Here is a 54,309-nt window from a genome sequence, read left to right on the forward strand (position 1 = left end):
CCGCCTTGGCGAGCGCCGCGCGGTCCACCTTGCCGGTGGCGTTCAGGGGCAGCTCCTCCAGGGCGAGGATCTGCGCGGGCACCATGTGCCGGGGGAGGCGTGCCGCCGCGAACTCCCGCAGGGCGTCGGGGGCGAAGCGGCGGCGGGTGTCGGGTGCCTGGGCGACGATCACGTCGAAGCCGACGGAGGCGGGGCCGCCGGTGACGGTGAGGACCTGGCTGCGCGCGAAGCCGGCGGCGGCGAGCTCGGCGGCCCACTGCTCGCGGCCGAGCAGGCAGTGGCGGGTGCGCAGTTCGGTGTCCTCGAAGTTGTCGAAGCCCTGCTGGAGTCCCATGACGAGGTCGAACCACGGGTGGAAGGTGGTCTGCTCGACCATGAGGAGGATGCCGCCGGGCGCGGTCATGGAGCGCAGGTTGCGCAGGGTCGGGCCGATGCGCCGCATGTCGTGCAGCACGCTGGCCGCGACGAGGAGGTCCGCGGCCTGGTCGCCGAAGCCCTGGACGGCGGGCGGGAGGTCGAGGTCGAACAGGTCGAAGCGGAGCGCCGGGTGGTCGGCGAAGACGGTCCTGGCCCGGTCGGTGAAGTAGCGCGAGATGTCGGTGAAGAGGTATTCGGTGCGGTCCTCGGGCAGCAGGGGCAGCAGGTGCCGGGTGAGCGAGCCGTAGCCGGAGCCCACCTCCATGGCCTTGAGGGTGCGGTCGGCGGGCCATCGGGCGGCGAACTCGCGTACGGCGTCGGCGGCGGCCTCGTACGTGGGGCCGAAGAGCCGGTCGTAGACGCCGGGGGTGCGGTCGGAGGCGTACAGCTCGGCGGAGTGGACGCTCTGGGTGAGGACGTCGGCGAGGCCGTCGGCGAGGGTGAGCATCCAGTCGGTGACGTCCTCGTCGATGCCGAGGACGTCCTTGAGGACGCCGCGCGCACGGCCCTTGAGCTCGTCGGGCAGGGCCTCGGGCAGCGGGCGGGCGACGGTCGTCCCTTCGGGTCCCGCGGCAAGGTGCCCGGTCTCCTCCAGGCGGGCGACGGCGCGGGCCAGCCACCGTTCGTAGCGGGGCGCGACGCCCGCGCCGCGCAGCGCCGCGGGGTCGAAGACGGCGCCCGGCTCGTGCGGGAGGCCGAAGGAGCGGAAGGCGGCGGCGGTGGCGAGGGTGTACACCTCGTCGAGCACGTCCCAGGCGGCGCGCAGCCGTTCGGGGGCGGGTCCGGCCCCGGGCCGGCCGGCCGTTGTGCCGAGGGCCTGCCAGAGCTCCGCGCTGGTCGCGGGCTCGGCGTGCTCGGTCACGAACAGCGTCTCGTCGCGGGTGGAGGGGACGACGTAGCCGTGGAGGCGGGCGGCGCCGGCGCCGTCGGCGGACTTGACGACGACCGAGGCGTCCACGCCGGGGTGCTGGGAGAGGGTGGCCTCGATCTCGCCGAGCTCGACGCGGTGGCCGTTGATCTTGACCTGGCCGTCGCGGCGGCCGAGGAACTCGATGGTCCCGTCGGTGCGGTAGCGGCCGAAGTCGCCGGTGCGGTAGAGACGTTCGCCGGTGCGCGGGTGGGTGACGAAGGCGGCGGCGGTGCGCTCCTCGTCGGCCCAGTAGCCGCGGGCGAGTCCGGTGCCGCCGATGTACAGCTGGCCGGCGGTCCACACGGGGCAGGGCTCCATGCGCTCGTCGAGCACGTGGAAGGTCTGGTTGCGCAGTGGCACGCCGTACGGCACGCTCTTCGCGCCCTGCGGGACCTCGTCGACGGGGTGGTGGATCGACCAGATCGAGGCCTCGGTCGCGCCGCCGAGGCTGATGATCTCGGCGTCCGGCCACAGGTCGTGGATGCGGCCGGGCAGGTCGACGGGTATCCAGTCGCCGCTGAGCAGGACGAGACGCAGCCGCTCGGGGATCTCGCCGCCGGCTTCGAGGTGCTCGACGAGCATCTGCATCTGGGCCGGTACGGAGTTCCACACGGTGACGCCGTGCTGGGCCATGAGCTTGGCCCAGTGGGCCGGTTCCGAGCGCATGTCGGGGTCCGGCAGGACGAGCCCGGCGCCCACGGCGAGGGTGCCGAAGAGGTCGTACACGGACAGGTCGAAGCCGAGGTCGGCGAGGCCGAACACGCGGTCGTCGGGGCCGACGCGGAAGCGCTCGTTGATGTCGGCGACGGTGTTGAGCACGGCGCCGTGCTCGATCATGACTCCCTTGGGCGTGCCGGTGGAGCCCGAGGTGTAGAGGACGTACGCCAGGTCTCCGGGGCGGGCGGGACCGGCCGGAAGACGGCCGGCGGGCGCTTCCGGGGCGGCGGGGCCGTCGACGAGGAGGCGCGGGATCCCGTCGGGCCACTCCAGGGCGGCGTCGAGGGCGCGGTCGGTGACGATCGCGGGGGCCCGGCCGTCGGCGAGGATGCGGGAGCGGCGCTGCGCGGGGAGGGCGGCGCCGACGGGCAGGTACGCGGCGCCGGCCATCATCACGCCGTACGCGGCGGCCACCTGCTCGGGGCTCTTGTCGAGGGTGATGCCGACGAGCCGGTCGCGCGGCTCGCCGTCCGTGGCGGCCGCCACCTGGTGCCGTACGGCCTCGGCGCGGGCGGCGAGTTCGCCGTAGCTGACCTCGCGGCCGGCGGTCAGCACGGCGGGCCGCTCCGGGTGGGCGGCGGCCCGGTCGAGGAAGGGCTCGTGGAGCAGGCCGGCGGGGCGCGGGCCCTCGGTCGCGTTGGCTTCCGCGCGTGCGGTCAGCTGGTGCCCGGGCAGGTCGACGGTGAGTTCCTCGTCCCAGGGGCTGTCCTCGTGGGCGAGGCGGGCGACGGTCGCGCAGTAGGTGGCGAACATGTCGTCGAGGAGGCCTTCGGGGAAGAGCTCCTCGACGCAGTCCCAGGTCAGGTCGAGGGAGCCGGTGAAGTCGACGACCTGGTGGTCGAGCCAGACCTGCGGGGTCTGGCTGACCCGGTAGGAGATGTCGCCGAAGTAGGCCATGGCGTCGCTGACGTCGGCGGCGGTGCCGAGGCCGCTGGTGAAGACGACGGGCATCGTCTCGAAGCCGCTCTGCAGGCCGAGCCGGCGGCGTTCGCGCAGCGTCTGCAGGGCGCTGACCTGGCGGTGGCGCAGGTCCTTCTGGAGCTGGGTCTGGGTGGCCTCGGCGCGTGCGGTCAGCGAGCGGCCGGTCGAGGCGTCCACTTCCAGGAGGCAGATGGAGGTGAAGTCGCCGACCATGCGCCGCAGATGGGGGTGGACGACGCGCTTGCCGGCCTCGTTGCGGTCCAGGAGCAGCGGCAGCCGGTTGAAGAGGGTGAGGTTGAGCGTGAAGCGCCGGGTGCCGCTCCAGACGGCGAGCACCTCGGAGAAGACCGCGGCGAGGACGGCGGTCGGTGTGAGGCCGCGGGCCTCGCAGCGCTCCTGCAGCCGCTTCCAGTCGGCTTCGGGCAGGTGGTACTCGCGGTGGGTGAAGCGGGGCTTGTGGACGGAGACGGGCGACTTGGCGAGCGGCAGGTCGGGCGGCGGGGCGAGCGTGGCGGCGCGGGAGGTCCAGTAGTCGAGGGCCTTGCGGTGCCGGGGTGCCTGGGAGCCCTGCTCCAGGGCGAGCGCGTAGTCGCGGAAGGTCACGTCGACCGGAGGCAGTCGCAGCTCGGCGTCCTGGCAGAGCGCGCTCCACTCGCTGAACAGCAGCGTGAGGCTGGCCAGGTCGACCATGAGGAGGTCGAGGCTGACGTGCAGCCGGTCGTGGTCGGGCAGCCGGGAGAGGCGGATGTCGAACAGGGGCCAGTCGGTGGCGGTGTAGACGTGGTGGGACATCTCGTCGCGTATGCCGGTCAGCACGCGCTCCGCCTCTTCCGGCGGGGCCGACCGGAGGTCGGTACATCGGACCTCGAACTTCGGCACGGAGGCGAGGACGCGCTGCTGTCCGTCCTCGTCCACGACCGCGCGCAGCATGTCGTGCCGCTCGATCAGGGTCCGCCAGCCGTGGGAGAGCACGTCGGGGTCGAGGCGTCGTCCTTCGAGTTCGAAGTAGGCGTGTGGCGCCACGTTGCCGAGCACGAAATTGGAGCCGCGACCGACCCAGTAGGCGTACTGGATCTCCGTCAGCGGAAACTTCTCGAACCTGTCGTCGCTCCGGGGTGTCCGGCTCGTACGACCGTTGTCCGTCATCGTTTTCCCTCTTCGTCTGTTTCGGCTTCCACCGGATCACGGAGGAAGTCGTGCGACCCGCTACCATTTGTTGAAGACGCGAGAGTTGAAGGAGTAAGGAATCGGCACCGACGAAGGCCCGCCCGCCCGGCGCAGACCCGCCGGGGGCATGCCGAAGGCGCCGCCCTCGGCGGCGCACCCTTCCCGATCGCCGACCTCCTCGCAAGCCCCCGTGACGTCCTTTCGGACAGCCCGTACGAATGGGCCCGCCAATTAGAACCACCGCGAACCCGGGGGTCCACGGTGAGGACCCTCACGTTTCACCGTGACGGCCGGAAACACTCCCTCGGACCGGCCCCGAGAAGACCTCTGCGCATGGACTTCTCCTCCGGTAAGGGAATTCTCGGAGTATGACGGATGACGCGAATTCGCCGGGCGGCGGCGAAGACCTGACAGAGAAACTGACCGAAAACGACTGAACCTCTGGGCGCGCTGTTCGATCGGCGTCCGCCGGGGGCTCCCGGTTCGTCGGCGGGGTGCGCCGGACCGATTATTCGCCCGCCCGGCGCAAGCTCCGGCGCGCCCGTGGCCGCCCGGGGAGGGCGGGGCGGCAGGGTCTCCAGGGCGGCCCCGCGGGCGGCGGGGCGCGGGAAGCGGCGGGATCGTCAGGGAGAAGACGGATGTTCCTTCGCAGGCACAGGAACCGCTGGAACGCCCGCGCGAAGGCGGCGGTCGTCCGCGGGTTCGACGCGGCCGACGGGCGCCTTCCGCTCGCGGAACTCGCCCGCGGCGCCCTGCGGAAGGCGTTCCCCGACCACTGGGCGTTCCTGCTCGGCGAGATCGCCCTGTACGCGTTCGTCGTGCTCCTGCTGACCGGGGTCTACCTCACGCTGTTCTTCGACCCGAGCATGGTGGAGACCGTGTACACCGGCCCGTACGCCCCGCTGCAGGGGCAGCGGATGACGCAGGCGTACACGACGACGCTGCGCCTCAGCTTCGAGGTGCGCGGCGGGCTGCTGATCCGGCAGGTGCACCACTGGGCGGCGCTGGTGTTCGTGGCCGCCATCGCCGTGCACATGCTGCGGGTCTTCTTCACGGGAGCGTTCCGCAAGCCCCGGGAGGCCAACTGGGTCGTGGGGGTGACGCTGTTCGTGCTGGCGATGCTGGAGGGCTTCGCCGGCTACTCGCTCCCGGACGACCTGCTGTCCGGGACCGGACTGCGCACGGCGGCCACGATCGTCGGCTCCGTCCCGGTGCTGGGCACGTACCTGGAAATGGCCCTCTTCGGTGGGCAGTTCCCGGGTCAGGTGGTCATTCCCCGGCTCTACGTGCTGCACGTGCTGCTCGTCCCGGCGCTCCTCGTCGCGCTCGTCACCCTGCACCTGCTGCTCGTGTTCTACCTGAAGCACACGCACTGGGCGGTGCCCGGGCGGACCAACCGCAACGCGGTGGGGCAGCCGATGGTCCCGCACTTCGTCACCAAGTCCTCGGGACTGTTCCTGCTGGTGTTCGGCACGCTGACGGTGACGGGCGGCATCGCGCAGGTCAACCCGGTGTGGAACTACGGCCCCTACCGGCCCGACCAGGTGTCGGCCGGCTCCCAGCCGGACTGGTACGTCGGCTTCCTGGAAGGCGCGATGCGGCTGATGCCCGCCTGGGACACGGTGGTGGCCGGCCACACGATCATGTGGAACGTCTTCGTGCCCACACTGGTCCTTCCCGGCGTGCTGTTCACCGCGCTCCTCTGCTATCCCTTCCTCGAGAAGTGGGCGACGGGCGACCGCGCGGAGCACCACCTGTGCGACCGGCCCCGCAACCGCCCTGCCCGGACCGCCCTCGGAGTGGCCGGCATCGTCTTCTACGCCGTGCTGCTGCTCGCCGGCGGCAACGACGTCATCGCCTTCACCTTCCGGATCTCCGTCGAGACGATCACCTGGCTGCTGCGCGTCGCGCTGGTGCTCGGACCGGTCCTGGCCTTCGCCGTGACCAAGCGGATCTGCCTCGCGCTCCAGGCGGCGGACCGCCGCCGGCTGACCCGCGGCGAGGAGACCCGCCAGGTGGAGCAGGCGGTGTACGGCGAGCTGTCCGGCCGCCACCGGCCCGTCCCGGCCGACGTCCGGTACCGGCTGCTGGTACGGGAGTCCCCGGAACCCCTGGCGCTGCCCGAGGGCGGGCCGGTGTCCCGCCGGCTGCGGCTGCGGGCCGCCCTGAGCCGCTTCCTGCTCGCCGACCGGGTGGTGCTCCCCGCGCGGGCGGAGGAACGCGCCGCGGTCGCGGAGCGCACGGCGCCGCCCGCCCGGGTGCTCGTGCCGGAGGGCTCCGGAGAGGGAGCGGCGGTGCCGGCGGCGGAGGAGGGCGGCGGCGGTCGCGCGGCGGGTGGCGCCGACGAGGACGTGACGCCCTGACGGGACCGCCCCGCCGGCGGCCCTCGTCTACCGGCCCTCGTCCTCGCCCGCGTACTGGAAGACCAGGCCGCCGACGCCCGCGGCGAGGGCGCCGAGGCCGATCAGGGCCAGCCACAGACCGTAGACGACACCGAGCGCGAGGACGGCCGCGCCGGTGGCGATGAGCACCGGCCAGCCGCTGTGCGGCGGGAACAGGTCGAGCGGGCCGGTCCGGTCCCGCACCTCGCCGTCCCGGCGGTCCTCGGGCCGCGGCCCGTTGACGCGGTGGTGACGGGCGAAGAAGAAGCAGACCAGCAGCGCCATCAGGAAGGCCACGGTCAGCGCGGCGATGCCCGCGGGTTCACGCGCCCAGACCCCGTACAGGACGTCCACGGCGAGGAAGAAGCCCGCCGTGACGGCGAACACGAGCGCCTCGGCTCTCATCCGTTCTCCCCTTCCTCCACTGCCTTCCGCACGCGGTCCCGCACGTCTCCCGTCCACGTCCCGGGGCCGGGAGACTGCGGGTGGTGCAGGTCGGAGGCGGGCGAGTCGGAGCGTACGCGGGGAAGGGCGAGGAAGTTGTGCCGGGGCGGCGGACACGAGGTCGCCCACTCCAGCGAACGGCCGTACCCCCACGGGTCGTCCACGCCCGCCTCGCGTCCCCGCGTCCGGGTGCGCACCACGTTGTACAGGAACGGCAGGGTCGACAGGCCGAGCAGGAAGGAGCCGAGGGTCGAGACGGTGTTGAGGAGTGTGAACCCGTCGGCCGCGAGATAGTCGGCGTAGCGCCTCGGCATGCCGCCCTCGCCCAGCCAGTGCTGCACCAGGAACGTCGTCTGGAATCCGGTGAAGAGGGTCCAGAAGTGGATCCGGCCCAGGCGTTCGTCGAGCATCCGTCCGGTCCACTTGGGCCACCAGAAGTAAAAACCCGCGAACATCGCGAAGACGACGGTCCCGAACAGCACGTAGTGCAGGTGCGCGACGATGAAGTACGAGTCGGTGAGGTGCAGGTCGAGCGGGGGCGAGGCGATCAGCACACCGCTGAGCCCGCCGAGCAGGAACGTGACCAGGAAGCCGATCGCGAACAGCATCGGGCTCTCGAAGGACAGGCTGCCGTGCCACATGGTGCCGATCCAGTTGAAGAACTTGACGCCCGTCGGCACGGCGATGAGGAAGGACATGAGCGAGAAGAACGGCAGCAGCACGGCCCCGGTCGCGAACATGTGGTGCGCCCACACGACGGCGGAGAGCATGGTGATCCCGATCGTCGCCCCGACCATGCCGACGTACCCGAAGAGCGGTTTCCTGCTGAACACCGGGATGATCTCGGAGATCACGCCGAAGAACGGCAGCGCGACGATGTAGACCTCCGGGTGCCCGAAGAACCAGAACAGGTGCTGCCAGAGCAGGGCGCCGCCGGAGGCCGCGTCGAAGACGTGGGCGCCGAACTTCCGGTCGGCCTCCAGGGCGAGCAGCACCGCGGTGAGCACGGGGAAGGCGAGCAGGGCGAGGACGGAGGTGAGCAGCACGTTCCAGGTGAAGATCGGCATCCGGAACATCGTCATGCCCGGGGCCCGCAGGCACACGATCGTGGTGATGAAGTTGACCGAGGTGAGGGTGGTCGCGACGCCGGAGAGGACCAGTCCCATGGTCCACAGGTCACCGCCCGCTCCGGGCGAGAACACCGGCCCGTTGAGCGGGGCGTAGGCGAACCAGCCGAAGGACGCGGCTCCTCCGGGCACGACGAAGCCGGACACGACCATCAGACCGCCGAGGGCGAAGAGCCAGTAGGTGAGGGCGTTCAGCCGGGGGAAGGCCACGTCGGGCGCGCCGATCTGGAGCGGCATGACGGCGTTGGCGAAGCCGGCGAACATGGGGGTGGCGAAGAGCAGCATCATCACGGTGCCGTGCACGGTGAAGAGCTGGTTGTACTGCTCGGCGCTGACCAGGGACAGGCCCGGCCGCGCCAGTTCGGCGCGCATCACCATGGCCAGCAGCCCGGCGAGCAGGAAGAACGCGAACGACGTGACCATGTACAGGTAGCCGACGACCTTGTGGTCCGTGGTCGTCAGCAGCCCCAGAAACCTGACTCCGGACCGGATCCGCCGGTCCACGGCCGTGTCCGCGACCGTCGGCGCGGGCGCCGTGTCCCGGCTCTCCGGCAGCGCGCTGTCCCGCCGCATCGTGCACCCCAGTGTCTCGTCGGCCAAGGCCGAGGCCCGTGCCGCGATCCTGCCGCCGTACGGGGCGACGGGGAGGCCGCCGGGCGGCGACGCGCACGGAATTCACCGGTTCGTCGCCGAGGACCAGCCGGGGCGGGACGCCCCGGACTCGCGGGGCCGTGCCGACGGTCCCACTCCCCCGGGCAGGGTGAAGGCGGGCTCCCGGTCGGGGAGTCCGCCTTCGGTGAGGGGTTCGTCGGGTGACGGCTCATGGGTCCGTCACCTGGGGGTTCGGAGTCGGTCGGGTGGAGGGTCAGGGTTCGTCGGGCGGGCGGCCGCCGGGGATTCCGCCGTCCGGGGCGACGCCCTTCTCCGCGCGCCCGTGCCGGCCTGCCTGGTTCCCGCCGCGGTCCCGGGGAGCCGCGTGCCGCCCGGTCCCCTGCTGCGCCGTCTCCTTGTGCTCGTCCTCACGGTGGGCCTGCCGCTCCTTGAGTTCGGCGAGGTCACGCGGCGTGGCCGAGGTCCTGCCTCCGCCGGGCTGCGGACCGCTCCGTGATCCGTTCATGGCCGCCTCCTGATGTCGTACGGGTCCGCCCGGTCAGCGGTCTGCCGCCTCCTCCGGCCCGCTGCGGGGCCAGCGCAGGAGCGCGCCGATGCCGCCTGCCGGGATGTCGGCCGAGCTGTCGCCCGGCACCATGACGGCCTCGCCGCCGGTCGCTGCCGCGCTCAGCACGAGGGCGTCGTCCGCGCGGGCGGCGTGCGGGCTTCCGGCGCCCAGCGACTCGGCCTCGGAACGCCGTACCGCCACCTGGTCCGGCGCGTCGCCGACCCAGACCTCGCGGCCGGAATCGGCTCCCTCGGGGCTGATCAGCAGCGTGTCGACCCGGTGCTGCCGGACGGCGTCGACCACCGCGGGGATGCCCTCGACGGCCGTACGGTCCCGGTCGCCGTCGCCGCGGCCCGCACGGAAGCGGTCGAGAACCGCCTCGGTGCCCTGGGCCGCCATCTCCATCCGGGCCGCCTCGACGTCGGCCATCAGGAGATCGGTGTCGGCTCCGGCGGCCCTGCCGCCGTGCTCGCTGATCCTGGTGATCTCCCTCAGGTCCGCGGGCAGCCTTTCGCGTACGGCGTGGCACTCGCGCGCGCCTCCGGCCAGCATCATCATCGCGGCGCCGTGGGCACGGCAGAGGTCGGCGAGCTCGTCGGCGATCAGGGCGGCGTTCTCCTCCCAGGTGTTCTCGACGGCGGCGTCGAAGTGCGTGGCCGACCAGTCGCCCGAGGACGCCTTGTGGAGGGGCCAGTCACGGCCTTCGACCGAGCCCGCCTCCTCCGCCGTGTTCGCCCCGTGGACGCGGTAGTCCGCGCCACTGCGGTCGACGCGCGCGACGAGGCAGACGGGCGCCTGTCCGACGGGTTCGAGCAGCGGCGTGACGTGGGGCAGGTCCGCCCAGAGCGCCTCGGTCACGCTCGGCGGCCGGTCGAGACCGCGGGTGAGCGCGACCCGCCCCTCCGCGGCGAAGAGCGCCAGGCCGCGCTGTCCGGTGTCGGGCTGCACCCGGTCCAGCGCCTCGCGCACCGCTCGGGTGGTCTCCTTGTCCGCGCCCTGTTCCTCCAGGGAGCGGCACAACTCACTCCAGGTGAGTTCCCGGCGCTCCGCCGACGCTTCGTCGGGCGGTCCGGTGGTCGCGTACACGGAGGCCCAGGGTCCCTTGTGGGCCACGGGCTCCAGGAAGTCGAGCTTCACCCTCATCACCTCGCACGCCGGTGTGGTGCGTTGATCGGTCGCGAATCCCCTGTCAGCCGCCGCCGTCGATCCCGGTGTCCCGGTGGACCGCCGCCTCCTCGGCGGCGATCTCGTCGTCGGGCCCGGTGTCGCGGGCGGTGACGCCGCCGGGAACCAGCGGGTCGGGCACGACGAGGCGCCCGGCCGGCGTGGCGCCGGACTCCTCGTCGAGCGGCTCGCCCTCGCCGCCGGGAAGGTCTCCGACGTCGTCGCCCTCCGCGGGCGTCACGTCGGGGCGCTCCTCCGCCAGGCGGTCGTCGAGGCGGGTGCCTTCGCGTTGGTCGTCGGTCGTCGGGCCGCGGCGGGTGACCACGCTCGGCCGGTCGGGCGGGGAGAATCCCGGTTCCTCGGGGCTCTCGCCCGGCTCCGGGTCCAGCATGTTCTCCGGGTCGAGCGGGTCGCTCGGCCGGTTGCGGGCGTCCGAGCCGGTCGGCTGGTAGACGTCGTCGCCGCGTCCGTCGGTGTCTGCGGCGGGCCGCTCGGGCGACGTCACTTCCCCTCGCCTTCCTCCTTGTCGTAGGGCGGCGGGTCCACCGGAGGTTCGGGGTCGTGCCATTCCTCGGCACGCGTCGGATGCCCGGACCGGACCTGGCCCTCGACTTCCTTCTTGCGTTCGTCGTCCAGCCGGGGACCGGACTTGCTGTTGCCGCGCTGAGGCGTGGTCATGGCTCTCCTCCTCCTGCGCACGCTGTTGCTCGGTATCGGCGTACCTCGCTGCGCGACTACCCGCTCGGGACGAATGAAACCGGCCCGGCGGGGCAGTCGTCGGACCGCACGGCCGTGCCGGCGTGCCGGAACCCGTGAGCAGGAGGTGACGGTCATGACCGTCCCGAGCAACCCCGATCCCGACCCCCGTTCCACGACGGGCCTGGAGCCCGGAGGCGGCGTACCCCCGGGCGAGACCCCTCCGGCGGAGACGGGCACCAGCACCGGCGTCGGCCCGCACCGGCGTCCGACCCGCGGCTGGGCCGCCGGTCCGCTGTTCATCGTGCTCCTCGTCGTCCTCGTGGTCGCCCTCTTCTTCGCGGTGTACGGAATCGTCCTGGCCACCCGCTGAGCCACGCGTGGTGCGCCGTACGGGCGGGTGCCGGCTCCCGGCACCCGGCCGTACGCCGCTCTGCACGCTCTCCCGGTCAGCCCTGACCGGTGATGTTGACCATCCACGTGATGCCGAACTTGTCCGTGCACATGCCGAACACGTCGCCCCACATCTGCTTCTCCAGGGGGACGGAGACGTTTCCGCCGGAGGACAGCTTCTCCCAGTAGCCGCGCAGCTCGTCCGCGTCGTCGCCGCTCAGGCTGACCGCGTAGTTGTTCCCGGGCCGGTGCTCCATGCCGGGCGGCTGGTCGGCGCCCATCAGCGTAAATCCGCGGTCGGTCTCCAGCATGCCGTGCATGATCTTGTCCTCGTAGCCGGGCGGCGTCTGCGAGCCGAACTCGCCGTAGCCGCTCAGGTTCAGCGTGCCGCCCAGAACGCTCCTGTAGAACTCCATGGCCTGCCGCGCATCGCCGGAGAAGCTGATGTACGGGTTGAGTCGAGATGCCAAGGGTCGCTCCCTTCGGGGTGACGAACGATGTCAGGCGGCCAGCTTATGGCGCTATGGGGTGGTTTGACCGTTGCTGCGGTCCTCGTGGCTCGTCCGGTCGCGGCGATGTCTGTTCCGGCGACCGCCGGGTAGTCGCCGGACGAGAACCGCGGAAGCGGAGAGGCGGAGAGGATCATGGGCAGGCAGTCCGAGAACCGGGCGACCGACGGTGGTGGCCGCCGTCGACGCAGGCTCAGCGACGAGGAGTTCGTCCTCCTGATGCGGGAGGCCCGCGCGGAGGCACGGCGCTTCTCGGTCGGCCGCCCGCCCGGGGAAGAGGCCGACTTCGCGCTCCGCACGCAGCACGCCGAGTTCGGCGCCGCCGCCCACTGAGCGGCCGGCGACACGCTGTCCCACCCCACCGACGAGCGGCGGTTTCCCTCGTGGGCACGCGGGCAGTCGCGAGGCGAAAGCGCCCGTCACAGGCAAGCCCGTCACGGTCAAGGGGGCCGGGTCATGTCCACAGGAACCGTTCTGGCCATCGTCATTCCGATCGCGGTGGTGATCATCCTGATCGTCCTGGCCTTCGTGCTCGACCGACGCAGACGGAACCGGCTGCGGGAGCGTTACGGCTCCGAGTACGACCGGACGGTCGACGAGGCGGGCGGCCGGCGGGCGGCCGAATACGACCTCGGCGCACGCGAGGAGCGGCACGACTCGCTCGACATCCGCCCGCTCGACGAGGACCTCAGGAAACGCTATCTGCGAGAGTGGCGCGGCGTGCAGGAGCAGTTCGTCGACCATCCCGAGTCGGCAGTCCACGACGCGGACCGGCTGGTGACAGCCGTCATGCGGGAGCGCGGCTATCCCACCGAGGACTTCGAGCAACAGGTCCGTGACCTGTCCGTCCAACACGGCCGCACCCTGGAGCACTACCGCGCGGCACACGACGTCGAACACCTCAGCTCACGACACCAGGCGACCACCGAGCAGCTGCGCGGAGCGATGATCCACTACCGGGTCCTCTTCGACGAACTGCTCGCCGACGGAAACCAGCCCGGCTCCGGCCGGGCCTGAGAGTCAGGACTTCGGCATGCGCGACTACGACCCTTCCGGACGGGCCGACACCGGCCTGTCGACCGAGGACATCGCCCGGCGCCCGGTCGAGAAAGAGCGTGAGCCCGGGACCACGGCCGAGCCCGGGACGGAAGCCGGACCCGAGACCGGACCCGGGACCGGGACCGAACGCGAGGGCGGCTGGGGCCGTGAGACCGGCTCCGGTGCGCCTCCGACGTACCCCGGCGAGAGCATCGCCACGAGCGGCGGCGAGTACGCCGGCACCGGCGCGGACACGGCGACCGGCGCGGACACGGCGACCGAAGCGGACACGGCGACCGGTACGGACACGGCGACCGAAGCGGACACCGTGACCGGCGCCCGTACCGCCACGGAAGGCGACGAGACCGGCGCCGCCACGGCCGACCGTCCGGCGGAGGAGTCGCCGCGGCTGATGGAGGCCGCGGACGAGGAGGGCTTCCGGACCCGCTGGCACGACATCCAGAGCATGTTCGTGGACGATCCCCGCGAGGCCGTGCACGCGGCCGACACCCTCGTCGCGGACGTGATGCAGAAGCTCGCCGCCACCTTCGCCGACCACCGGCGGACGCTCGAAGGGCAGTGGAAGCAGGGCGAGGACGTCGACACCGAAGACCTCCGCACGGCCCTGCGGCAGTACCGCTCCTTCTTCCGGCGCCTGCTCAGCCACGGCGCGGACCACGGGAGCGAGGAAGCGCGATGACGACGACCACGAGACGCCCCGTCGCGGGAACGGCGCCCGTACGGACGGCCGCACTGCTGATCGGCACCGCGTTCCTGGTGGTCGGGGTCCTGGGCTTCGTCCCGGGCGTGACCACCGACTACGACGCGATGACCTTCGCCGGACACGACTCGGGCGCCGAACTGTTCGGCGTCTTCCAGGTCTCCGTGCTGCACAACATCGTGCACCTGCTCTTCGGTGTCGCGGGCATCGCCATGTCCCGGACCGCCCCCACGGCCCGTTCGTTCCTCGTCGGCGGCGGTCTGATCTATCTGGCCCTGTGGCTGTACGGCCTGCTGATCGACCTCGCCGACGACGCCAACTTCGTTCCCGTCAACGAACCCGACAACTGGCTCCACTTCGGCCTGGGCCTCGCGATGCTCCTCCTGGGTCTGCTGCTCGCCAGGCCCCGCCGGGCCCGCTGACCGGGGCGGAAGGGCCACTACCGCGCGGCGCGTCCTGGGGCCGGCTTCCGTCCCCAGGCCGTCAGCATCCCCGCCGACAGCGCCGCGCACCCGTCGGAGTCGAGACAGCGGATCGCCGCGTCGAGACCCTCGTCGTCGAGCAGCCCGGTGGCCAGCATCGCGGCCCGGCTCCGCTGCCATGTGTCCGCCCAGAAGCGGCTGATGGGGCTGCCGGGCAGCAACGGCGGCACGTGGATCTCGGCGGCGACGGCCGAGAGGCCGGCGTCGCGCAGCAGCCGCGGGTACGAGGGCACCCAGGAGACGTCCGTGCCGATGGTGGCCCGCAGTCCCTGCCACATCGCCCGCATGGCCGGCGTGTACGGCGTACCGGACGTCCGGCCGCGGTCGGGCGCGCCGCCGCCGTCCCGGCCGCCCTCCCGGTTCCGGTCCCGGTCGAGGTCGAGGTCGCTCGTCAGGTCCACCGCGTCGCTCAGCACCAGCACCCCGCCGGGCTCGACGAGTCCGGCCAGGACGGTGATCAGGCGCTCGCGTTCGGGCAGGTGCATGAGCACGAAGCGTGCGTGGACGAGCCGGAACCGGCCGGGGCCGGGGGCGAAGTCCGGCGCGGTGAGGTCGGCCTCGACCACGTCGAGTCCGGGTACGGGCCGCTCGGCGAGGAACCGTACGTCGCGGTCCACGGCCACGACGCCGTCCACCCCGGCCTCCTCGAGGAGCCGGCGTGCCACCGTGCCCGTGCCGGCGCCGACGTCGAGGCAGCGCCATCCCGGCCCGGCTCCCAGTGCCCGCAGGCGCGCCATGGTGATGTCGTCGTAGGCGAGGGCGCCGAAGTCGATGCGCTCGCCCTCGCCCGCCTGTTCCGGGCGGAAGACGGTCTCCCCGTAGCGTCCGCCGGCTCCGCCCGTCGCGTCCTCGGGCGGTACGGCGGTCACCGCGCCGCCCTGGCGACGCCGCTGGTGCCTTCGCGACGGTCGTGCGGTTCCATGGCGCCGGGCCCTTCGTACGGTGAGGCGGTCGGTCAGTGCGCCCGATCCTCCACCGGCCGGCCCTTCGCGTACGGCCGGGGCGCGCCGCGCCTGGGCCGATCGGCCCAGGGGACGCGGCGTGTCAGCACCAGCGGGTGTGCCGGCAGACGCTCCAGCCGTCGCCGTCGGAACCCCCCGACGAGCCTCCGGTCGTGCCTCCCGAGCCGCCCGGCCGGCCGTCGGGGAAGAGCCGGGTGCGGTTCGGGTCGCCCGGGTACGGGTCGAGGTAGTCGGGGTCCCCGTCGTCGTCGCGGTCCGGGAGGTACGCGTCGCGGCCGCGGTCCGGCTGCGGGCAGCCGTTGCCCGGCGCGGACAGCGACAGGGTCACCAGGCGCACCTCGTCGGTGACCCGGGCGCCCTCCGCCGGGTCCTGGACGCAGACCCGCCAGTCGTCGTACTCGCCCTCGGCGGGCAGCCTGTCGTTGAGGTACGCCGCCTCCGCGTGCAGCCTCTTCTCGGGCACGCCGGCGGCGACCACCTTCGGCACGGCCGTGCGCCAGGTCATCCAGACCACCTCCGGCATGACGGGCCACGGCACCGGCCGGCCTTCGCCCCGGGGACACCGCTCGCCGCGGAGCACGACGCCGAAGTCGACGACCGGCTGCCCGGACGTGCCTCCGGCCGTCTGGAAGCACACCTTCCACAGCGAACGCCCCGTGACCTCCCGTCGGGCGTCCGACGCGTCGTGGGAGATCACGGTGTAGCCCTTCCTCCGCGACTTGGGAAAGGCCACGTCCAGCCTCTCGCCCGTGAAGTCGGGCAGCGTGGGCATCGTCGACGCCGGGGCGGCGGGCGTCGTCCGTGACGTGCCGGGGAGGCCCGGGCGGGTGGTCGGCTTCGCCGCCGCCGAGCCGGCCGCCGGGGCCGGTGCGGTGGCCGGCGGATCCGGGAGCACCGATCCGAAGAGCGCCGTCGCGGCGATCGTGGCGACGACCCGTCCCGCCGTGGGCCAGGGGTTGCGCCACCACAGCAGCACCAGGGTGACCAGGAGCATCACCCCGCCCAGCCGGTCGTTCACCAGGCCGAGCAGAGGCGTCAGGACGATCGCCCCCACGCGCGCGGCACCCGTCTGCCACCAGGGACGGGAGGCGGGGGAAGCGGACAGCGGCGGCTCGTGGCTCTCGGGGCCGGGCATCGGAGGCGGGCGCTCTTTTCGTGCACGTGTACGACGGCGATCACGCGCATCGTACGTGGCGGGCGGAACGCCTCCCTCAGGCGGGATCCGGCGGGACTCGGCGGGGGCCGGCGCGTCAGCCGTGGACCCGCGAGGTGACGCTGAAGAGGCCGGTCATGGGGCCCAGCGGGGCGCTGACGTCCTCCCAGAACCCGTTGAGCCAGGGAAGGGCGAGCACGAGGAGGAACAGCCCCACGGCCGGCGGGATGAACTCTGGTCGGCCCATGCCTCCAGCAGACCCGGGATCCGGGGCGCCCGCCCCCAGGGATCGGCCGAACGAGGGATTCGCCGGTGTGTCGCGCGGGCCGCGCGCCGCGCGCGGGCAGGGTGGGAGCATGTCGGTGATTCCGCGTGCGGTCGGTGCGCTGCTCGGCACGGCGGCGCTGCTGTGCGTGCTGAGCGGGTGTGGCGCCTCTCCGGCGCACGAGCGAGGGGCCTCCGAAGCGGGGCGGCGGTTCGCCGCGGCACTGGCCGCCGGGGACTACCGCACCGGTTGTGAGCTGCTCGCGCCCGAGACCCGCGACCAGGTCGAGGAGGACGCGGAGGGTCCGTGCGGCCCCGCCCTGCGCGAGCTGGAGCTGCCCCGGGCGGGTGCGACGCGGGGCGTCGACGTGTACGGCCGCGACGCCATGCTGCGCATGACGGGCGACACGCTGTTCCTGTCGCTGTTCCACGGCGGCTGGCGGGTGACCGCGGCCGGCTGCGAGCCGCAGGCGGAGGACGAGCCCTACCACTGCTCGCTCAAGGGAGGATGACGCGATGAGGGCCGTGTTCATCGGCTGTGTCCTGACGATCCTGGGCGGCCTCGCCTACTTCACCGCGATCGGGGCGATGCACAGGTGACCGGGCAGAAGTCCGGGCGGGGAGGCGAGGACCGGACCGGGTTCTGGCGGTCCAACAGCCTGACCCTCGTCTTCGGGGCCGCCTTCTTCGTCGTCCTCGCCGCGCAGGCCGTCGCGGGCCGGGCCGAGTTCAACGAGCAGCTGACCCTGGACGGACTCCAGCAGGTCGGGCTCGGCGAGTACCTGATGTCCTCGGACTTCGCCGTCGACGTCACCGAGAACTGGCAGTCCGAGTTCCTGCAGTTCTTCCTGTACGTGTTCGGGACGGTCTACCTGGTCCAGCGCGGCTCGCCGGAGTCGAAGCCGCTCGAACGCGCCGGGACGGAGAGCGACCGCGACCAGCGGATGGGCGACCACGCGGAGTCGGTCTCGCCCCGCTGGGCGGGCACGAAGGACTGGCGCCAGGGGCTGTACTCCCGCTCGCTGGGCCTGGTCATGGCGGTGTTCTTCCTGTTGTCGTGGCTGGCCCAGTCGGTGGCCGGCGTCGCCGCGTACAACGGCGAGCGGCTGCGGCGGCTCCAGGCCCCGATCGACTGGAGCGCGTACCTCGGATCCTCCGACTTCTGGAACCGCTCGCTGCAGAACTGGCAGTCCGAGCTGCTCGCCGTCGCCGCGATGGCCATCCTGTCCGTCTACCTGCGGCAGCGCGGCTCCCCCGAGTCCAAGCCGGTCGGCGCCCCGCACTCCGCCACCGGCGTCGAGGGCTGACCCCCGGCCGTCGACGGGCGGCCGTTTACGGCCGGGCCCACGGGGAACCGCGCGGCACATGATGCACATCGGCTACACGATGATGACCGAGCAGACCGGCCCGCGTGAGCTGGTCCGGGACGTGGTCGAGGCGGAGGCCGTGGGCTTCGACTTCTCCGTGGTCTCGGACCACTCCTTCCCGTGGCTGGAGTCCCAGGGGCACGCCCCGTACGTGTGGAGCGTGCTGGGGGCGGCCGCGCAGGCCACGTCCAGCATCCCGCTGATGACGTTCGTGACCTGCCCGACCTTCCGCTACCACCCGGCGGTGGTCGCGCAGAAGGCGGCGACCGTGCAGCTCCTGTCCGAGGGCCGGTTCCGGCTCGGCCTCGGATCCGGCGAGAACCTCAACGAACACGTCGTCGGCGCGGGCTGGCCCTCCGCCCGGGTCCGGCTCGACCGGCTCGAGGAGGCCGTCGGGATCATCCGGGCCCTGTTCACGGGAGAGTACGTGACCCGGCACGGACGGCACTTCCAGGTCGACGCCGCCCGGCTGTGGGACCTGCCCGAGACCCCGCCGCCCATCGGGATCGCCGCCTCCGGCCCCCGCTCCTGCGCCCTCGCGGGCAGCCACGGCGACCTGCTGATCGCCACCGAGCCGGAGCGCGAGCTCGTCGACGCCTTCGACGCCCACGGCGGTGCGGGCAAGCCCCGGATCGGCCAGCTCCCGGTCTGTTACGACACCGACCGGGACGCGGCGGTGGCCCGCGCGCACGCGCAGTTCCGCTGGGCGCTCGGCGGCTGGCGCATGAACGCCGAGCTGCCCCTGCCCGCGGGCTTCGACCAGGCCGCCGCGCACGTCCGCCCGGAGGACGTGGCCGAGGCGTTCCCCTGCGGGGACGATCCCGACGCGGTCGTGAAGGCGGCGCGGGCGTACGAGGAGGCCGGTTTCACCGATCTCGCCCTGGTCCAGATCGGCGGCGGGCAGCAGCGCCCGTTCCTGCGGTGGGCCGAGGACACGCTGCTGCCGGCCCTGCGCGAGCGCTGAGCCCGCCGTCCGGGGTCAGCGGTCGAGGGGCTTGCCGGCGGTCTCCGGCAGCCGCAGGTACACGACGGACGACACCAGGCACAGCGCCGCGACGTACCAGGGGAACAGTTCCGGCCTGCCCAGGTCCTTCACCAGCGTGCCGACGTAGGGCGCCGTCCCGCCGAAGAGCGCGACGGTCAGCGAGTACGGGAAGCCGATGCCCGCGGCCCGTACGCGCGCGGGGAACGTCTCCGCGTTCACCGCGGCCGAGACCGACGTGAAGCCGGTCAGCAGCACCATGCCCGCGCCCTGGACGAGGAGCAGGTTGAGGAAGGAGCCGTCGAGCGCACGCAGCAGGGGCACCACGAACACCGCGAAGCCCAGCCCGAAGAACAGCAGGGCCGGCCTGCGCCCGAAGCGGTCGGACAGGGCGCCGCCGAGCGGCTGCAGCGCGGCGAAGAAAGCGAGGGAGAGGGTGCCGGCGAGCAGCGCGTCCTCCTTGGCGATGCCGGTCTCGAGCTCCGCGTAGGTCGGAAGGTAGGAGGTCCAGGTGTAGTACGCGAGGGTGCCGCCCGCGGTGATGCCGCAGATCAGCAGCGATGCCCGCGGGTGGTGGCGGAGCGCGTCGAGCAGTCCGGGCCGGCGGTCCTCTGCGCGGTGGCCGCCGCGGGTCTCCTCGGCGCCGCGGCGGATCCAGAAGCCCGCGAGGCTGAGCACCGCGCCGAGCAGGAACGGTACGCGCCAGCCCCAGCCGTCCATGGCGTCCGCGGGCAGCACGGCGACGAGGAGCGCCGCGGTGCCGGAGGCGGCGAGCTGGCCGACGGACGTGGAGACGTACTGGAAGGAGGAGAAGAGTCCGCGGCGGCCGGGGCCAGCCGATTCCACCAGGAAGGTGGTCGACGCGGCGAACTCTCCTCCGACGGAGAGGCCTTGGAGCAGCCGGGCCGTCACGAGCACGACGGGGGCGAGGACTCCGGCGGCGGCGTAGGTGGGCGTGAGGCCGACCAGCAGGCTGCTGCCGCCCATCAGCAGGATGGTGACGGTGAGAGCGGTGCGGCGGCCCCGCCGGTCGGCGACGGCGCCCATGAGCAGCCCGCCGACCGGGCGCATGAAGAAGCCGACGGCGAAGACGGCGAACGTGGACAGGAGCGGGACCAGCGAGTTCCCGGTGCCGGGTGGGAAGACCTGGCGAGCCAGGTAGGCGGCGAGGAAGGTGTACGCGTACCAGTCGTACCACTCGACGGCGTTGCCGACGGAGGCGGCGAGCAGTTGCCGTAACGGCCGGGCCGGTGGCGCCGGGAGGGCGGGGGCGGGCGGCACGGGAGCGGAGGCGGACGTCGGCGAGGAGGCGGACGGCGACGGGGACGGGGACAGGGACGGGGATTCTGTCATGATCACGATCTGCCCGGCCTTCGGACGCCCTACGCACCGCCCCCCGGCCGACGCCGCCGTCAGGCGGGTGGCGGCGCCCCCGGGGTCGTGGCACCCGCCGATGCGACAGCCTTCCCATCGGATATCGCATGGCAGACATCGCCTTCTTCATTGGATGCCTATGGGCGGGTCGTCCTACCGTCGACGTCATCGCCCCTTCCGCCGCCCCCCCGGGGCCCGACTTCTGGAGCACTCCCATGTCGAAGATCCTTTTCGTGATGACCGGCGCCGACCGCTGGACGCTGGCCGACGGCACCGAGCACCCCACCGGCTTCTGGGCCGAGGAGGCCGTCACGCCGTACGAGGCCTTCACCGCGGCCGGGCACGAGATCGTCGTCGCGACGCCGGGCGGCGTCGAGCCGCCGGTCGACGCCGGCAGCCTCGCCGCGGAGGCCAACGGCGGACAGGAGGGCGCCGACCGGATCGCCGCGGCGCTGGCCGCCATGGACGAGATCCGGAACCCGGTGAAGCTGGAGGACGTCGACCTCGCGCACTACGACGCCGTCTTCTACCCCGGCGGCCACGGCCCGATGGAGGACCTCGCGGTGAACGCCGCCTCGGGGCGGCTGCTGGTCGACGCCCTGGAGTCGGGCAGGCCGCTCGGCGTCGTCTGCCACGGTCCGGCCGCGCTGCTCGCCGCCGAGAAGGCGGACGGCGGCAACGCCTTCGCGGGCTACGAGGTGGCCGCGTTCACGAACGCCGAGGGGATGCAGGCCGGCCTCGGCGAGCGCGCGAAGTGGCTCCTGGAGACCCGGCTCGTCGAGGCGGGCGTGGTCGTGAACGCCGGCGAGCCGTGGGCTCCGCACGTCGTCGTCGACCGCAACCTGGTCACCGGCCAGAACCCGGCCTCCTCCGCCCCGCTCGCCGCCGAGCTGCTGAAGAAGCTGGCCTGAGACCCCTGGCAGGACTGGACCGATCGCCGCCGGAGCCTCTAACCTCCTCCCACCTACTCAATTAATTGACTAGTCATGGAGGTCAGGATGAAGGCATTCCGTCAGGCGGTCGAGGCCGGCGACCACGCCGCGATCGAAGCCCTCCTCGCCGAGGACGTCGTCTTCACCAGCCCCGTGGCCTTCAAGCCGTACCCGGGCAAGGCGATCACGGCGGCCATCCTGCGCGGTGTCACCCGGGTCTTCACCGACTTCCGCTACGTACGGGAGATCGTCGGCGCGGACGGGCGCGACCACGCCCTGGTCTTCAAGGCGAAGGTCGGCGACCGGGAGATCGACGGCTGCGACTTCCTGCACCTCGACGAGGACGGCCGGATCGACGACTTCACGGTGATGGTCCGGCCGCTGTCCGCCGCCCAGGCACTCTCCGAGGCCATGGGGGCGCAGTTCGACCGGATCGCCGCCGAGGCCACGGAGGCCGCAGGGGCCGCCGGGGCCTCGGCGGCTGCCGACGGCGGCCGGCATTTCGGCGGATGACCGTTCCCGCCTCTTGTCGATCAGGGGAGGCCTGTGCTGCAATCCGTGGCGAACACACCTACGGACCGGGATGCTCGTCAGTCCCGGGGCGGCCCTACTGGCGCGGGGCCGGACGGCGGGGAGCGTCACGCGATGCGCGTGCGCTGGACGCCGGGCGTACGGGGACCACGTTTCCACGTACCCGCAGGAGCAACGCCATGAGCAAGCACGTCCTCGCCCAGAACCAGTACGGCAAGGCCGAGAACCGCATCGTCAAGATCACCCGTCAGGGCAACGAGGGCGCCTGGCACGAGATCCGCGACCTGAACGTCTCCGTCGCGCTGCGCGGCGAGTTCCGCGAGGTCCATCTGACCGGCGACAACGGCAACTGTCTGCCGACCGACACCACCAAGAACACCGTCTACGCCTTTGCCAAGGAACACGGCATCGCCTCGCCCGAGGCGTTCGCGATCCTGCTGGCCAAGCACTTCGTCCACTCCCAGCCGGTGATCCACGAGGCGCAGATCCGGGTCGAGGAGTTCGGCTGGGACCGGATCTCCGTGCCCACGCGCGCCGAACAGCACTCCTTCGTCCGCAGGGGCCAGGAGGTGCGCACCGCGCAGGTCACGTACAGCGGCCACACCGGGCAGCTCCAGGTCATCTCGGGCCTGAAGGAACTGACCGTCATGAACTCGACCAACTCCGAGTTCCACGGCTTCATCAAGGACAGGTACACGACCCTCCAGGAGGCCTACGACCGGATCCTGGCCACCAAGGTCACGGCCCGCTGGGCCCACTCCGCGAGCGCCGCCGGCGAGCCGGACTTCGACTGGGACCGCTCGTACAAGCAGGTCAGGCGGCACATGCTGGAGGCGTTCGCCGAGACCTACAGCTACTCGCTGCAGCAGACGCTCAACGCGATGGCGGAGCGGGTCCTGGACCACTGCGGAAGCGTGAACGAGGTCCGCCTCAACCTGCCCAACAAGCACCACTTCCTCGTCGACCTCGAGCCCTTCGGCCTGAAGAACGACAACGAGGTGTACTACGCCGCGGACCGGATGTACGGCCTGATCGAGGGCACCATCCACCGCGACGGCGTCCAGCCGGTCATCGCCACCAGCGACTGGATCACCGCCTGACACCTCTCCCGCTCGGCGCCGCCGCGGCCGGTGCCGGCTGACCGGCCCGGCACCGGCCGGAGGCCGGTCACAGGCCGGTCAGCAGCGCGTCGAGCGGGGTGGGCGCGCCGGCCTGAGGGAGGGCCTCGACCAGGGCTCGGCCGTAGTGGATCTTGCGGCCCTTCTTCGTACCGAGGAAGCGGCGGAGCTGCTGCTGCGGTGTACGGGTGCGCTGTTCGGGCTGGCGCAGGAAGGTCTGCAGGGGGCGCAGGTCGCCCTGCGCCTCGACGACTTCGCGCACCCGCTCGTGGCCGAGCGCGCGGATGAGTTCGTCCTCCAGGTCCGCCTCGCAGACATGGAACTCCTGCCCGTCCGACACGCCCGCCCGCTCCCAGCCGCGCGCGTAATAGCCGCGCTCCCGCTCGTCGCACAGGCCGGTGAGGCGCAGGCCGAGGCCGGGCGGGCCGAGGAGGCGCGCGAAACGGGCCACGTTCATCGCGCCGTTCATGGACAGGACGCAGACGCCCTCGGCCGCCAGGTCGCGGCCGCGGCGCGCGGCGAGCGCCTCGACGGCGGCGACGTCGCTCAGCCCTTCGAGCAGGACGACGGTCCGTACGGGCAGACGTGCCGCGAGCTCCCGCGCCGGGTCACCGGGGCCGCCGGCCGCCCACGTGGTGACCGCCTGCCGGAACGCCTCCATGTCACTCATGGGACGAGTCTCCGGCCCTCGCGGGCGCCACGCCAGGCAATTTCCGCCGGTGGACGGGCGTCGGGCTCCGGCCTGGCCCCTCCTGCCGCCGCTCCGTTCAGTCGTCGAAGGAGCCGTGCCGTCCGGCGCCCGACGCGAAGCGAGCGGCACCCGCCGTGGTCTCGCCCGCCGACAACGGGACCATGCCGTGGCGGAGTTCGGCGGCCAGGGCCTCGGGCTCGGGCAGGCCGTGCTGTTCGCGGACGGACAGCCGGTCGTGGCGCAGACACCGTTGTGGGAAGGCGGCGATCTCGTGGGCGAGCGCCTCCGCCGCGGCGCGCGAACGGCCCGGCGGGACGAGGCGGTTGGCGAGGCCGATGGCGTGGGCCTCGGCGGCCGGGACGGGCCGGCCGGTGAGGATCAGGTCCATGGCGCGGCTCTCGCCGATCAGCCGGGGCAGGCGGACGGTGCCGCCGTCGATCAGCGGCACGCCCCAGCGACGGCAGAACACGCCGAGGACGGCGTCCTCCTCGACCACCCGCAGGTCGCACCACAGGGCGAGTTCGAGACCGCCGGCCACGGCGTGTCCGGCGACGGCCGCGATGACCGGCTTGGTCAGGCGCAGCCGGGTCGGTCCCATGGGGCCGTCGCCGTCCTCGGCCACCCGGTTGCCGCGCTCGGTGCCCACGGCCTTGAGGTCCGCGCCGGCGCAGAACGTCCCGCCTTCGCCCCACAGCACGGCGACCGAGGCCTCGTCGTCCGCCTCGAACTCCCGGAAGGCCTCGGCCAGTCGGGCCGCGGTCGGACCGTCCACGGCGTTGCGGGCGGCGGGCCGTGACAGCACGACGGTCGTCACCGGCCCGTCCCGCTCGACACGTACGGAAGGGCGGATGTCCGGATCCCGCTCACGCGAGGGCGAGGGCGAGGGCGAGGCCGGGATCGGGGCCGGGGGCCGGGGCGCGGCGGCGTCGGTCATGCCCGCATTCTCACGCCCCCGCCACCACACCACCAGGCCCCGCCACGCCGTCGGCAACCGAGGCCCGGATCGTGTCGCGGAGCCGGCAGCCGGCGGTCAGCCGACGATCACGGGGCGTCGGCCGTGAACAGGCTGATGTTCAGCCGGGCGCCCGGGGCGGCGACGAGGTCGGCGAGGCAGGTCGTGAGCCGGCCGGGGCCGTATACGGCGTGGCGCACCGGGAGTTCCGAGCCGTCGTAGAAGGGGATCGGGGCGGAGGCGCAGTCGCGGTAGAGCGGGCCGGTCACGGGGTCGGCGAGGACGTCGCGCTCGAGGCGGGCAAGGCCGTCGTTGCCGGAGCGCAGGGCGGCGGTGTGCTTCAGGTGCGGCATCATGGCCGGCACCCACTGGGTCTCCCAGTCGGTGAGGACCTCGGTGCGGGCCTCGGGGTCGAGCAGCATGTAGCGCATGATGTTGGCCGGGGCCTGCCCGCGCGGGAAGAAGCGGCGGAACCCCTCGTTGTGGACGAGCACGTTCCACTCGGCGTCGTGGACGAAGGCCACGGAGTCGCCGACGCGGTCGATGATCCGATGCCAGACCCCGGCTATGGACATGCCGGAGCTGCTGTGCAGCGGATGCGGCGGGCGCTCCTTGCGGAGCAGCTGCCACAGGAAGGCCCACTCGTGTTCGTCCAGCCGGAGGGTCCGGGCGACCGCGGTGAGGAAGTCGGTGGCCGGGTTGGCGAGCTGACCGTTCTCGAACCGGTTGTAGGTGCCGACCGTCCGCGTGAGCAGCACGTCCATCTGCTCCTGGCTCAGTCCGGCGGCCCGGCGCCCGGGGCCGGGCCGCCGCTCCGGGAACCCCATGGTCACGGGGTCGAGCGCGGCCCGGCGCTTCTGAAGGATCTCCTTCAGACGGCCTCGGTCACTGGCCGAGAGTCTCATGCGGCACCTTTCGTCCGGACGGCCGCCGACCGCCGCCGGCGGGCTCTCATTATCTGCCTGATCATCCCCTGGAAAGCCGGGCGGGCCGACGGAAGACTCCATCCCGCGAACCACCGGCGCCCCGGACCGAACGGGGGATCCGGGGCACCGGTGGTCGATGCCCCCGGCAGGCCGTGGGCACGACCGCAGCGATCCGATCGGCAGATGTCCCGGTTCCCGTCACATCTTCTTCCGCCGGTCCGTCAGTGCTGTGAAGACGCCGAAGAGGCGCACGGCGCCCCGGCAGACCGACACGAAGGAGACACCCGTCATGACGAAGCCCTCGATCTCACGCATGCCCAACCCCGGCGAGTTCGTCCCGGAGCTCAGCGACATCAGCGCCGCGTTCTTCCGCGCGACCGGCAACCGCTCGGTGCCCCGCAACACCATCAACCTCATCCACCTGCGTGCCGGTCAGATCGCGGGCAACACCTACCTGACCATCCTCAACACCGGCTTCCTCCGCAAGGCGGGCGAGACCGAGGAGCGGATCACCGCCGTCTCCTCCTGGCAGGACGCGCCGTACTTCACCGACGCGGAGCGCGCCGCGCTCGCCCTGCTCGAGGCCACCCTCCAGCCCGCCCCGCACGGCCGCGAGCGGGTGACGGACGAGCTCTACGCCGAGGCCGCGAAGCACTACGACGACAAGGCCCTCGCCACCCTCATGATCGCCATCGGGCAGATCAGCTTCTTCATCGCCGTGGCCGTCATCGGCAAGCCCCAGCCCGTCACCTCCCTCGCCGACAACCAGTGGGACTGAACGGGCCGGGGTCCCGGCTCACGCGTCCTGGATGCGGCGGAACGGGCGCTCCGACTCCAGGGTGAACGCGACGTCCAGCAGGGTGCGTTCGGCGCCGGGGCGGGCCGAGAACATGACGCCGACGGGGAGGCCCTCGGGCGTGGCGACGGGTCCCGGCAGGGACAGCGACGGGGTGCCGACCACGTTGTCGATCGGGGTGAACGCGACGTACGCGAGGATCCGTTCGATCAGCGTCTGGTACGGCACCGCCGGGCTGAGGTGGCCGATCGGCGGCGTCGTGTGGGCGAGGACCGGGGACAGGAGCAGGTCGTGGCCGCGGAAGGCCGCCGCGTACGCCTCCTTCGTGCGGCGCAGTCGGCGCAGGACGCCCGGGGTGCCGCGCCAGTTCTCGAGGTAGGTCTCGCGAAGACCGCGGCTCAGGCCGTCCATGCGGCGGCGGTCGAAGTCCGCCCCGAGGGCCCGGCCGGTGGCGCCGATCAGGAACGACAACATCCCCCAGTACGTGAGGAAGTCGTCGGTGAACCGCGGGTCGATGGCCGGTCGCACGGGCTCCACGGTGTGCCCGAGCCGTTCGAGCGTCGCCGCGGTCTCGGTGACCGCCTCGCGGGTGGTCGCGTCGGAGCGGACGCCGTTCGGGGAGTCGACCAGCAGGCCGATGCGCAGCCGGCGGCCCGAGGGGCCTTCGACGAGGCCCACCGGCGGCAGCTTGGGGTTGCGCCAGTGGCGTTCGGCGGCGGCGAGGAACGCGGCGGTGTCCCGTACCGAGCGGCTCACGACGCCGTCCGAGACGATGTCGAGGGGCAGTTGGCGGCTCTGGGCGTTGGGCACGACGCGGCCGCGGGTCGGCTTGAGGCCGACGAGTCCGCAGCACGCGGACGGGATGCGGATCGAGCCGCCGCCGTCGTTGGCGTGCGCGATCGGCACGGCTCCGGCCGCCACGAGGGCCGCGCTGCCGCCGGACGAACCGCCCGCCGAGTGGCCGGGGTTCCAGGGGTTGCGGACCGGCTCGGCGCCCTCGAACTCCGTCGACGGGCTGAACCCGAACTCGGGCAGCCGGGTCTTGCCGAGGACCGTGACGCCGGTGGCCAGGAACTGCCGGGCGAAGGGCGCGTCCCGGCGGGCGGCGCGCGGGGTGAAGGCCGCGCTGCCGTGGCCGGTGGGCAGGCCGCGCTGGTCGGTGTTGTCCTTGACGAAGCTCGGTACGCCGGCGAAGGCCCCGCCTCCGGCGACGGCGGCCGGGCCGGCGGCGAGGGCCGCGGTCGTGGGGTCGGTGGAGAGCTGGACCGCGTGGAGGCGGTCGTCCACGGACCGTACGCGCTCCGCCGCGTCCCGTGCGACCTCGGCGGCGGCGACCTCGCCCCGCCGGATCGCCGCGGCGAGCCCGACCGCGTCGTGCTCGCCCAGGGCGTCGTCCCGGAAGGCGTGCACCCTGGTCCGTTCCTCGGATCGGGAGTCGATTCGCGCATCGGATCGCGCATCGGATCGGGAATCGGAAGGGGAATCCGAATGGGAAGTCGTCACCGCTGCCTCAGCCCCCGGGCGTGTGGAATGCGTGTGGATGATGGTCGGACACCATCATTCCGTACCAGCAAGTAACCCGCGAGGGGATCGGGCCGTCAGACTGAGGTCATGGCAACTGTCAACGGAGCCCCCGCGTCCCTCGCCCAGCTGACCGCCCTCGCTCTCACCAACTACGGGCATTTCACCACCCTGCGCGTGGAGGACGGCGCGGTGCGCGGGCTCTCCCTGCACCTCGACCGCCTGGTACGGGACTGCTCCGCCGTCTTCGGCGCGGAACTCGATCCGGAGCGGGTACGGGGGTACGTGCGGGAGGCGGCGGGCGGACGGCCGGGGCCGTCGACCGTCCGCGTCACCGTCTTCGACCCGGCCCTGGACATCACGCGGCCGGGCGAGGGGGCCGACCCCCACGTCCTGGTGACGACGCGGCCGGCGGGCACGCTCTTCCCGCCGCCACTGCGGGTGACCGCCCGCCCGTACCGCCGCGACGCCGCCGGCGTGAAGCACGTCGCGCTCTTCGGTCAGCTGGCGCTGCGGCGCGCGGCCCGGCTCGCGGGCTTCGACGACGTGCTCTTCACGGAGCCCCGCGGCACGGGGCAGGGCGGCACGGAGCCCGGCGGCACGGAGCCGGGTGAGCTGGTCTCCGAGGGCTGCACCTGGAACGTGGGCTTCGTGGACGGCGACGGCCAGGTGGTGTGGCCGCAGGCGGAGGTGCTGTCCGGGGTGACCATGCGGCTGCTGCGGGAGGCGCGTCCCGGCGCCCTGGCCCGTCCCGTGCACACCGCCGAACTCCCCGCCCTGCGCGCGGCCTTCGCCACCAACGCGGCGATCGGCGTCCGCGCCGTCCGCGAGGTCGACGGTCTGCGCTTCCCCGACGACGATCCGGTCCTCGCGGAACTCCGCGAGGCCTACCTCGCCGTCCCCGCGGAGCGGCTGTAGCCGGACCGTCCCCCCGCGCCCCGTACCGCGCCGCCGGCCTCTGGCAGACTGAACGGCCACCTCAGCGAAGGAGCCTTGGGATGTCGATGGTCGGCGGCCTGCGGAAGATGGCCCGACTCGCCCGGCGCGGGCGCCGGGTGGACCTCAGCCACCCGGCCCGCTCACCGCTCGGCAGCACCGTGGTGAACTGCGTCGGCTACCACGACGGCCGGCGCCTTCCGGACGCGGGCGGGGTCGCCGAGACGGTCCGCCACCTGCGCAAGCACGGCGGTCGCGGCGGCTTCGTGTGGCTGGGCCTGCACGAGCCGAGCGAGCGGGAGTTCGAGGGCGTGGCCGAGCTCTTCGACCTCCATCCCCTCGCCGTCGAGGACGCCGTCCACGCCCACCAGCGGCCCAAGCTGGAGCAGTACGGGGACGTCCTGTTCGCCGTGTTCAAGACCGTCACGTACGTCGAGCACGAGCAGCTCACGGCCACCAGCGAGGTCGTCGACACCGGCGAGATCATGGTCTTCACGGGCCCCGACTTCGTGGTCACCGTACGGCACGGCCGGCACGGCTCCCTCGGTCCGCTGCGCGAGGCCCTGGAGGCAAGCCCCGAGCAGCTGCAGCAGGGGCCTTCGTCCGTGCTGCACGCGATCGCCGACCAGGTGGTCGACGACTACCTCGCGGTCGTGGACGCGGTCCAGAACGACATCGAGCAGGTGGAGACCGAGGTCTTCGCGCCCCGGACGAAGACGCCGCCGGACCCCGGGCGCATCTACCAGCTCAAGCGCGAACTCCTGGAACTCAAGCGGGCCACCGTTCCCCTGGCCCGCCCGCTGGAGGCGCTGATCTCCCGGCCGCCGGCCGTCGTCGACCCGGCGATACAGCCGTACTTCCGTGACGTCTCCGACCACCTCGCCCGCGTCACCGAGCAGATCAACGGCTTCGACGTCCTGATCGACTCGATCCTCCAGGCGCACCTCGCCCAGGTGACCGTCGCCCAGAACGAGGACATGCGCAAGATCACGGCCTGGGCCGCCATCATCGCCGTGCCGACCATGGTGTGCGGGGTGTACGGCATGAACTTCGAGCACATGCCCGAGCTGAAGTGGCGGTTCGGCTATCCCCTCGTCCTCGTGGTCATGGCGGCCGCCTGCGTGGTCATCCACCGCGGCTTCAAGCGCAACGGCTGGCTGTAGCCCGCCGTTCGCGGCGCCGGGGCGCCTCCGGCCCTGATCCGGAGGAGACGGCCTACGCCGGGGCCGCGAGCTCCGGGTGGTCCTTGAGCAGCCGGGGCGGGGCGGCCTGCTGCCAGGAGTCGACGACGATCGCGCGCAGCTCCTCCGGGTCCTCGACGGCCGCGAGCCGCACCCGTACCCACGCGAACGCCGCCTCGTGGTCCGCGACCCAGAACTTCTCCGGCTCCGCGAGGACCAGCTCGTCGCGCTCCAGCTTCGGGCAGCGGACCGCCATCGACGTCTCGTCCTCCGGAAGCGTCAGGAACATCTTCCCGGCGACCCGGAAGGTGGGCATGGACCAGGCCACCTTCTCCGTCGTCTCCGGCAGGGCGAGCGCGAGCGCGCGGACTTCGTCGGAAGTGCTCATGTGGCCGACCCTACGACGGGCCACCGACATCGGCCGTGCCTATGATCATCACGACGGCGGCACGCGCGGACGAGGGCGGCCGACAGACCACGGAGGCGTGACCGGCATGGCGGAGGACCCGGACCAGCGCGTGTGTCTCGTGACCGGCGGCGGCACCGGCATCGGCGCCGCGACCGCGCGGCTGCTGGCCGCCGCGGGACACCGGGTCGTGGTCTCGGGACGCCGTCCCGAGCCGCTGCACCTGGTCGCGGAGGAGACCGGCGCGCTCGCCGTGCCGTCGGACATCGGCGACCCGGACGCCGTGCGCGCGCTCGTCGACGCGGCGATCGGCGCGTACGGGCGGCTCGACGGCCTCGTGCTCAACGCCGGGATCGGCCGTGGCGGGGGCGTCGGCGAAGTGACGCCCGAGGACTGGGACGCGGTCATGCGCACCAACCTCACCGGGCCGTTCCATCTGCTGCGCGCCGCGCTGCCGCACCTCCTGGAGGCCCGCGGGTCGGTGGTCGCGGTCGCCTCGGTGTCCGCGCTGCGCAACGGCGTCGGCAACGCCGCCTACGCCACCTCCAAGGCGGCGCTGCTCCAGCTGTGCCGTTCGCTCGCGGTCGACTACGGCGGTGCCGGGCTGCGCGCCAACACCGTGTGCCCGAGCTGGGTGCGCACGGACATGGCGGACCGGCGCATGAACCGCTTCGCGGAGGAGGCGGGCCTGGACGGCGGCCCGGCGGGCGGGACCGGCGGGACCGGGACGGGCCGGAGCGGCGTCGAGGCCGCGTACGAGGAGGTCACCCGGGTGCTGCCGGCCGGGCGGCCCGGAGAGCCGCGGGAGGTGGCCGAGGCGATCGCCTGGCTGCTCTCCCCCGCCGCCTCCTTCGTCAACGGCGCGGTGCTCACCGTCGACGGCGGCGCGACCGCGATCGACCCCGGCACGCTGGGCTTCGCGTTCCGCATCGAGCCGCGGAACGGCTGACGGTCCGGCCGCCCCGCTCCCGACCGGCGTCAGGGCGCGGCGGCGCGGGTCCGGCGCTGGTGCCACAGGCAGGAGAGCACCACCACCAGCGGCCACAGGGACTGCATGCAGGTGACCAGCCGCTCGGCGACGCCGGCGGCGCCCGCCCGGTCGGTCTCCACCAGGTACCAGAGCGCGCCGGCGCCCATCGACGCCGTGGCCAGGGCGGCGGGCCAGGGCCGTAGCGCCCACGGGGCCGTCGCCCCGCCGCGTACGGAGGCGAGCACCGGCCACAGCGCGAGCAGTGCGAAGCCCGTGGCGGCCACGGAACCGTGCCGCAGCGATCCTCCGCTGCTGGGCGCCGGGACGAACGCCACGGCCAGCGCCGCCATGCCTCCGGCGGCCAGCGCCACGCGGCCCGGCGTGGCCGCGGCGCGCAGTCCCCACGCCGTTCCCAGGTGGCACACGCCCACGGCCAGCAGCGCGCCGGTCATCACCCAGAAGCCCGCGGCGCCGTAGGCCGCGAGGACGCTGATGGTCTGCCGTGCGGCGTCGTAGGAGGGCCCTTCCAGCGCGGCCGCGGCCGACCAGCCGACGATCAGCACGACGGGCGCCGTGCTTGACGGCAGCAGGGTCCATCTCGGAACGCGTCGCATCGGATCACGGTAGGCGGCGCCCCCCGCCCGAGCCGGCGGAGCACGCCGCGCGCCGGTGGCCTCGCCCCGAAAGCAGGGGCGGGCCGCCGGCGGGCGCGGGGGTTACCGAGCGCCGAAGACCTGCGTCCAGTAGGGGCCGCCGGCGGAGTGGATGCCGATGCCGATCTCCTTGAAGGAGCAGTTCAGGATGTTGGCGCGGTGGCCGGGGCTGTTCATCCAGGCCTCCATCACCTCGGCGGGCGTGCGCTGGCCCTTGGCGATGTTCTCGCCGTACGTCGACCAGCGGTATCCGGCGGCCGTGACACGGTCGCCGGGGCCGGCTCCGTCGGGGTTGGTGTGGTCGAAGAAGTTCCGTGCGGCCATGTCGTCGGAGTGGCCCTGGGCGGCACGGGTGAGCAGGGAGTTCTCGGTCAGCGGCCCGCAGCCGGCCTTCGCGCGCTCGGCGTTGGTGAGTTCGACGACCTGGGCGGCCTCGGACGAGGAGGTGGGACCGGAGCCGCCGCCGGTGGCCGTGGGCCGCGGGCTGGGCGCGGGCGGGGCGGTGGTGCGCGGCGGTGCGGGCTTCGTGGTCGCGGCCTTGGTGGGCTTGGGCGAGGGCTTGGCCGTGCGGCTGGGCTGCGCGGTGGAGCGGCTCGGGCTGGGCGTCGCCGAGAGGGTCGCCGGGTCCGTGCCGGCGGGCGACAGACCGGAGCCGGTGTCGGGGGCCGCGGCCCGGGTCACGTCGACGGCGTCCGGGTCGCCGCCGTCGGGGCCGGTGGTGAGGTAGAAGGTGCCGCCGGTGACCGCGACGACGGCGAGGCCCGCGGCGGCGGCCGCGCGGCGCCGGCCGCGCTTGCGCTCCCGCTCCCGGCGGCGTGCGCCGCGCGTGGCGGGTGCGGCGGCGTGCGCGGCGTGGCGGGCCCGTCCGGCTCCGCCCGCCCCGGCCCCGGCGTGCGCGGTCGCGGCCGCTGTCGTGGCCGCGGTCGTGGTCGTGGCCGCGGTCGTCGTGGTCGTGGCCGCGGCGAGGGCGGCCGGGCCCAGGCCGGCGGCCTCGCGGACGGAGCCGAGCAGCAGGGCCGCCGGAGGGACGAGCAGCAGCCCGGCGAGCAGCCCCTCGGCGGGCACGAGGCCGTGCCAGAGGCCCGCGCAGTGCGGGCAGCCACGGGCGTGGCGGGCTATTCGCTTGCGCCACAGCGCGGAGGGCATGCCGTCCCAGCCGGCGAGGCCGTCCCGCAGCGTCGGGCACAGCGGTGCGGCGGACAGGGCGCGGACGACGACCCGGGCGGTCTCGAGCCGTTCCTTCATGCGCTGGATGCGGACCGCGGTGTGCTCGGTCGGCAGTTCCAGGGCGGCGGCGACCTCGTGGCGGGTCAGTTCGCCGGCGCATTCCAGCCACCACAGGGACAGCAGGGCGTTGTCCTCGGGCTCCATCCAGCGGGTGGCCTCCGCGGTCTCGCGCCGCTGCCCGGAGAGCTGCAGCCGGACCACGGTCAGCTCGACGAAGTCGGCGCCGGGCCCGGCGAGGTCGCGGGCCTCGTCGAGGGTGCCGGCGGCGTGGCGGGCCTGCTGCCGGTGCCAGTGGGCGCGCAGGGTGTTCATGGCGATGGCGACCAGCCAGGACCGGAAGCCGTCCGGGGACCGCAGGCCGCCGAGCCCGTCGAGCGCCCGCAGCATGGTCTCCTGCACGACGTCGTCCACGTCGTGGTGCCCGTTCATCGCCCGTCCGACGATGTTGTAGACGAGCGGCAGGTACGCGGCGACGAGCCGGTCCCGCGCCCCGGGGTCACCACCCTGCGCGGCCCTCACCAGCTCGGTCCCGTGCGGTGCTTGCATGCCTTGCCTCATCCTGGTCGTCCTGCCTGTTGCCGATGCCCGACACCTGGGAGATCGCGACAGGCCCGCCGGATAACGGAAAACGCCGGGGAATTTTCGAGAAGGCCGAAAGCGGCCCCTCCCCGGGAGTCCGGCCGCGGAGTCTAGCCCGCGCGCGCGTCCTCCGGGAGTCCGGTGCGACGGGCGCCGTCGCGTCGGGCGGCCCGGTTCTCCCACCGGGGACGGGAGGTACGGTCGGATCATGGACAGGTCCACGGAATCCGTACGAACCGTCGTCTACCGGCCCGCGCGCCCGGAGGACGGCGCCGCCATGGAGGCGCTCGACAGCTCGTTCAGCACGGACACGGTGTACGAAGTGATGGTGACCGACGGCGGGTTCACGATCCTCCCGGTGCCGGTGGACCCGCCGCTCCACAAGGTCTTCCCCGACGACGGGGAGGAGGGCGGGGACGACAGCGCGGACGGCGACGGCGAGGACGACGGGTCCGGGGACGCGGTCGGCGGTCTCCCGGCGCGCCGGACCGTGGTCGCCGTCGCGGGCGAGGAGCTGTGCGGCTTCGTGGCGACCTCCTTCGAACCGTGGAACGCGCGTCTCACCGTCCGTGACATCGAGGTCGCACCGGCCTGGCGCGGCCGGGGCATCGGCCGGACCCTGATGGGCCACGCACTCGACTTCGCCCGGGAGTGCGGGGCGGGCCACGTCTGGCTGGAGGTCAGCAACGTCAACGCGCCCGCCGTCCGCGCCTATCTCCGGATGGGATTCGCCTTCTGCGGTCTCGACACGAGCCTCTACGACGGCACCGCGTCGGCCGGCGAGAAGGCCCTGTTCATGGCCCGACCCGTGGTGTGACCAGGGCTTCCGGGCCCGGCCTGGCAGGCCTGTGGATACCGCCGTGCGAATGTCGGCCGCGCGTGATAGTCACTACTCCACCGGGGAGGTGATCTCTGACCTGCCCGTTCGACATGGCAAGGGGTGGGGACATGGCATTGCTTCGTGAGTGGGGGCTCACTCTGGGGAAATGGACCGGCCGGCCCGGTGCGACCCTGGAGCGGGACTCCGGCGATCCCGAGGTGACGCGCGCCCGGGAGGCCGCCGAGGCGGCCGACTGGCCTTCCCTGCGGGCGGTCCTGGAAGCCCGGCCCGAGAGCGCGGACCGTGCGGAGCTGCTGATGGCCGCCGCGGAGACCGCCGGCGTGGAGCGGTGGATCACCGGGGTGCTCGAAGCGGAGCCGGACGCGGCGCTGCCGAGGCTGGTCGCGGGGCTGCGCCAGGTCTGCTGGGGCTGGGAGGCCCGGACCGGCATGAGGGCGCAGCACGTCTCGCGGGAGCAGTTCGAGGTGTTCCACGAGCGGCTGCGGACGGCCGAGTCCTGGCTGTACGAGGTGGCCGAGCGCGAGCCGGCGTGGACGTCGCCGTGGTACGGCCTGCTGATGACGGGCCGCGGCCTCGAGGTCGGCCCGGTCGTCGCGCGGCGCCGGTTCGAGGCGGCGGTGCGCCGCGACCCGTACCACCTGGGCGCGCACCAGCAGCGTCTGCAGCAGGTCTGCGAGAAGTGGGGCGGCTCGCACGAGGAGATGCACTCCTTCGCGCGGGAGTCCGCCTTCGGCGCGCCCGCCGGCACTCCGCTCGGCCAGCTCGTCGCGCTCGCGCACATCGAGCACTGGCTCGCCCTGGACGCGGATCCGGGCGTCGCGTACATCCGCGGCCCGGAGGTGGTGGCGTCGCTGCAGCAGGCCGCCGACCACTCCTACCGGCACGCGGACTTCGGTCCGCGCACCGGCCGGCTGCAGGTGCTCAACAGCTTCGCCATGGCCTTCTCGCTCGCCGGGGAGCGGGCCGCCGCGCGCGAGTGCTTCGAGGCGACCGAGGGCCGGGTCACCGAGTTCCCCTGGAACTACCTCGACGACGACCCGGCCGCCGCCTACCGCAGGCAGCGTTCCGCCGCCGGCCGCTGAGCCCGCGGCCCCTCCCCCGTTCCCGGGGCCTTCCGTACTCCCTCCGTACGGCCGTACCGACCGTCGTACCGTCAGAAAGACGTCATCCAGGTGTCCCACCCGAACCGGACCGAGACCGCCCACACCTTCCAGGTCGATCTGCGCGGCCTGGTCGACCTGCTCTCCCATCACCTCTACTCCAGCCCGCGCGTCTACCTCCGCGAGCTGCTGCAGAACGCCGTCGACGCGATCACGGCACGTCAGGCGGCCGTGCCCGGCGCGCCCGGCAGCATCACCGTGCGCACCGGTGACACCCTCACCGTCACGGACACCGGCATCGGTCTGACCGAGGCCGACGTGCACCGCTTCCTCGCGACCATCGGGCGCAGCTCCAAGCGGACCGCCGACGGCGGTCTCGACGGCGCCGGACTGGACGCGGCGCGCGGCGAGTTCATCGGACAGTTCGGCATCGGTCTGCTCGCCTGCTTCGTGGTGGCCGACGAGATCACGGTGCTCAGCCGGTCGGCGGTCGACCCCGCGGCCCCGGCCGTCGAGTGGCGGGGCCACTCCGACGGCCGCTACACCATCCGTACGCTGCCGGCGTCGGCGGTGCCCGAGCCGGGCACCACCGTGCGCCTCACCCCGCGCGCCGACAACGCGGAGTGGACGAGCCCGGAGCAGGTCGTCGCGCTGGCCCGGCACTACGGCGGGCTGCTGCGGCACGAGGTGACCGTCGTCGGCCCGCGCGGCGAGAGCCACCGGATCAACGACACGCCGCCGTGGGAGCAGCAGCACCGCTCCCCGCTGGCCCGCCGGGAGGCGCTGACCGCGTACTGCCGCACGCTCTTCGACTTCACGCCGCTCGACACCATCGACCTCGACCTCCCGGCGGCCGGGCTGCGCGGTGTGGCCTACGTGCTGCCGACCGCGGTGAGTCCGGCGCAGCGGGCCGGCCACCGGGTGCACCTCAAGGGCATGCTGCTGACCGACCAGGCGCCCGAACTGCTGCCGGACTGGGCGTTCTTCGTGCGCTGCGTGGTCGATACGACCAGCCTGCGGCCGACCGCGTCCCGGGAGTCGCTGTACGAGGACGGCACCCTGTCGGCGGTGCGGGACGCGCTCGGCGAGCGGATCCGCGACTGGCTGACCGGGCTCGCCGCGAGCGACCCGGCGCTGCTGCACCGCTTCATCGACACCCACCACCTCGCCGTCAAGGCGCTGGCCCGCTACGACGACGAGCTGCTGCGGATCGTGCTGCCCTGGCTGCCGTTCGAGACGACCGACGGCAACGTCACGCTGGAGGAGTTCGCGCGGACCCATCCGACGCTGCTCGTCACCCGCAGCGTGGAGGAGTTCCGTCAGGTCGCGCCGATCGCCGCGGCCGCGGGCCTCGGTGTCGTCAACGGCGGTTACACCTACGACCGGGACCTGGTGCTCCGGCTGCCGGAGATCCGGCCCGGCACGGCCGTCACCGACCTCGATCCGGCCACGGTGACCGCGCACCTCGACGCCGTGGACCCGACCGCCGAGCTGCGCGCCGCGGGCTTCCTCGCGGTGGCCCGGGAGACCGTCGGCGTCCACGACTGCGACGTGGTGCTGCGGGACTTCCAGCCGGTCACCGCGCCCGCGCTGCTGCTCGACAACCGCGAGGCGCGGCACGAGCGGACCCGGTCGAGCCTCGCCGCCGACAGCGACGGGCTGTGGGCGGACATCCTCGGCTCGCTGCGGAACGAGACGCCGCGCGCGCAGCTGGTCCTCAACCACCTCAACCCGCTGGTCCGGCAGGCCGTCACGATCACCGAGCGCGGCCTCGCCGTGACCACGGCCGAGGCGCTGTACGGCCAGGCACTGCTGCTGAGCCGCCGCCCGCTCAAGGCGAGCGAGAGCGCCCTGCTCAACCGGGCCTTCATGGGCCTGCTCAGCCACGCCATGCACCAGGCCGGTACGGACACCCCCGGCGACCCCGGCACCGAGCCCCGGAAGGAACTGTAGATGCTGGACACCCCCGAGGCCGTGTTCGAGGCGCTGCGGGAGAACCACGAGCGCCCGCACGGCCTGCAGCGCACCGTCACCGCCGAGGAGCTGGTGGAGGCGGCCGAGGTCTTCGACAAGCCGGACGTGCTCGTCACCGCGCTCCTGGAGCTGATGACCTCGTACGAGTTCACCGGCGAACACCGCAAGTCGCCGGTCGCGTTCGCCCGGCTGCTGAAGCTGTGGGACACCGCTCCCGAGTCGTTCAGCGAGTGGGAGGCCCACCAGGTCTTCTGGCGCTTCAAGTGGGTGACGACGTCCCTGCTCCAGGTGCCCGAGGTGCCGCTGGCCACGGTCCGGGGCTGGATCGACCGGATGCGCGAGCGGTACGAGACGGCCGGGCACGGCATGCAGCCGGTGGCGGCCATGGGCCATCACGTCGCCGCGCACACCGGCGTGGGCGTCGCCGACGCGTACGACCTGTGGGTGACCCGGCCGCGCACGGACCTGAGCGACTGCGAGGCCTGCGAGATCCGGAACATCGCCTGGCACCGGCTGACGGCCGGCGACGACGAGGGTGCCCTGGACGTCTGGGGTCCCGTGCTCGACGGTTCCCAGGGCTGCTCCGAGGAGCCCCAGTCGAGTCAGGCACGCGCCCTGCTGCCGCTGCTGCGCACCGGCCGCGTGGACGAGGCCCGCTCCCACCACCTCACCGGTTACCGCCGGGTCCGGGGCAACACCGGCATGCAGGAGGAGGTGGGCCTGCACCTGGAGTTCTGCGCGCTGTCCCGGAACGAGGGGCGGGGCCTGGAGATCCTCGCGGAGAACCGCGGGCTGTTCGAGGCGAGCGGCGCGCCGCTGGCCCGGCTGAGCTTCCTCACCGGCGTCGAGGTGCTGCTCGCCCGCATCGTGGCGGACGGTCTCGGCGACACCGCGGTCGCGGGTCCGCCCGGCCGGAACTGGACGGCGGACGAACTCCTCGGCCACGTCCGTTCGGAAGCCGGCCCGCTGGCCGCCGCGTTCGACGCGCGCAACGGCACCACGGCGGTCGGCGACCGGCGCCGGGAGCGGCTCGGCCGTGCTCCGCTGCTCGACGAGCCGCTGCCGCTCGGTCTGCGCACCTCCGTGACCCGCCCGGCCGCGGGTCCCGGTGCCGCCGCCGGCGTGCCCGGTGCCGCCGCCCGTGCGTCGGCGGCCGTCGTCGAGATCCCGGAGCACTTCGTCGAGCTGGTGCAGGAGGCGCGCCGGCTGGCCGGTGAGGGCCGGCCGTCGGAACGCCGGCTGTGGGACCGGGTCGAGGAGCGGATCGCGGACGGCGGCGCGCCGGACCCGCACGACCACCGCCTCGGCCCGCCGGAGCTCCTGGAGGCCGAGCTCGCCGACCACCGCGCGTCCCGGTTCGGCGTGGCGGACCGGCGCGTCGAGTTCGCCGCCGAGCTCGACCGGGCGGCCGGTCTGTACGCCCGCGTCGGCATGCCCTGGCACGCGCTCTCCGCACGGGCCCGGGCCCTGGCCTGGGGCGCCGCCGAGGTGGCGGAGCAGGAGACGGGCAGCGAGACGCAGGCCGGTCCGGACGCGGAAGGACGTACGCCGGACGCCGAAGGACGTGCCCCGCACGCGGACGGGCCTGACCCGGACGCGGACGGGCGTGACCCCGAGGTGGTGCGGGCCGAGGTCGACGCGGTGCTGCGCGAGGCCGAGCGGCTGAAGGCCGACGCCCCGCTCACGGGCGAGCGGCCCGGTGCCGGTGAGGCCGCGTCCGTGCACGACGGGTACGACGTCGCCAGGGCGCGGGTCCTCCAGTACCTGATCGTCCTGAACGCGGCCGCCTACAGCGGCTACCGCGAGGTGCTGCGGCAGCTGCCGGAGCCCTCCGACGCCGCCGTCGCGCGGTTCGAGGAGCTCGCCGGGACGCTGCGGTCGGAGGCCGAGCGGCTGTCCGTGCCCCACCAGGCGGCCAACGCGCGGCAGTACGCCGCGGACCTGGCCGGGCGGCGCGGCGACTTCGCCGTGGCCGAGGCGGAGCTGCGGGCGGCCCTCGCCGACGTGGCTGCCTCCGGGCGGCCCTGGCGCGGCACCCGGCCGCGGTGTCTGCTCGCGCAGTTCCTGCTCGCCAGGCAGGAGCCCGCGGAGGCGGTGGAGCTGCTGCACGAGGCGATCGGCGACGCCGTGCGCCACGACGACGCCGACTTCCCGATGGCCCCGTCGTACGCGCTGCTCGGTCACGCAGCCTCGCACCTGGGCGACTTCGGCGCCGCGGTGCGCCATCTGTCCGAGGCGGCCGCGCGGTTCGACCAGGCAGAAGAGCCGGAGGAGGCCACGGAGATCCGGCTCCAGCTCGCCGACGTACTGGCGCGCGGCGGGCAGCAGGCCGACGCCGTCGCCGTACTGGAGTCGGTCCTCTCCGACGAGGCGGCCGCGTCGCTCGACGAGCGGATGCTCGCCCAGGCGCGGCTGACGCTGGGCCGCGGCCTGCGGGACCTGGAGGAGTTCCTGCCGGCGGCCGAGGAGTTCCTGAGGCTCGCGGACGTCGTCGCGGAGTGGCAGGACGACCGCGCCGTGCACACGCTGGTGGCGGCGGAGGCGGCGGTCACCCTGGCGCTGGCCGACCGCTGGGACGCGGCGGCGACCGCCTACGAGCGCGCGGTGGCCTCGCACGCCGAGGCCCCGAACCCGCCGCTGATCGCCCACATGATGCGCGAGTTCGCCCGTCTCACCGTACTCGCCCGCGAGGAGGAGGGCCTGGACGAGGCGCTGGAGCATCTGGGCAGGGCCGACGCGCTGCTCGCCGCCGTGCCCGAGGAGTCCGCCGACTTCCCCCTCTGGTACGAGCAGGGCTCGGTGCACTACCGGCGTGCACGCGTGCTCGCGGAGGCCCGGCGCTTCCCCGAGGCGCTGGTGGCCGCGGAGGCCGCCGTCGCCGCCCACGAGCGGGGCGGGGAGGACGGCGAGGTGCCGCGCGCCGAGGCGGTGCGGATCGCGGCCCTGATCGAGGGCAACGGCCTGGAGCGCCACGCCGCGGCCGTCACCCGGCTGACGGCCGCGGCGGCCCGCTGCCGCGCCGCGGGCCTGCCGGAGGCCGCCGACATCCTGGAGTCGCTGCGCCAGGAGTACCAGGCACGGTAGGCGGTGTTCCCGTCGCGTCCGGGTCCCTCGCGGGCCCGGACGCGGCTCAGCCGTCGCGGCCGGCCGGGGCGTGGGCGTGGACGCCCGCGTGGTACTTGGGGATGCGGAGGGTGATCTTCATGCCGGCGCCGACGGCGGTCTCGATGACCAGGCCCTCGTTATCGCCGTAGACCTGGCGCAGCCGTTCGTCGACGTTGCGCAGTCCTATCCCGGTGGTGGGTCCGCCCTCGCCGTGCAGGATGCGGCGCAGCCGCTCGGGTTCCATGCCGACGCCGTTGTCCTCGATGCTGACCCGTGCCACCGCGCCCTCGTCGACGGCGACGATGGTGATGAGGCTGCGTTCGACGGAGTCCTCGAGGCCGTGCTTGACGGCGTTCTCGACCAGCGGCTGGAGGCAGAGGAACGGCAGCGCGACCGGCAGCACCTCGGGCGCGATCTGCAGGGTGACCTGGAGTCGCCGTCCGAACCGGGCGCGGACCAGCTCCAGATACTGCTCGATCGAGTTCAGCTCCTCGGCGAGCGTGGTGAACTCGCCGTGCCTGCGGAAGGAGTAGCGGGTGAAGTCGGCGAACTCCAGGAGCAGTTCGCGGGCCCGCTCCGGGTCGGTGCGGACGAACGAGGCGATGGCGGCGAGGGAGTTGTAGATGAAGTGCGGGGAGATCTGCGCGCGCAGGGCGCGGATCTCCGCCTCGATGAGGCTGCTGCGCGCCCGGTCGAGCTCCGCCAGCTCCAGCTGGACCGACACCCAGCGGGCCACTTCCTCGGTGGCCCGGGCGACGGCGGCCGAGTCGTGGGTGCCGAAGGCCGCGAGGGCGCCCTTGGGCCGGCCGCCCGCGGTCAGCGGCGCGACCACCCCGAAGCGGACGGCGCAGTCCGCGCGGTCGCAGTCCACGGAGAAGCTGCGGGTGCGGCCTGCCTGCACGGCCTTCGTGACCTGCGCGGCGAGCTGCTCGCCGTGGTGTTCGCCGCCGCCCTCCCAGGCGAGCACGCCGTCGAGCCCGGTGAGCGCCAGTGACTGGGTGCCGAGCAGCAGGCGCAGCCGGCGCACCGCCTTGCGGGCGGTGTCGGCGCTCAGTCCGGCCCGCAGCGGCGGGGCGGCGAGCGACGCGGTGTGCAGGGTCTGGAAGGTGGCGCGTTCCACGCTGTCCGGGTCGCCGGCGTGCCCGCGTGCGCGGCTGCGGCGCCCGGCGCCCCGTACGTACCCGGCGCCGAGGACGTAGCCGGCGCCCCGCACGTAGGCGGCTCCGGCGGCGAAACAGACCGCGCCGACGACGGCGCAGCAGAGCAGCAGCAACAGCAGGGTCATCGGCGCGACTTCCAGGATGCGGCGGGCGGTACGGGCGCGGGCGCCTCGGGCAGGTGCAGGCGCGCCATGATCGCGTCGGTGCCGGCCGGTACGCCCTTCGGGGTGGCCAGCGAGACCAGGATCATGGTGAGGAAGCCCAGCGGCACGGTCCACACGGCGGGCCAGGCCAGCAGTGCGCGCGGCCATCCGGAGTCGGGGCCGCCCATGACGGTGGCGAAGACGGCGGTGAGCGCGGCTCCGCCGCCGGTGACCATGCCGGCGACGGCGCCCGCGGCGGTGAGCCGGCGCCACCAGATGCCGAGCAGCAGCAGCGGGCAGAAGGAGGAGGCGGCCACCGCGAAGGCCAGGCCGACGGCGTTGGCGACGGACAGGCCCTGGACCACGACGTGCCCGGCGGCGGGCACGGCCACGGCGAGGCCGGCCGCGAGCCGGAAGTGCCGTACGCCGCGCGGCGAGGGCAGGAAGTCCTGGGTGAGGACCCCGGCCACGGCCATGGTGAGGCCGGAGGCGGTGGACAGGAACGCGGCGCAGGCGCCCGCGGCGAGCAGGGCGCCGAGGAGGTCGCCCGCGGTGCCGCCGATCAGCCGGTCGGGCAGCATGAGCACGGCCGTGTCGGTGTTCCCGGTGAGCAGCAGGTCCGGGGCGTAGACGCGGCCGAGGGCCCCGTACAGCGGTGCCAGCAGGTAGAAGGCGCCGACCAGGCCGAGGACGACGACGGTGGTGCGGCGGGCGGCCCGGCCGTCGGGGTTGGTGTAGAAGCGGACCACGACGTGCGGCAGGCCCATGGCGCCCATGAAGGTCGCGAAGATCAGTCCGTACGTGGCGTACAGCGGATGCTCCTCGCCCGCCCGGCCCCGGGGTTCGGCCCAGCCGGTGGACGTGCCTCCGTCCGCCGCGGCGGTGGACCGCTCGGGCACGGGGCTGCCGGCGGGGAAGCCGAGGACGGTGCCGGCGTCTACCCGGTGGCGGCCGGGTGCCAGGTCGACCGGTTCGCCGTCGTGGCGGCGGCCGTCGACGGTGCCGGTGACGGTGACCCGCAGCGGTTCGCCGATCCGCAGGGTGACGCCGTCGTCGACGCGGACCTCGCTGTGCCTGCGGAATCCGGGAGGTTCGTCGAGGGCCGGGGCGGGGCGGCCGTCGGCGTACCAGGCGAACAGCAGGAACAGCAGCGGCACCAGCAGGGCCGTCAGTTTCAGCCAGTACTGGAAGGCCTGGACGAAGGTGATGCTGCGCATGCCGCCCGCCGCGACGGACAGGGCGACCACGACGGCCACGACGATCCCGCCGGACCAGGCGGGCAGTCCGGTGAGGGTGCCGAGGGTGAGGCCGGCGCCCTGGAGCTGGGGCAGCAGGTACAGCCAGCCGACGACCACGACGAGGAGTCCCGCGGCGCGCCGCACCGCCCGGGACTCCAGGCGCGCCTCGGCGAAGTCGGGCAGCGTGTACGCGCCGGAGCGGCGCAGCGGGGCGGCGACGAACGCGAGCAGGACCAGGTATCCGGCGGTGTATCCGACGGGGAACCACAGCATGTCCACGCCCTGGGCGAGCACGAGTCCGGCGATGCCGAGGAAGGAGGCCGCGGACAGGTACTCGCCGCTGATGGCGGCCGCGTTGAGGCGCGCGGGGACGCTGCGCGAGGCCACGTAGAAGTCGGAGGTGGTGCGGGAGATGCGCAGGCCGAGGGCGCCGACCGCGACCGTGGTGACGATCACGGCGGAGACGGCCGCCACGCCGTAGGGCTGGTTCACTCGGCGGCCTCGGCCGCCGCCGCGCGGGACACCGCTCAGGACCCTTCGACGGCCCGGAGGTAGTCCCGCTCGTTGCGCTCGGCGCGCCGGACGTAGCGGCCGGCGAGGAGCAGGAGGAGCGGGTACACGGCGACGCCGAGCACGGCCCAGACGACGACGGCCGGTACCGGGCCGAGGCCGGTCGCGGGAAGGTGGCGGAAGAGCAGCGGCAGGGTGCCGACGAGCAGCGCGAGCGCCCCGGCGGTGGCGAGCCCGGCCCGGAGCTGGCGCCGGACGAGCCGTCGTACCCGCGCGTCGGCGGCCGGTGTGAGGGTGCGGGGCGGCTCGGGCGCCGGCCGGTACGCCGTGGGCGCGGGCGTGCTCCCGGGGCGGCGCGTGACCACTTCGCGCCGGGGAACCGGTTCCGCTGCCATACGCACGCCCTCCCACTCCTCGATGCGGATCACCGCGCCGTGTCGCATCGAGGGTGGAGTGTACGCAGCGGGCCATGGCTCGACCAGAGCGGCGGAGACTTTCCGCCGGTCAGGGCGTTCCCGGACGCGCGGCCGGTGCGGGAGGCCTCCGGCGGGCGGGAGGCCTCCGGCCTGGCGGGAGACCGCCCGCCGGTACGGGAGACGGCCTCCGGTCGGTCACTTCACCAGCTTGCCGTCGGCGGACACGGTGAACCAGGTGCCGCCCACGCCCTGGCCGTCGGTGTCGCCGGGGGTCTTGTCGCCGGTGAACCAGTAGAGCGGCCAGCAGTCGATCGCGAGCTGCTTGGTGCCGTCCGGGCGGGTGTAGACGCTCAGCTTCCCGGGGTCGATGCCCTGGACCTTGTTGACGTCGACCGGCTTGGCGGGGCGCCACTTCTCCAGGCAGGCGCCCAGGCAGTTGGACTTCATCGGCCAGGCGGTGTCCTTGGTGAAGCGGTACAGGGTGCGCCCCCTGCCGTCGCGGATGATCTTGCCGAGCTCGTCGTCGTCGGCGAGCGACAGCGGGGGCAGTGCCGTCCCTCCGCCCGGTGCGGCGGCGGTGCCGGCCTTTCCGCCCTGCGGCGTGACGGCGAACCAGGTTCCTCCGACACCCTGGCCGTTGGTCTGGCCGGGCGCGGTGTCCTTGGCGAACCGGTAGACGGGCCGGCCGGCGACGGTCAGCTGGGTGACGCCGTCGGCCCTCTTGACCGAGCCGATCAGGGCGGGGTCCAGGCCGCCGGCCTGGGTGTCGCCCGCGGGCACGGGCGGCCAGGCCTTGGCGCAGTCGCCGGCGCAGGCGGAGCGGGAGGGCTTGGCGGTGTCCTTGTCGAAGCGGTAGAGCGTGAAACCGGCCGCGTCGGTGACGACCTGGCCGAGCGTCGCGTCGGTGCGGACCGACAGCGGCCCGGAGGCGGTGGCCGCGCCGCTGCCGGCGGCGCCGGCACCGTAGCCGTCGGTGGCGGGCCTGGCAGCGGCCTGGGCGCCCGCCGGGGGCTGGGCGCCGTCTCCCCCGTCCGCCGTCTGCGTGCCACAGGCCGTGGCCCCGAGCAGCAGGGCGGTCGCGGCTGCGGCGAGAGTGAGGTTGCGCGGGTTCATCATGACAACTCCCCGTTTCCGATGCTTCGTCGGTGTCTGTCGGCACCGGAAACACGTGGCCCCTCGGGAGCCGGTTCAACGGCTCCGGAAAATTTTCCCGACGGCCGTCAGGAGACGCGCGAGCGCCGGCGGGACCCGCTGGCCCGACCGGCGCTCCGCTCCCCCGTACTGCGTGCGCTACGCGGGCATCGGCACCGTCACGAAGCGCCTGCCCGCCTCGTTCTCGACCACGACGGCGCGCACGTCCTTCGGATCGACCGCCGCGGCGCCGTCGAGTGCGACGCCCTTGCCCTCGCCCGCGTGCTCCCCGGCGCCCACGACCCAGCTGCCGGCCGTGGTCTCGCCGCCGTCACGGCCCACCACGACCAGTCGGCAGCGCTCGCCCGGCGGCAGCCCGGAGACCGCCGCGTGGACCCGCACCCAGGCCGCCGCCGGGGTGACGCGTACGGTCATCCGGGCGCCGCTGGCCGCGTCGGTCGCCGAGGCGACCCTGGTTCCGGGCGGCGGTGGCGCCGGGGTGGCCGTGGCCGTCGGTGCGGGCGGCGTGGGCAGGGCCACGGGCGGCGCACCGCCGGAGGTGGCCGTGCCCGCCCAGAACACCCCGGCGAGCGCGGCCGCCGCCGCGAGGCCGACGAGGGCCCCGCGGCGGCGGCGACCGCCCGTGCGTTCGGTCCGCATCTGCCGCAGGGTGCGCTGGAGCATCAGGTCGCCGCCCTCGGGCGGACCGTCCAGGAACGCCTCCGGCGGCACCTCGCCGAGCGCCGTCTCCATCTCGCGCAGGGCGGCCACCTCCTCCCGGCACGGTCCGCAGTCCCGTACGTGGGTCTCGACGCGCCGGGACTCGGCCTCGTCGAGGACGCCGAGCACGTACGGGCCGAGCAGGACCTCTTCCTCGTGCCGCTGCCGGTTCACGCGACCACCTCCCTGAGTCCCGCGGGCCGCCGCGCAGCGCCCGGACGGCTCTCTGATCCGAAACTCTCGCGCAGCGCCTTCAAGGCGTAGTGCGAGCGCGACTTCACCGTCCCGGCCGGAATGCCGAGGGTATCGGCGGCCTCGGCGACGCTGCGTTCCCGGTAGTACAGCTCGGTGAGCACGTCGCGGTGTTCCGGCGACAACCGGTCGAGCGCGCCGAGCACCGCCATGGTGTCGACGACCGTGTCGGCGTGGTCGTCCTCGACCGGGGGCGTCGCGGGCGACTCGGCGACCTCGGCGGGGCGCGCGGCCCTGGCCCGCTGCCGGTCGATCACGATGTTGCGGGCGACGGTGAGCAGCCAGCCGCGGACCGAGCCCTTGCCGTTGACCAGGGCGTCGGCATGCCGCCAGGCCCTGATGAGGGTCTCCTGCACGACGTCTTCGGCCGTCGCCCGGTCGCCGGTCAGGCGGGTGGCGTACGCGAGCAGGGCCCGGCCGTGCTCCTCGTACACCGTCCTGATCAGCGCCTCGTCGGTCGCGCCCCGCCTGCCGCGGGGCCACAGGGGTCCGGCCATACTCACCAGCTCCGTCGGATGTCGGCTGTGTCGTCGTGCCGGACACGTGGCCCACGGCGCCGCGGTTCATGTGGTGCGCGTCACATGGCGCAGTGGCGGCCGGAGTTGAGGCATCGTACGACCTCGGCCATGCGGGCGTCCGTCATGACGTTCACGAACATGGCGTGGTCGGTCCTGGGGCTGTGCCGCTGCTCGGGGAAGGAGTCGAGCGCGATGGGCGTGGTGGGCGACGGCAGGTCGTAGCCGAGCACGAGGCGCAGCTCGGGGACGGCGAAGGTGTCGGACGGGCAGACTCCGTTGGCCGCCGGGAACACCAGGTGGGTACGGGTCGGGTTGACGGTGTCGAGCCCGTTCCAGCAGCTCGGGAAGACGAGGGTACGGGTGAGCCGGTCGCCTTCGGGGCAGCGCGGGTAGCGGGTGGTGAAGCGGTCCGGAAGGCTCGCACAGCCCCAGCGGGCCCGGACGTTCTCGTCGCTGCGCGCGGTGAGGGCGACGGCGTCGCCGGTCAGGGCGCGCAGGAAGCGCGGCAGGGGGACGACCCGGCCGACGGGGTTGCCGCGGAACTCGACGCGCACCTCGGCCGGTCGGAGGACGCGCCCGGCGTTGCCGTGGCCCGCGGCGCGCTCGTACGGCTCCGTCGCGGGCCGGTCGGTCCGGCGGAGCACCGGCCAGTAGTACGTGGAGCGGTCGCCGCCCCGGCAGGTGGTGGCCGCGGCGGCCAGGCTCCGGTCCGTCGACAGGGCGTCGGTGGAGAGGTTGCCCACGTAGGCGTGGGTGTGGTGGGCGCCGCCGGGCAGGCCCGGGGAGACGACGAGGTTGTCCTGGTTGTAGTGGCCTTCCTCGTTACGTCCGCAGTCGACGGTGACGGTGCCGGTGGACGCGTCGGGGCCGGGCCGCGGCGCCGGGACGGCGGCGTGCGGCACGTCCCGGATGTCGACGTGGTCGTCGGGCACGGGCCCGGCGGAGTCCGTGCGGTGACCGCCGCCGTCGCCCGAGGCGCCGATCACGGCCGCGGTCAGGCCGGCGCCCAGGACCAGGCAGACGAGCAGCGTGAGCAGTCGGCGGTCTCTTCCCATGCGGGTCACCGTCCCGGTTCGCCGTCGTCCCCGTCAACCGCGCCTCGCGCGGCGGCGCGTGGAACTACTCGGGGAGCCGGGTGCCCTCGGGAAGCAAGATGCCGAAGTCCGCCCGGAGGACCGCCAGCACCTCGTCCGCGTCGGCGAGTTCGCGCTCCTTGCGGGTGCCGTCGGCCGCGGTCTCCGTCAAGGTCCGGCCGGCGAGGGACAGATGGGTGTCGTCGGTGGTGCGCTGGGCGTAGACGGCGCGGGCGAACGGCGAGCGCGGGTGCGTCGCGATGTACCAGTTGATGACCTCGTAGTCGGGCCGTTCGAAGGGTTCGACGGTGAAGGCGTACTGGTCGTCCCAGCCGTCGGTCTCCGCGCCGTGCGCCTGGAGCGTCCACGTCTCCAGCGGCCCGTCCTGGTGTGCGCGGACCAGCCGGTGGCGGCGGGGGGTGTCGTACGCCTCGGTGCCGGCGGTCAGCGGGATCGGTTCGAGGAGGGCGCCGATGCTGCCGAAGCCGACGTCGGTCACGTACGGCACGGGCTCGCCGGGCACCTCGGTCAGCATCAGCATGTGGGTCCGGGGCCGGACGTCGCCGGGCCGGGCCCCGACGAGGACGCGCGCGGTCAGCAGGGTGACCTCGAAGCCGAGCGCCCTGAGCACCGCGGCGAGCAGGGTGTTGTGCTCGTAGCAGTAGCCGCCGCGGGTTCCGTGGACGAGCTTGGCCTCGAGGTCCGGCAGTGCGAGCGAGGGCGCGCTGCCGAGCACCGGGTCCAGGTTCTCGAACGGGATGCCGGTGATGTGGGCGCGGTGCACGGACGTGAGCACGTCCCGTGTGGGCCGGCGCTCGCCGGTCCAGCCGATGCGGGCGAAGTAGGCGTCGAGGTCGATGGTCATGCGCCCACCGTACGCAGCCGATCGGGGCTCCGCGTCGGCCTGCCGCCCGATCAGGAGACCGCCATGGCCTAGGACTTCGGTCGCAGTGCCGTCGGTCACGCCCCCGGAGGTGTGCCGTAGACCTTGAACTCCCAGAGGGAGTAGCCGTACGGGGTGGCGCGCTGCGTCCCGTACACCCGGACGTAGCGGGCGGTGCCGGTCACGGCCGTCTCGTCGGTGCCGCCGTCGCCGGTCGTGGTGGCGTGGAGGTCGGTCCAGGTGGTGCCGTCGAGCGAGCCCTGGACGCGGTAGGCGCGGGCGTAGGCGGCCTCCCAGTCGAGGCGGACGCGGGAGAGGGCGGCGGGCGCGCCGAGGTCGACGCGGAGCCACTGCGGGTCGGTTCCCTCGGCGGAGGCCCAGCGGGTGTCCGTCCGTCCGTCGACGGCCTTGGCGGCCTCGAGTCCGGCCGCCTCGGTGGAGGAGGCGGTGACCGGCCTGCCCTGGGAGAGCAGGGTCTCGGGGCCGGGGGCCGGGGCGGAGTCGGTCAGCTGGTAGGCGCGGAGGCCGCGCAGCAGGAGGTAGGTGTCGCGCAGGGAGCCGGAGGTGTCGCCGAGGGAGCGGTAGATGCCCCACTTGGGGCGCACCCGGTCGGCGAGGAAGGTGTCGACGCCGGTCCTGGTGGCGTCGACGACGGTGGTGCCGCCGCTCCTGACCACCCAGCGCACGGCGCCGTCCGTGCCGTCGCCGATCCTGATCTCGTACTCGATGTCGATCCACTTGTCCTGCAGCGGCACGAGGTCGGTGCGGCCGACGAGGACGTCGCCGTCGAAGACCTTGTGCTCGATGGTCTGCCTGCCGTTCACGCGGCGCAGCGAGGTGACCGTGATGGGGGAGGTTCCGCTGCCGGGCTGCTTGGTCTGCATGACGTGGGTGAAGGTCGTGGTCGCCATCAGCGAGCTGGGGATGTACATCGAGTACGTCACGCGCCAGGTCTCGCCGAGCTTCCAGGACAGGTAGGAGGTCGACGAGGTGCGGTTGCCCGTCACCTCCTGCCGCTGCCGGTCGGTCGCGGTGTCCCGGTCCACCATGTGCATGTCGAAGCGGTAGGCGTCACCGGCGACCTTGATGTGCGGCTGTCCGCCGGGGTGGGAGTCGGCCCGGTCGTCCTCGACGGTCTCGAAGGCCCCGAGGCCGTGGGTCGCGGCGTCGGGCGCCCATCGCAGGGTCCAGCCGGCCGCCGCCTGGGCGGGCGCCGGTGAGGACAACGCGCCGAGCAGGGTCAGGGCGAGCGCGGTGAGGGCCGCCGCGAGGGCGGCCGGGAGCGTGCGCCGTCGTGCCATGCGCCACCTCCGGAGGGGAGTGGGGGATGTGATGGGCGCATGACATGCTGCCGCCACCGGAGGCGTTAGTAAAGCTTCCTGACAGTTATTCCTCAGGCAGCCGAAGGGGCGGCCGGGACCGCCCGGCCGCCCCTCTCAAGCATCGGCGCCACTCGCCTGGCCGGCGCTCACCCCGCCGGCTCGGTCCGCACCCGGACCAGCTCGGCGAGACGCCTGCTGTGGGCGATCGCCTCGGTGGCGTCGGCGCCCCGGGCCACGACGTAACCGCCGATGTCCTCGTTCCAGGTCAGCGGGTTCACCACGTCGCCGGGCTCCACCATCACGTGGAGGTTCACGAACGCCGGGTCCGCGCGCACGGCCTCGATGCCGGTCACCTCCACGACCCGGCCGGGCTCCGGAAGCAGGCACCGCAGGGCCATCGCGCCACGCGGCTCGGGCGACCCGTCCAGCGGCTCCAGCAGGCCGAACCCGGCGGCCAGCGCGTAGCGCTCCATGTCGACGCCGTAGACGAGTTCGGCCATCTCGTTGATCGCGTAACCGCCGATGCGGTTGTGCGACTCGAGGATCCGCGGGCCCCGCGGGGTCAGCTTGACCTCGGTGTGCCCGGGGCCGTTGCGGAGCCCCACCGCGTCCAGGAAGTCGAACACCAGCCGGGTGGCCTCGCGCACCGCCTCGGCCGGGAGCGGGGCCGGCATCGAGAGGCCGATCTCCGCGAAGCCCGTCGTGCCGAACTCGGCGAAACCGGAGCCGCCGAGCTCCCGCCCGGTCGTCGCGACGACGACGTGCCGGCCGTCGAAGCTCAGCGTCTCCACGCTGAACAACGGGCCCTCCAGGTACTCCTCCATGAGGAACTCCTGGAAGGTGTCGGCGAAGGCCACGTCCCCCTGGGCCCAGTCCTTGTCGTTCAGGGACCGGTACTTCTCGGCGACCGCCTCCACCTCGGCCTCCTCGCGGACGCAGAACACCGCCAGACTGCCCGACTCGCGGACCGGCTTGACGATGACCGGCAGGCCGTGCGCCGCGACGAAGTCCCGGACGTCCTGGGTGGACCGGCCGACCGCGGAGGCCACCGGGCTGATGCCCTTCTCGGCGAGGCGCTGCCGCATCCGCGCCTTGTCGAGCAGCAGTTCCACGGTCTCGACGGACTCGCCGGCGAGACCGAGCGCCTCGTTGATCCGGGCCGCCGGGAGCAGCCCGAACTCGGTCAGCGTCACGGCCGTGCGGAACGGGTACTGCTCGTGCAGGGCCCGGGCCATCGGCAGGACCCGGTCGACGTCGGAGTAGTCCAGCAGCAGCGCCTGGTCGACGTACGGCCAGTGCTCGCTGCCGTACGCGTTCGGGTACTGGGCGTGCACCACGTCGAGGCCCAGCTCCCGGGCCTTGCGCAGCTGCCTGACCTTGCCGCCGACGACGAGGACGCGAGGCCGGCCGGAGGCGGCGTCCTGCGGGGAACCCTGGCCGCTGGGGCCGTCATTCTCGGACAACGTGGCTCCTCGTCAGCCCAGGACTTCGGCGATGGCGTCGATGCCGCGGTCGAGCTCCTCGCGGGTGATCACCAGGGGCGGCGATACCCGCAGGTTCTCCTCGGCCACCTTGCACAGCAGGCCCCGTTCGAGCAGCGCCTCGGAGACCTGCCGCCCCTTCGGATGGCCCTCGGCGATCCGGACGTTGGCCCACAGACCTCGGCCGCGGACCTCGGCGACGCTGCCCAGCTCGCCGAGCCGCGCGTGCAGGTACGCGCCGAGCTCGCGGGACCGCTCCTGGAACTCACCGGTCGCGAGCAGCTTCACCGCGGCGCGGCCGACGGCGGCGGCCAGCGGGTTGCCGCCGAAGGTCGAACCGTGCTCGCCGGGCCTGAGCACGCCGATGACGTCGGCCCGGCCGGCCACCGCGGACACCGGCATGGTGCCGCCGCTCAGCGCCTTGCCGAGGGTGTAGAGGTCCGCGCGGACGCCCTCGTGGTCGAGGGCCAGCGTCGCGCCGGTACGGGCCAGGCCGGACTGCACCTCGTCGGCGATGAACAGCGTGCCGGTCTCGTCGCACAGCTGGCGTACCTCGGTGAAGTAGCCCTTCGGCGGGACGACGACGCCGGCCTCCGCCTGGATGGGCTCCAGGAGGACCGCGGCGGTGTGCTCGGTGACCGCCGAGCGGAGGGCGTCGATGTCGCCGTAGGGCACGACTCTGAAGCCCGGCGTGTACGGGCCGAAGCCGTCGTGGACGGTCGCGTCCGTGGAGAAGGAGACGATGGTCGTGGTGCGGCCGTGGAAGTTCGAGCCGGCGACGACGATCTCGGCGGCGCCGTCCGGCACGCCCTTGACCCGGTAGGCCCACTTCCGGGCGATCTTCACGGCCGAGTCGACGGCCTCACCGCCGGAGTTGGAGGGCAGGACCCGCTCGTTGCCCGTGAGTTCGGCGAGTTCGCGGCAGAACAGCGCGAACTGGTCGTGGTGGAACATCCGGCTGGTCAGCGTCAGACGGTCGAGCTGTGCCTTGGCCGCGGCGATGATGTCGGGGTGCCGGTGGCCGAAGTTCAGCGCGGAGTACCCGGCGAGGAAGTCGAGATAGCGCCGGCCGTCCAGATCGGTCACCCAGGCGCCTTCTCCGTGGGTGAGCACGACGGGCAGCGGCACGTAGTCGTTGGCGCCCCAGCGCTCGGCGAGCGCTATGTAGTCCTCGGTCGAGCTGACGTCCGTGGTCATGTTTCGGCACTCCTTCGGCAGGCGGCGGGTTCCCTAGAGGGATCTGTTGTCGTAGAGGTGGTCACGTTCGATCCGGCGCAGCTCCTGGTAGTCGGCGAGCGTGTCCGCGGGATCGTCGGCGATGAGGTACACGTAGCCCGGCCAGGTCGCGACGTCGACGGTCCGGGGAAGCACATGGCCCGCCGGATGGGCCATCACGGTGTGGGCGTACGACGGCAGTGCGCGGACCGGAGCCAGCTGCTCGTGGGACGGCACGACGCCGTTCTCCCTCGGGTTGATGAGGGCCACGAAACGCGGGTGCTTCAGCAACCGGTACGCGGTGGTGGGCAGGCCGTCGAACGCGTCGGGGTCCGCCACGGAAAGGGCGAGGAGGTCCACCTGGTTCACGCCGAAGCAGCGCGTGATGATCTCCGGGATCTGCCCGCCGCCGGTGCGTGCGCCGCACTCGACGAGCACCGGTCCCCGGGCGGTCAGCATGATCTCGGTGTGGCCGGCGCCGTTGCGGATCTCCAGCGCGTCGAGCACACGGTGCGCGTAGGACTCCAGCTGCCGGGCGACCGGGTCGTCCGGTGCCAGCGGCTCGTCGTAGTCGTAGATGAAGTCGCCGCCGGGGACCTTGCGCTTGTGGTAGCGCCAGATCTCCACGGTGTGGTGCCTGCCGGCACGGCTGACGGTGTTGACGTAGTACTCGTCGCCGTCCAGGAACTCCTGCGCGAGCACGACCTTGTTGACCATGCCGTGCCGGTCGGTGCCGCCCATGATCCGTGCGTGGGCGGCGCGCACCTGCTCCGGTGTCGAGCACGCCACGACGTTGTCCGTGCTGGAGCTGGAGACCGGCTTCACGACGACCGGATAGCCGGCGGTCGCCTCGGCCCAGGCGACGATCTCGTCGGCGTCGGCGGAGACGATGGTGGCCGCGTGGTCGAGTCCGGCGTCCCGCAGGGCCTGGACCATGTCGTACTTGTTGCGCCGGGCGGTCGGCCGGCTCATCCCGTTGCCGGGCGTGCCGAGTTCGGCGGAGAGCTGGTCGGCCAGCTCGACGCCCGACTCGGTGCCGGGGATCACGGCGATGATCCCGTGCCCGCACAGGGCGGCCGCCGTGGCCACCACGTCGCCGTCGTGGCGGACGTGGTCGACGAAGCCTTCGGGGTCGTACGCCATGTGGACGTCGGGGTGCGGCGAGTGGATGTGCACGCACTCGATGCCGTGCCGCAGCAGCGCGGCCGGCAGATAGCGCCCGGTCGAGCGCCCGTCGACGATCGCCACGCGCGGCTTTCCCGCGCGGGAGCTGGTCACCATCGTCAGCTGCTTCCCTTGTGAGTCGGAAGGGTCTCGGGACGGAGGGTTCCGGCGGCGGCACGGCCGGCCCCCCCCCCCGGGGGGGGGCACAGGGGGCCGGGCCGGCCGCGGGGCGGGCGAACCGGGGGGTGGGCGCCCCCCCCGGCGGCGCACCGGGCGGGTCACCCCGGGGGAACACC

The 54,309-nt window shown here is 73.5% G+C and carries 51 protein-coding genes and 1 pseudogene (1 of these 52 running past the window's edge); 20 read left to right on the forward strand and 32 right to left on the reverse strand.

Going from position 1 to position 54,309, the window contains the following annotated elements:
• On the reverse strand, positions 1-4,111 hold the 5' portion of the coding sequence (locus tag ACFVGS_RS09185) for an amino acid adenylation domain-containing protein (protein ID WP_385691855.1). Its footprint begins 296 nt before the window's first position; the window shows 4,111 of its 4,407 coding nt (coding positions 1-4,111); it begins with the start codon at positions 4,109-4,111; the stop codon falls past the left edge of the window.
• Positions 4,112-4,770: 659 nt separating this feature from the next.
• On the opposite strand from ACFVGS_RS09185, the gene ACFVGS_RS09190 reads away from it, so the two are divergent.
• Positions 4,771-6,495 carry a cytochrome bc complex cytochrome b subunit gene (locus ACFVGS_RS09190; protein ID WP_384408254.1) on the forward strand — a complete coding sequence of 575 codons (1,725 nt, stop codon included), beginning with the start codon at positions 4,771-4,773 and terminating at the stop codon, positions 6,493-6,495.
• A gap of 27 nt (positions 6,496-6,522) precedes the next feature.
• On the opposite strand, the gene ACFVGS_RS09195 is transcribed toward ACFVGS_RS09190, so the two are convergent.
• The 6 genes from ACFVGS_RS09195 to ACFVGS_RS09220 all read right to left on the reverse strand — a co-directional run bounded on the left by ACFVGS_RS09195 (position 6,523) and on the right by ACFVGS_RS09220 (position 11,085).
• Positions 6,523-6,918 carry a cytochrome c oxidase subunit 4 gene (locus ACFVGS_RS09195; protein WP_384408256.1) on the reverse strand — a complete coding sequence of 132 codons (396 nt, stop codon included), beginning with the start codon at positions 6,916-6,918 and terminating at the stop codon, positions 6,523-6,525.
• On the reverse strand, positions 6,915-8,657 hold the full coding sequence (gene ctaD / locus ACFVGS_RS09200; protein ID WP_384408258.1) for a cytochrome c oxidase subunit I: 1,743 nt from the start codon (positions 8,655-8,657) through the stop codon (positions 6,915-6,917). Before ctaD ends, ACFVGS_RS09195 begins: the two co-directional genes overlap by 4 nt.
• A 292-nt stretch (positions 8,658-8,949) precedes the next feature.
• Complete coding sequence (locus ACFVGS_RS09205) at positions 8,950-9,201, reverse strand: hypothetical protein (protein ID WP_384408260.1); 252 nt, start codon at positions 9,199-9,201, stop codon at positions 8,950-8,952.
• Positions 9,202-9,234: 33 nt separating this feature from the next.
• Positions 9,235-10,380, reverse strand: coding sequence for a Vms1/Ankzf1 family peptidyl-tRNA hydrolase (locus ACFVGS_RS09210; RefSeq protein WP_384408262.1), 1,146 nt, complete (start codon positions 10,378-10,380; stop codon positions 9,235-9,237).
• A 52-nt stretch (positions 10,381-10,432) separates the two neighbouring features.
• Entirely contained in the window at positions 10,433-10,912 is a 480-nt protein-coding gene (locus ACFVGS_RS09215) for a hypothetical protein (RefSeq protein ID WP_384408264.1), read from the reverse strand.
• Positions 10,909-11,085, reverse strand: coding sequence for a hypothetical protein (locus ACFVGS_RS09220; RefSeq protein ID WP_384408266.1), 177 nt, complete (start codon positions 11,083-11,085; stop codon positions 10,909-10,911). Before ACFVGS_RS09220 ends, ACFVGS_RS09215 begins: the two co-directional genes overlap by 4 nt.
• 154 nt (positions 11,086-11,239) lie before the next feature.
• On the opposite strand from ACFVGS_RS09220, the gene ACFVGS_RS09225 reads away from it, so the two are divergent.
• Entirely contained in the window at positions 11,240-11,476 is a 237-nt protein-coding gene (locus tag ACFVGS_RS09225) for a DUF6480 family protein (RefSeq protein ID WP_384408268.1), read from the forward strand.
• 76 nt (positions 11,477-11,552) lie between these two features.
• On the opposite strand, the gene ACFVGS_RS09230 is transcribed toward ACFVGS_RS09225, so the two are convergent.
• Entirely contained in the window at positions 11,553-11,966 is a 414-nt protein-coding gene (locus ACFVGS_RS09230) for a VOC family protein (protein ID WP_384408270.1), read from the reverse strand.
• A 174-nt stretch (positions 11,967-12,140) separates the two neighbouring features.
• Here ACFVGS_RS09230 and ACFVGS_RS09235 point away from each other — a divergent pair, with 174 nt between their 5' ends.
• The 4 genes from ACFVGS_RS09235 (at position 12,141) to ACFVGS_RS09250 (ending at position 14,186) form a co-directional block, all read left to right on the forward strand.
• The gene (locus tag ACFVGS_RS09235) at positions 12,141-12,338 is read left to right on the forward strand and encodes a hypothetical protein (protein WP_384408272.1); all 198 of its coding nucleotides are present in this window, start codon (positions 12,141-12,143) and stop codon (positions 12,336-12,338) included.
• A 123-nt stretch (positions 12,339-12,461) separates the two neighbouring features.
• A complete protein-coding gene (locus ACFVGS_RS09240; protein ID WP_384408274.1) occupies positions 12,462-13,022 on the forward strand; it encodes a hypothetical protein in 561 nt (186 codons plus the stop codon).
• A 16-nt stretch (positions 13,023-13,038) separates the two neighbouring features.
• Complete coding sequence (locus tag ACFVGS_RS09245) at positions 13,039-13,743, forward strand: hypothetical protein (protein WP_384408276.1); 705 nt, start codon at positions 13,039-13,041, stop codon at positions 13,741-13,743.
• Complete coding sequence (locus tag ACFVGS_RS09250; RefSeq protein ID WP_384408277.1) at positions 13,740-14,186, forward strand: DUF4383 domain-containing protein; 447 nt, start codon at positions 13,740-13,742, stop codon at positions 14,184-14,186. The genes ACFVGS_RS09245 and ACFVGS_RS09250 overlap by 4 nt, the downstream gene beginning before the upstream one ends.
• Before the next feature lie 17 nt (positions 14,187-14,203).
• Here ACFVGS_RS09250 and ACFVGS_RS09255 read toward each other — a convergent pair whose 3' ends face one another.
• The 3 genes from ACFVGS_RS09255 to ACFVGS_RS09265 form a co-directional block, all read right to left on the reverse strand.
• On the reverse strand, positions 14,204-15,115 hold the full coding sequence (locus ACFVGS_RS09255) for a class I SAM-dependent methyltransferase (RefSeq protein ID WP_384408279.1): 912 nt from the start codon (positions 15,113-15,115) through the stop codon (positions 14,204-14,206).
• A gap of 175 nt (positions 15,116-15,290) precedes the next feature.
• The gene (locus tag ACFVGS_RS09260; protein WP_385691865.1) at positions 15,291-16,343 is read right to left on the reverse strand and encodes a hypothetical protein; all 1,053 of its coding nucleotides are present in this window, start codon (positions 16,341-16,343) and stop codon (positions 15,291-15,293) included.
• Between the two features lie 115 nt (positions 16,344-16,458).
• Entirely contained in the window at positions 16,459-16,608 is a 150-nt protein-coding gene (locus ACFVGS_RS09265) for a hypothetical protein (protein ID WP_384408283.1), read from the reverse strand.
• A 109-nt stretch (positions 16,609-16,717) separates the two neighbouring features.
• Between ACFVGS_RS09265 and ACFVGS_RS09270 the strand changes: the two genes are divergently transcribed.
• From ACFVGS_RS09270 to ACFVGS_RS09280, 3 genes are all read left to right on the forward strand, one after another.
• A complete protein-coding gene (locus tag ACFVGS_RS09270) occupies positions 16,718-17,137 on the forward strand; it encodes a hypothetical protein (RefSeq protein WP_384408285.1) in 420 nt (139 codons plus the stop codon).
• An 84-nt stretch (positions 17,138-17,221) separates the two neighbouring features.
• Complete coding sequence (locus tag ACFVGS_RS09275; protein ID WP_384408287.1) at positions 17,222-17,932, forward strand: DUF6766 family protein; 711 nt, start codon at positions 17,222-17,224, stop codon at positions 17,930-17,932.
• A 58-nt stretch (positions 17,933-17,990) separates the two neighbouring features.
• Positions 17,991-18,956 (forward strand): LLM class F420-dependent oxidoreductase, encoded by a 966-nt coding sequence (locus ACFVGS_RS09280; RefSeq protein WP_384408289.1) that lies wholly within the window; start codon positions 17,991-17,993, stop codon positions 18,954-18,956.
• A 15-nt stretch (positions 18,957-18,971) separates the two neighbouring features.
• Here the strand turns inward: ACFVGS_RS09280 and ACFVGS_RS09285 are convergent, their stop codons facing one another.
• Positions 18,972-20,327 carry an MFS transporter gene (locus ACFVGS_RS09285; protein WP_385691869.1) on the reverse strand — a complete coding sequence of 452 codons (1,356 nt, stop codon included), beginning with the start codon at positions 20,325-20,327 and terminating at the stop codon, positions 18,972-18,974.
• A gap of 236 nt (positions 20,328-20,563) precedes the next feature.
• On the opposite strand from ACFVGS_RS09285, the gene ACFVGS_RS09290 reads away from it, so the two are divergent.
• The 3 genes from ACFVGS_RS09290 to pucL all read left to right on the forward strand — a co-directional run bounded on the left by ACFVGS_RS09290 (position 20,564) and on the right by pucL (position 22,911).
• Positions 20,564-21,259 (forward strand): type 1 glutamine amidotransferase domain-containing protein, encoded by a 696-nt coding sequence (locus tag ACFVGS_RS09290; protein WP_385691872.1) that lies wholly within the window; start codon positions 20,564-20,566, stop codon positions 21,257-21,259.
• Between the two features lie 87 nt (positions 21,260-21,346).
• Positions 21,347-21,793 (forward strand): nuclear transport factor 2 family protein, encoded by a 447-nt coding sequence (locus ACFVGS_RS09295; protein WP_384408295.1) that lies wholly within the window; start codon positions 21,347-21,349, stop codon positions 21,791-21,793.
• 197 nt (positions 21,794-21,990) lie between these two features.
• Complete coding sequence (gene pucL / locus ACFVGS_RS09300; protein ID WP_385691875.1) at positions 21,991-22,911, forward strand: factor-independent urate hydroxylase; 921 nt, start codon at positions 21,991-21,993, stop codon at positions 22,909-22,911.
• A 67-nt stretch (positions 22,912-22,978) separates the two neighbouring features.
• Here the strand turns inward: pucL and ACFVGS_RS09305 are convergent, their stop codons facing one another.
• The 3 genes from ACFVGS_RS09305 to ACFVGS_RS09315 form a co-directional block, all read right to left on the reverse strand.
• Positions 22,979-23,599 carry a TOPRIM nucleotidyl transferase/hydrolase domain-containing protein gene (locus ACFVGS_RS09305; protein WP_384408299.1) on the reverse strand — a complete coding sequence of 207 codons (621 nt, stop codon included), beginning with the start codon at positions 23,597-23,599 and terminating at the stop codon, positions 22,979-22,981.
• A gap of 97 nt (positions 23,600-23,696) precedes the next feature.
• A complete protein-coding gene (locus ACFVGS_RS09310) occupies positions 23,697-24,554 on the reverse strand; it encodes a crotonase/enoyl-CoA hydratase family protein (protein WP_385691878.1) in 858 nt (285 codons plus the stop codon).
• 107 nt (positions 24,555-24,661) lie between these two features.
• Positions 24,662-25,477 carry a helix-turn-helix domain-containing protein gene (locus ACFVGS_RS09315; protein WP_385691881.1) on the reverse strand — a complete coding sequence of 272 codons (816 nt, stop codon included), beginning with the start codon at positions 25,475-25,477 and terminating at the stop codon, positions 24,662-24,664.
• A gap of 310 nt (positions 25,478-25,787) precedes the next feature.
• Here ACFVGS_RS09315 and ACFVGS_RS09320 point away from each other — a divergent pair, with 310 nt between their 5' ends.
• A complete protein-coding gene (locus ACFVGS_RS09320) occupies positions 25,788-26,276 on the forward strand; it encodes a carboxymuconolactone decarboxylase family protein (RefSeq protein WP_384408304.1) in 489 nt (162 codons plus the stop codon).
• 18 nt (positions 26,277-26,294) lie between these two features.
• On the opposite strand, the gene ACFVGS_RS09325 is transcribed toward ACFVGS_RS09320, so the two are convergent.
• Positions 26,295-27,734, reverse strand: coding sequence for an amidase (locus tag ACFVGS_RS09325; protein WP_385691944.1), 1,440 nt, complete (start codon positions 27,732-27,734; stop codon positions 26,295-26,297).
• Between the two features lie 171 nt (positions 27,735-27,905).
• Here ACFVGS_RS09325 and ACFVGS_RS09330 point away from each other — a divergent pair, with 171 nt between their 5' ends.
• Together ACFVGS_RS09330 and ACFVGS_RS09335 are read left to right on the forward strand one after the other, a co-directional pair.
• Positions 27,906-28,733: an aminotransferase class IV gene (locus tag ACFVGS_RS09330; RefSeq protein WP_385691884.1), complete on the forward strand. Its 828-nt coding sequence runs from the start codon at positions 27,906-27,908 to the stop codon at positions 28,731-28,733.
• 80 nt (positions 28,734-28,813) lie between these two features.
• Positions 28,814-29,914, forward strand: a complete 1,101-nt coding sequence (locus ACFVGS_RS09335) for a magnesium and cobalt transport protein CorA (RefSeq protein ID WP_384408308.1) — start codon at positions 28,814-28,816, stop codon at positions 29,912-29,914.
• Positions 29,915-29,966: 52 nt separating this feature from the next.
• Here ACFVGS_RS09335 and ACFVGS_RS09340 read toward each other — a convergent pair whose 3' ends face one another.
• Positions 29,967-30,320 (reverse strand): MmcQ/YjbR family DNA-binding protein, encoded by a 354-nt coding sequence (locus tag ACFVGS_RS09340; RefSeq protein WP_384408310.1) that lies wholly within the window; start codon positions 30,318-30,320, stop codon positions 29,967-29,969.
• A gap of 106 nt (positions 30,321-30,426) precedes the next feature.
• Here ACFVGS_RS09340 and ACFVGS_RS09345 point away from each other — a divergent pair, with 106 nt between their 5' ends.
• Positions 30,427-31,287 (forward strand): SDR family NAD(P)-dependent oxidoreductase, encoded by an 861-nt coding sequence (locus ACFVGS_RS09345; RefSeq protein ID WP_384408312.1) that lies wholly within the window; start codon positions 30,427-30,429, stop codon positions 31,285-31,287.
• A gap of 29 nt (positions 31,288-31,316) precedes the next feature.
• On the opposite strand, the gene ACFVGS_RS09350 is transcribed toward ACFVGS_RS09345, so the two are convergent.
• Together ACFVGS_RS09350 and ACFVGS_RS09355 are read right to left on the reverse strand one after the other, a co-directional pair.
• Entirely contained in the window at positions 31,317-31,922 is a 606-nt protein-coding gene (locus ACFVGS_RS09350) for a DUF998 domain-containing protein (RefSeq protein ID WP_384408314.1), read from the reverse strand.
• Between the two features lie 102 nt (positions 31,923-32,024).
• A complete protein-coding gene (locus tag ACFVGS_RS09355) occupies positions 32,025-33,734 on the reverse strand; it encodes a sigma-70 family RNA polymerase sigma factor (protein ID WP_385691888.1) in 1,710 nt (569 codons plus the stop codon).
• 241 nt (positions 33,735-33,975) lie between these two features.
• Here ACFVGS_RS09355 and ACFVGS_RS09360 point away from each other — a divergent pair, with 241 nt between their 5' ends.
• From ACFVGS_RS09360 to ACFVGS_RS09375, 4 genes are all read left to right on the forward strand, one after another.
• Positions 33,976-34,584, forward strand: coding sequence for a GNAT family N-acetyltransferase (locus ACFVGS_RS09360; RefSeq protein WP_385691891.1), 609 nt, complete (start codon positions 33,976-33,978; stop codon positions 34,582-34,584).
• A 131-nt stretch (positions 34,585-34,715) separates the two neighbouring features.
• A complete protein-coding gene (locus tag ACFVGS_RS09365; protein ID WP_385691894.1) occupies positions 34,716-35,690 on the forward strand; it encodes a hypothetical protein in 975 nt (324 codons plus the stop codon).
• Positions 35,691-35,780: 90 nt separating this feature from the next.
• Positions 35,781-37,661, forward strand: coding sequence for an HSP90 family protein (locus tag ACFVGS_RS09370; protein ID WP_384408322.1), 1,881 nt, complete (start codon positions 35,781-35,783; stop codon positions 37,659-37,661).
• The gene (locus ACFVGS_RS09375) at positions 37,662-40,766 is read left to right on the forward strand and encodes a hypothetical protein (protein WP_385691897.1); all 3,105 of its coding nucleotides are present in this window, start codon (positions 37,662-37,664) and stop codon (positions 40,764-40,766) included. It abuts the gene before it with no gap.
• A gap of 46 nt (positions 40,767-40,812) precedes the next feature.
• On the opposite strand, the gene ACFVGS_RS09380 is transcribed toward ACFVGS_RS09375, so the two are convergent.
• The 13 genes and pseudogenes from ACFVGS_RS09380 to ACFVGS_RS09440 form a co-directional block, all read right to left on the reverse strand.
• Positions 40,813-42,072 (reverse strand): sensor histidine kinase, encoded by a 1,260-nt coding sequence (locus ACFVGS_RS09380; RefSeq protein WP_385691900.1) that lies wholly within the window; start codon positions 42,070-42,072, stop codon positions 40,813-40,815.
• Positions 42,069-43,820, reverse strand: coding sequence for a cation acetate symporter (locus ACFVGS_RS09385; RefSeq protein WP_384408327.1), 1,752 nt, complete (start codon positions 43,818-43,820; stop codon positions 42,069-42,071). The genes ACFVGS_RS09380 and ACFVGS_RS09385 overlap by 4 nt, the downstream gene beginning before the upstream one ends.
• Before the next feature lie 35 nt (positions 43,821-43,855).
• Complete coding sequence (locus tag ACFVGS_RS09390; protein WP_384408455.1) at positions 43,856-44,233, reverse strand: hypothetical protein; 378 nt, start codon at positions 44,231-44,233, stop codon at positions 43,856-43,858.
• A 216-nt stretch (positions 44,234-44,449) separates the two neighbouring features.
• Positions 44,450-45,370, reverse strand: coding sequence for an SCO0930 family lipoprotein (locus ACFVGS_RS09395; protein ID WP_385691903.1), 921 nt, complete (start codon positions 45,368-45,370; stop codon positions 44,450-44,452).
• Between the two features lie 174 nt (positions 45,371-45,544).
• Positions 45,545-46,279, reverse strand: a complete 735-nt coding sequence (locus tag ACFVGS_RS09400) for a zf-HC2 domain-containing protein (RefSeq protein ID WP_385691906.1) — start codon at positions 46,277-46,279, stop codon at positions 45,545-45,547.
• Positions 46,276-46,854 carry a sigma-70 family RNA polymerase sigma factor gene (locus ACFVGS_RS09405; RefSeq protein WP_384408333.1) on the reverse strand — a complete coding sequence of 193 codons (579 nt, stop codon included), beginning with the start codon at positions 46,852-46,854 and terminating at the stop codon, positions 46,276-46,278. Before ACFVGS_RS09405 ends, ACFVGS_RS09400 begins: the two co-directional genes overlap by 4 nt.
• A gap of 80 nt (positions 46,855-46,934) precedes the next feature.
• A complete protein-coding gene (locus ACFVGS_RS09410) occupies positions 46,935-47,930 on the reverse strand; it encodes a DUF1996 domain-containing protein (protein ID WP_384408335.1) in 996 nt (331 codons plus the stop codon).
• Positions 47,931-47,994: 64 nt separating this feature from the next.
• Positions 47,995-48,813: an arylamine N-acetyltransferase gene (locus ACFVGS_RS09415; RefSeq protein ID WP_385691909.1), complete on the reverse strand. Its 819-nt coding sequence runs from the start codon at positions 48,811-48,813 to the stop codon at positions 47,995-47,997.
• Between the two features lie 95 nt (positions 48,814-48,908).
• On the reverse strand, positions 48,909-49,364 hold the full coding sequence (locus ACFVGS_RS09420) for a discoidin domain-containing protein (RefSeq protein ID WP_385691947.1): 456 nt from the start codon (positions 49,362-49,364) through the stop codon (positions 48,909-48,911).
• Positions 49,338-50,132 (reverse strand): annotated as a pseudogene (locus ACFVGS_RS09425) (Tat pathway signal sequence domain protein); the annotation flags it as partial. The pseudogene ACFVGS_RS09425 and the gene ACFVGS_RS09420, both read right to left, overlap by 27 nt.
• A 167-nt stretch (positions 50,133-50,299) precedes the next feature.
• On the reverse strand, positions 50,300-51,616 hold the full coding sequence (locus ACFVGS_RS09430) for an ATP-grasp domain-containing protein (protein WP_385691912.1): 1,317 nt from the start codon (positions 51,614-51,616) through the stop codon (positions 50,300-50,302).
• A gap of 12 nt (positions 51,617-51,628) precedes the next feature.
• On the reverse strand, positions 51,629-52,831 hold the full coding sequence (rocD, locus tag ACFVGS_RS09435; protein ID WP_385691915.1) for an ornithine--oxo-acid transaminase: 1,203 nt from the start codon (positions 52,829-52,831) through the stop codon (positions 51,629-51,631).
• 33 nt (positions 52,832-52,864) lie between these two features.
• Positions 52,865-54,130 carry an ATP-grasp domain-containing protein gene (locus tag ACFVGS_RS09440; RefSeq protein WP_385691918.1) on the reverse strand — a complete coding sequence of 422 codons (1,266 nt, stop codon included), beginning with the start codon at positions 54,128-54,130 and terminating at the stop codon, positions 52,865-52,867.
• Between the last annotated feature and the right edge of the window lie 179 nt (positions 54,131-54,309).

This window comes from Streptomyces sp. NPDC127114, assembly GCF_042677525.1.
Lineage (GTDB): Bacteria > Actinomycetota > Actinomycetes > Streptomycetales > Streptomycetaceae > Streptomyces.

Bases quoted from the DNA above. Each gene is read 5' to 3' on its own strand.
- ACFVGS_RS09190 (WP_384408254.1), top strand. From the start codon at position 4,771: ATGTTCCTTCGCAGGCACAGGAACCGCTGGAACGCCCGCGCGAAGGCG.
- ACFVGS_RS09195 (WP_384408256.1), bottom strand. From the start codon at position 6,918: ATGAGAGCCGAGGCGCTCGTGTTCGCCGTCACGGCGGGCTTCTTCCTC.
- ctaD (WP_384408258.1), bottom strand. From the start codon at position 8,657: ATGCGGCGGGACAGCGCGCTGCCGGAGAGCCGGGACACGGCGCCCGCG.
- ACFVGS_RS09205 (WP_384408260.1), bottom strand. From the start codon at position 9,201: ATGAACGGATCACGGAGCGGTCCGCAGCCCGGCGGAGGCAGGACCTCG.
- ACFVGS_RS09220 (WP_384408266.1), bottom strand. From the start codon at position 11,085: ATGACCACGCCTCAGCGCGGCAACAGCAAGTCCGGTCCCCGGCTGGAC.
- ACFVGS_RS09225 (WP_384408268.1), top strand. From the start codon at position 11,240: ATGACCGTCCCGAGCAACCCCGATCCCGACCCCCGTTCCACGACGGGC.
- ACFVGS_RS09235 (WP_384408272.1), top strand. From the start codon at position 12,141: ATGGGCAGGCAGTCCGAGAACCGGGCGACCGACGGTGGTGGCCGCCGT.
- ACFVGS_RS09240 (WP_384408274.1), top strand. From the start codon at position 12,462: ATGTCCACAGGAACCGTTCTGGCCATCGTCATTCCGATCGCGGTGGTG.
- ACFVGS_RS09245 (WP_384408276.1), top strand. From the start codon at position 13,039: ATGCGCGACTACGACCCTTCCGGACGGGCCGACACCGGCCTGTCGACC.
- ACFVGS_RS09250 (WP_384408277.1), top strand. From the start codon at position 13,740: ATGACGACGACCACGAGACGCCCCGTCGCGGGAACGGCGCCCGTACGG.
- ACFVGS_RS09260 (WP_385691865.1), bottom strand. From the start codon at position 16,343: ATGCCCGGCCCCGAGAGCCACGAGCCGCCGCTGTCCGCTTCCCCCGCC.
- ACFVGS_RS09265 (WP_384408283.1), bottom strand. From the start codon at position 16,608: ATGGGCCGACCAGAGTTCATCCCGCCGGCCGTGGGGCTGTTCCTCCTC.
- ACFVGS_RS09270 (WP_384408285.1), top strand. From the start codon at position 16,718: ATGTCGGTGATTCCGCGTGCGGTCGGTGCGCTGCTCGGCACGGCGGCG.
- ACFVGS_RS09280 (WP_384408289.1), top strand. From the start codon at position 17,991: ATGATGCACATCGGCTACACGATGATGACCGAGCAGACCGGCCCGCGT.
- ACFVGS_RS09285 (WP_385691869.1), bottom strand. From the start codon at position 20,327: ATGACAGAATCCCCGTCCCTGTCCCCGTCCCCGTCGCCGTCCGCCTCC.
- ACFVGS_RS09290 (WP_385691872.1), top strand. From the start codon at position 20,564: ATGTCGAAGATCCTTTTCGTGATGACCGGCGCCGACCGCTGGACGCTG.
- ACFVGS_RS09295 (WP_384408295.1), top strand. From the start codon at position 21,347: ATGAAGGCATTCCGTCAGGCGGTCGAGGCCGGCGACCACGCCGCGATC.
- pucL (WP_385691875.1), top strand. From the start codon at position 21,991: ATGAGCAAGCACGTCCTCGCCCAGAACCAGTACGGCAAGGCCGAGAAC.
- ACFVGS_RS09305 (WP_384408299.1), bottom strand. From the start codon at position 23,599: ATGAGTGACATGGAGGCGTTCCGGCAGGCGGTCACCACGTGGGCGGCC.
- ACFVGS_RS09310 (WP_385691878.1), bottom strand. From the start codon at position 24,554: ATGACCGACGCCGCCGCGCCCCGGCCCCCGGCCCCGATCCCGGCCTCG.
- ACFVGS_RS09315 (WP_385691881.1), bottom strand. From the start codon at position 25,477: ATGAGACTCTCGGCCAGTGACCGAGGCCGTCTGAAGGAGATCCTTCAG.
- ACFVGS_RS09320 (WP_384408304.1), top strand. From the start codon at position 25,788: ATGACGAAGCCCTCGATCTCACGCATGCCCAACCCCGGCGAGTTCGTC.
- ACFVGS_RS09330 (WP_385691884.1), top strand. From the start codon at position 27,906: ATGGCAACTGTCAACGGAGCCCCCGCGTCCCTCGCCCAGCTGACCGCC.
- ACFVGS_RS09335 (WP_384408308.1), top strand. From the start codon at position 28,814: ATGTCGATGGTCGGCGGCCTGCGGAAGATGGCCCGACTCGCCCGGCGC.
- ACFVGS_RS09340 (WP_384408310.1), bottom strand. From the start codon at position 30,320: ATGAGCACTTCCGACGAAGTCCGCGCGCTCGCGCTCGCCCTGCCGGAG.
- ACFVGS_RS09345 (WP_384408312.1), top strand. From the start codon at position 30,427: ATGGCGGAGGACCCGGACCAGCGCGTGTGTCTCGTGACCGGCGGCGGC.
- ACFVGS_RS09350 (WP_384408314.1), bottom strand. From the start codon at position 31,922: ATGCGACGCGTTCCGAGATGGACCCTGCTGCCGTCAAGCACGGCGCCC.
- ACFVGS_RS09355 (WP_385691888.1), bottom strand. From the start codon at position 33,734: ATGCAAGCACCGCACGGGACCGAGCTGGTGAGGGCCGCGCAGGGTGGT.
- ACFVGS_RS09360 (WP_385691891.1), top strand. From the start codon at position 33,976: ATGGACAGGTCCACGGAATCCGTACGAACCGTCGTCTACCGGCCCGCG.
- ACFVGS_RS09365 (WP_385691894.1), top strand. From the start codon at position 34,716: ATGGCATTGCTTCGTGAGTGGGGGCTCACTCTGGGGAAATGGACCGGC.
- ACFVGS_RS09375 (WP_385691897.1), top strand. From the start codon at position 37,662: ATGCTGGACACCCCCGAGGCCGTGTTCGAGGCGCTGCGGGAGAACCAC.
- ACFVGS_RS09380 (WP_385691900.1), bottom strand. From the start codon at position 42,072: ATGACCCTGCTGTTGCTGCTGCTCTGCTGCGCCGTCGTCGGCGCGGTC.
- ACFVGS_RS09390 (WP_384408455.1), bottom strand. From the start codon at position 44,233: ATGGCAGCGGAACCGGTTCCCCGGCGCGAAGTGGTCACGCGCCGCCCC.
- ACFVGS_RS09395 (WP_385691903.1), bottom strand. From the start codon at position 45,370: ATGATGAACCCGCGCAACCTCACTCTCGCCGCAGCCGCGACCGCCCTG.
- ACFVGS_RS09405 (WP_384408333.1), bottom strand. From the start codon at position 46,854: ATGGCCGGACCCCTGTGGCCCCGCGGCAGGCGGGGCGCGACCGACGAG.
- ACFVGS_RS09410 (WP_384408335.1), bottom strand. From the start codon at position 47,930: ATGGGAAGAGACCGCCGACTGCTCACGCTGCTCGTCTGCCTGGTCCTG.
- ACFVGS_RS09415 (WP_385691909.1), bottom strand. From the start codon at position 48,813: ATGACCATCGACCTCGACGCCTACTTCGCCCGCATCGGCTGGACCGGC.
- rocD (WP_385691915.1), bottom strand. From the start codon at position 52,831: ATGACCACGGACGTCAGCTCGACCGAGGACTACATAGCGCTCGCCGAG.
- ACFVGS_RS09440 (WP_385691918.1), bottom strand. From the start codon at position 54,130: ATGGTGACCAGCTCCCGCGCGGGAAAGCCGCGCGTGGCGATCGTCGAC.